The sequence below is a fragment of the Candidatus Polarisedimenticolia bacterium genome (assembly GCA_036001465.1).
Classification (GTDB): Bacteria; Acidobacteriota; Polarisedimenticolia; order Gp22-AA2; family Gp22-AA2; genus Gp22-AA3.
The window spans coordinates 1-57,671 of record DASYUH010000048.1 but is presented as its reverse complement, the minus strand read 5'-3'; the positions used below and the strand labels follow the sequence as shown (position 1 = coordinate 57,671).

The window sequence follows — 57,671 nt, the reverse complement described above, 5'->3', positions numbered from 1 at the left end:
TCGCCTGGAGCGACCTTCGCGACGATTACAACGGCGAGCTCTACTTCGCGCTGCTCGATGCCTCCGGGTCCAAGATCGGCGCCGACGTCCGGCTCACCGATCATCCGAGGATTTCCAGCAACCCGAGCCTGGCGTGGACCGGATCTCGGTTCGGCATCGCCTTTCGGGATGACCGGAACGGCGGGGAGGGCGACGTCTACTTTGTCGGGGTCGGCGCTTCGGGGACCAAGCTGGCGGAGGAAATCCGTGTCACCACGACGTCAACTCTGTTCGTGGCTCCTTCGCTCGTCTGGACAGGATCGGAGTATGGAGTCGCCTGGGACAGCAAAACGGACGCGCAGCCCGTCCACGTCGTCTTCGCGCGCCTCGACCCAACCGGGAATCGGATCGGCGGCGAGGTCCGAGTGGACGGCAGTCCGGACGGCTCGAGTTTGCCGTCGCTGGTCTGGAACGGCGATGAGTACGGCGTGACGTGGGTGGACGGGCGCGACGGGAACGGGGAGATCTATTTCATCGGCCTGACCGCCCAGGGCGTGCGCATCGGCTCCGACTTCAGGCTGACGAACGACCCCGGATCCTTGAATTCGCCTAGGCTGGCCTGGACTGGGAGCCAGTACACGGTGGCCTGGACAGACTTCCGAAACTTCAACGAGGAGATATACCTGGCTAGCATCGGCTGCAATTGCGTTGACACGGATGGAGACGGGTTCACCTCCTGCACCGACTGCGACGACGTCCGCGCCGACGTGCATCCGGGGGCTGCGGAGGTCTGTGACGGCGCGGACAACGACTGCGACGGGCTCGTGGACGAGGGTGCCGCCGGGACCGACCCCGACGGCGACGGCGTCCTGAGCGCCTGCGACAACTGCCCGCTCGTCGACAATCCGGCACAGGAGGACCAGGACTTCGACCGGGTCGGCGATGCCTGCGACGTCTGTCCGACGATTCCCAACGCCAGTCAGGACCCGGCGGTTTGCGACCAGCGTATCGACCCGATCGCCATTTCCTTCTCGGGCCCGCTGGGCCGGGGCTCGGGGATCGTCACCTGGACAACCACCCACGAGGTCGACATTGCGTCCTTCAATATCGTCGTGTTCGACTCGCAGGGGAACCGGAGCCAGCAGAACATGGCCCCGATCGAATGCGAGGAGTGCGTCACGGGGGCGCCGCACACGTATCTCCTGACCGTGCCCAAGCACAAGAGCGGGAAGAACATCTTCGTCGAGTTGATCCGGATCAACGGAACCGTCGAGCTCTGGGGACCGGCCACACGGGAATAGACGGTCGTTCCCGGCACGGAAGTTGACGGGGCACGCCTGCTGGCGATAGCCTCCCCGGGAGTTTTCCGGGGGGACCTGCCATGCTACGCTCCGCGCTCCCGCTCCTCGTCCTGATCGTCCTGCTGTTCCCCGTGACGGCGTCCGCCGAGCCCCTCACGAGGGAGAAGACCCCCGAGCCGCTGCGGCCGTGGATCGACTGGGTTCTCCAGGGGCACGAGCAGGAGCGCTGCCCGTTCTTCCAGGGGGACGCCGAGACGCGCCAGTGCGCCTGGCCGTCGCGGCTCGGTCTCGATCTCTCGGACCGGGGCGGGCGTTTCACGCAGCAGTGGCTCCTGCATCGGGACGAGTGGGTCCTCCTGCCGGGCGACGCGCGCACCTGGCCGCAGGAGGTGCGCGTCGACGGGCGGCCGGCCATCGTGGCGGCGCAGCCGGGCGGGCCCGCCGTCTGGCTCGCGGCCGGACGTCACGCCGTGAGCGGAACGTTCGACTGGGACGCGCTGCCCCCGCTCCTCCAGGTGCCGACCGGAACGGGACTGGTCGGCCTGATGCTCCGGGGACGCGCCGTGCCGTTTCCGGCGCGCGACGAGCAGGGGCGTCTGTGGCTCCAGAAACGTGCCGGCGAGGAGACGGCGGAGGACCGCCTGGAGGTCACCGTCAATCGCCGCGTCGCCGACGAGATTCCACAGGTCCTGACGACCCGCGTCGATCTGCAAGTCTCCGGAAAAGGCCGGGAAGTGGTCCTCGGGCGGGCGCTGCCGGAGCGCTTCATCGCGATGTCGCTTCGCGGACCGCTCCCGGCGCGCATCGATCCGGACGGCCGGCTGCGGGCGCAGGTGCGGCCGGGGCGCTTCAGCCTCGAGCTGGCGGCGCGGCACGAGGGGCCGGCCTCCACCCTGGCGACGCCAGTCCCCGACGGGTCCTGGCCCGCCCAGGAGGTGTGGGTCTTCGACGCCCGGCCGCACCTGAGGCTGGTCTCGGTCGAGGGGGTGACCGCGGTCGATCCGCAGCAGACGACCCTGCCGGACGAGTGGAGGCAGCTTCCGGCCTACCTGATGCAGAGCGGCAAGACCATGACGCTCGTCGAGAAGCGCCGCGGCGACTCCGAGCCCGCGCCGGACCAGCTCATCCTCGACCGCAGGCTCTGGCTCGACTTCGATGGCGGCGGGTACACGGTCCATGACGCGGTCGCCGGCACGATGCGGCGGACCTGGCGTCTCGAGATGCCGCCGCCCGCCGTCCTCGGACGGGTGGCGATCGACGGCGTCGACCAGTTCATCACGCGCACCGGCCCCGATCGGCCCGCGGGGGTCGAGCTGCGGCAGGGAGAGGTGCGCCTGGACGCCGACAGCCGCGTCGAGCGGGGCGCCGGCGTCGTGCCCGCGGTCGGGTGGGATCACGACTTCAACCAGGTCAGCGCCGAGCTGAATCTCCCGCCCGCCTGGCGCCTGTTCAGCGCATCGGGCGTGGACGACGTCTCCGCCACCTGGATCGCCTCGTGGACGCTCCTCGATCTCTTCCTGGTCCTCATCGGCGCCATGTCGGTCGCCAGGCTCTGGGGGCGGCGCTTCGGGATCATCGCCCTTCTGACGCTCGTCCTCATCTGGATCGAGCCGGGGGCGCCGCACTGGACCTGGCTCGCGGTCCTGGCCTTCGAGGCCCTGCGGCGTGCCCTTCCAGCGGGGCGGATCCTGGCCACGGTGACGGTCGTTCACCGCCTCGCGCAGGTCGTGCTCGTTCTCATGATCATCCCGTTCCTGGTCGATCAGGTGCGCACCGCCCTCTACCCTTCGTTGGAGGAGCCCTGGATGGGCGGCGGCGGGCTCGGGGGGGGCTTCCTGCTGCAGGCCCCGATGGGGGAGAAGGGGGCGGCGACTGAGGAGTTCGACCAGATTCGGGGCGATCTCTCCAACAAGATGAAGGCCATGTCCGCGCTCAAGTCCAATGCCCCGGCTTCGGAACCCGCCGCGGAAGGCAAGATGGCTCAGCGATCCCTGTCGTACCTCTACGCTCCCGACCCCAAGACGGTCGTCCAGACCGGCCCCGGGCTGCCCGACTGGAGCTGGAGGACGGTCTCCCTGAGCTGGCGTGGGCCGGTGAAACAGGCGCAGGAGCTGCGTCTCGTTCTGATCCCGCCCGCCGCGAACCGGCTCCTGAACCTGCTGCGGGTCGTCCTCGTCTCGATCCTGGCGCTCGGCCTGTTCGGGTTTCCCGATCGCTCCTGGCCGGCCCGGCTCATGCGACGGATCGGCCTGGCGCGCCCCGCGATGGCTACCGCGCTGGCCTCGGCGCTGGCGCTCGCGGGGGCCGGGTCGCCGCCGGCCGGCGCGGCCGAGATGCCGCCGGCCGACATGCTGAACGAGCTGCGCACGCGCCTGCTGCAGCCCCCCGCCTGCCGCCCGAACTGCGCCTCCAGCCCCCGCATGCTGCTCGACGTCGGCCCGGCCTCCCTGCGCGCCCGCATCGAGATCAGCGCCGCGGCGGAGACGGCGGTGCCGCTCCCGGGGGGTGCCGATCAGTGGCTCCCCGATCGGGTGGCCGTGGACGGCGAGGCGGCCACCGGGCTGGTGCGGACCGGTGAAGGACGGCTGTGGCTGCGCGTGAGTCCCGGAAACCACCAGGTCCTGATGGAGGGCCCGCTGCCCGACCGTGAGTCGGTCCCGCTTCCCCTGCCGCTCAAGCCCCACCGCGTCGAGGCGCGGGCCCGCGGCTGGCGCGTGGAAGGGCTGCACGAGGACGGCCAGGCGGAGGACAGCCTGCAGCTCGTGCAGGAGCGCGGCCGCGAGCGGGGGCCTTCGGGGGCCTTCGAGCCGATCGCGCTCCCGCCCTTCGTGCGCGTCGAGCGCGAGCTCACGCTCGGGATCAAGTGGCAGGTCGCGACCCGGGTGGTCCGGATCACCCCGGTCGGATCGGCGGTCCGCCTCGAGGTCCCCCTCTTGCCGGGCGAGTCGGTGACGACCGCCGACGTGCGCGTGGCCGGCGACCGGGCGCTGGTCAGCCTCGCCCCGCAGGCGACCGAGGCGGCCTGGACGTCCTCCCTCGATCAAAGGGAATCGATCCGGCTCGCGGCGCCGGGCGACGTCCCGTGGGTCGAGGTCTGGCGCCTGGCCGCCGGACCCGTCTGGCACGTCGAGGTCCAGGGGATCCCGGTGGTCCATCTGCCGGAGGAGACGCCCGTGCGGATGCGCGAATGGCGCCCGTGGCCGGGGGAAGCGGTCACCATCGACGTGATTCGTCCCGGCGGGCTCCCCGGGCAGACGCTGACCATCGACACGACCGATCTCACGATCTCGCCGGGGCTGCGCGCCACCGACGCGAGCCTGAATCTCACCGTCCGCAGCAGCCGGGGGGAGCAGCACGTGCTCACCCTCCCCGAGGTGGCCGAGCTGCAATCGGTGTCGATCAACGGCGTCGTGCAGCCGATCCGCCAGGACGGGCGGGAACTGACGCTGCCGATCATGCCGGGGCCGCAGCACATCGGCGTCGCCTGGAGGCAGAACGACGGCATCCGCCTCGGCTTCAGGGCGCCCGAGGTGGATCTCGGCACCGCCAGCGTGAACGCGCGCACCTCGATCGTGATGCCCGCCGATCGCTGGACGCTCCTGCTGGGTGGCCCGCGCCTGGGGCCGGCCGTGCTGTTCTGGAGCCGGGTCGTCGTCGGCCTCCTGGCCGCGATCGCCCTCGGTCGCCTTCGCCTGACGCCCCTGCGCGCCCGGGACTGGTTTCTGCTGAGCCTCGGGCTGACGCAGGCGCCCGTCTGGATCTCCCTCGTCATCGTCGGCTGGCTGTTCGCCCTCGGGTGGCGCGGACAGCGGGGCGCCGAGGGGTCGGGGGTCCGCTTCAATCTCCTTCAAGTGTTGCTGGCGGGCGCGACGGTCGTCGCGCTGGGCGGGCTCTTCTGGTCGATCACCAACGGCCTCCTGGGCCTCCCCGAGATGCAGATCGCCGGGAACGACTCGCAGGCCGGAAACCTGCACTGGTATCTCGATCGCTCGGGCGAGGTCCTCCCCCGTCCATGGGTCGTCTCCGTCCCGCTCTTTCTCTATCGCCTGGCGATGCTGGCGTGGGCGCTGTGGCTGGCGCAGGCCCTCCTGCGCTGGCTGAAGTGGGGTTGGGAATCCTTCACCCGGGGTGGGCTGTGGCGGCCGAGACTGAAGAAGAAGCCGTCGCCGCCGCCGCTCGCGCCCCCTTCCCCGTCCGCGCCCGGGGTCGCGGCCCCCTGACATGCGGACGCGTCGCGCCTTCTGTGCTCTCGTCGCGATCCTCCTGCTGGGTGTCCTGGGGCCCGCGGGGGACGGCCTCCTTGCCCTGCCCCCGGAGACCGACGACTGGATCCGGATCGAGACGGCCCACTTCACCATGTACAGCAACGCCTCCGAGAGGCGGACCGCCGACCTGGGGCGGAGGCTCGAGCGGTTCCGAGCCGTGCTGTCCCTCTTCTACAAGAAGTTCCGGATCGACCCGCCCGCCCCGACCTCGATTTACGTGTTCAAGCACGAGGCGTCCTTCAAGCCCTACCGGGCGCTCTACAACGACCGGTTCGTCGACTCGGCGGGAGTCTTCGTCGGCTGGCCCGACGGCTCCTTCATCGCGATGAACGGGGATCCGGGGACCGACCCGCTGGACATCATCTACCACGAGTACGTCCACCAGTTTCTCAACAACAACCTGCACGGCACACCTCCCTGGTTCAACGAAGGGCTCGCCGAGTGCTACAGCACCTTCCAGGCGGACGACAAGTCGGCCTCGATCGGCAGGACCCCCGCCGAGCACGTCCTGTTCCTGCGCGAGAACAACCTGCTCAGCCTGCGGCACCTGTTCGCGATCACCCACGACTCCCCCGACTACAACGAGGGGACGCGCCGGGGGGTTTTCTACGCGCAGTCCTGGGCGCTGGTGCATTACTTCCTGTGGGACAAGGCGGAACGGCGCTCGCAGCTCGGGGCCTTTCTCGACCGCCTCGCGAGCGGCCAGGACCCCGACCAGGCCTTCACGGCCAGCTTCGCGACGACCCACGAGAAGCTGGAGCAGGAGTTGCGGGCCCACGTGGGCGGAACGCGGTTCCTGTTCAACGCCGTCAAGTTCTCGGATCTTCACGTGGACACGTCCACGAAGGTCGCCCCGATGAAGCGGGAGGAGATCCTGGCCCGCCTGGGGGATCTCGTCGTCCACGTTCAGCCCGGGCGGCCCTGGGAGGCCGAGACGCACTACCGGGAGGCGCTGAAGTTCAATCCGGCCTGCGCATCCGCCATCACCGGGCTCGCGGTCCTGAGCGAGAAGGCCGAGCGCTACGACGAGGCCGTCGTCCAGTTCGAGAAGGCCCTGGCGATCGACCCGGACGATGGGATGACCTGCTTCCATTTTGGCGCCTGCCTGGCCCGGCGAAGCGCCCTGCGAGGGATGGACGGCGGGCGCGATGCGATCCCTCCCGACGTCGCCCGCGCCCGCGACCTGCTGGGGAAATCGATCCGGCTCCGCCCGGGGCTCGCCGAGGCCTACGTCGAATTCGGCAGGACGTATTTCGGGAACGGCGGCGACCTGGCGCCGGCGATCCGGCACCTCGAGACCGCCCGGCAGATGCTTCCCGCCCGAGCCGATGTTCTTGCCAGCCTGGCGATGCTCCACGCGCGCAACGGGGACCTGGCCAGGGCCCGCGATCTGGTCGAGAACGGCCTGGCGCGCATGAACGACCGGGAAGCGCTCGAGGCCGCGCGCCGCGCGCTTTCGGCCGAGGAGGCCTGGCGCGCCCGGACCTCGCCCCCGGCTGCGGACGAATCATCCTCCGGCGAAGGGACGGTCGACGACGCCGGCGTGATGCCTCAGGACCCGGCACCCCTGGACACGGTCATGCCGAAAGGGGCCCCCGTCGGCGTCTACAACCTCTGGGTCGAGAAGTACAACAAGGCGGTCGAGCGCGCCAATCTGCGGGACTACAAGGGAGCCATCGACATCCTGGAGGGCCTGTCCCGCGAGGTGACCGATCCCGGCCTGCTCGGGCAGGTCAAGACGCTTCTCCAGGCGCTGAAGCGGGACGCCGCCCGCCGGCCCCGGGGATGAGCGTGATCGGCCGGACGGCGTGTCCATGAACAAAGGGCGGCTGGAAGCGTTCAGCGACGGAGTGCTCGCGATCATCATCACCATCATGGTGCTGGAGCTGAGGGTGCCGCATGGGGCCGACGCGGCCGTCCTGCGTTCGCTGTTTTCGGGTTTTCTCAGCTACGTGCTGAGCTTCGTGTACCTCGGGATCTACTGGAACAACCACCATCACCTGCTGCAGGCCGTCCGGCTCGTCAACGGCCGCATCCTCTGGGCGAACATGCACCTGCTGTTCTGGCTGTCCCTCATTCCGATGGCCACGGGCTGGATGGGAGACAGCCGTTTCGCGGCGGTGCCCGTGGCGCTTTACGGTGTCGTGCTCCTGTTCGCCGCGCTGGCCTACTTCGTCCTGTGCCGCACCCTCATCGCGTACCACGGCCGGGAGTCCGTCCTGGCGAGCGCGGTCGGGAAGGATTTCAAGGGAACGATCTCCATGGTGTTCTACGCCGTCGCCGTCCCGCTGGCCTTCGTCAGCGCCTGGCTGGCGTGCGGGCTCTACGTGGTGGTCGCGATCATGTGGCTCGTTCCCGATCGCCGCATCGAGCGCGCCCTCGCCCAGCGGGACTAGGAACCCGGCCTAGAGGACGTCCTTCAGACGGTCTCGGGAGATGTTCGCACCGCACAGAACGATGACGACGCTCCTGCCGGCGAACCGCTCCTTCTCCTTGAGGAAGCCGGCGACCGCCACACCGGCGGCCCCCTCGATCAGGGTGTGGTGCCGGTCGATGACCAGGCGCATCGCGTCCCTGATTTCGGTTTCCGAGACGAGGACGTAGCGATCGACGAAGCGGCGGCAGAGATCGAGCGTGATCGCCCCCGGCTCGACCGCCCCGGCCGTGCCGTCGGAGAGGGTCGGCTTCGACTCCATCTCGAGGATCCGCCCGGCCGCGACCGAGTGGTGCATGACGGCGGAGTTCTCCGGCGAGCAGGCGATGACCTCGACGGGGGCGCCGCCCGACTTGAGATACCCCGCGATTCCGGAGATCAGCCCGCCGCCGCCGAGCGCCACGAACAAGGCATCGATGCGGTCCACCTGCCGGGCCAGCTCCGCGCCGATCGTCCCCTGCCCCGCCACGACCAGAGGATCGTTGTACGGCGAGACGTAGACCCTGGCGGTTTCCTGCGCGTGGCGGCGCGCGAACATCTCCGTGATCCCCGAGTCTGTGGCGTGCGTGCGCACCTCGGCGCCGTAGGCTCGGATGTTGGCCACCTTCGCCGGCGAGGCGTTCTCCGGGACGAAGATGACGCCGGGGCAGCCGAGGGCCTTCAGGCCGTACGCCACCGCCGCGCCGTGGTTGCCGGAGGAGGCGGTCACGATCCCCTCCGCCTTCTCGTCCGGCGTCAGGGACAGGAGCCGGTTCATCGCCCCCCGCAGCTTGAACGAGCCGGTGAGCTGGAGGTGCTCCATCTTCAGCAGGACGCGCGCCCCCGCGGCCTGGCCGAGCGCGGGGGACTCGTCGACCGGGGTCTCGCGCACGTACGGGCGGATCCGCGTTTCGGCCGCGGTGATTTCGGTCTTGAGGTCCATGGAGCGCGCCGCCTCCGGCCGGGAGGATTCAAAGTATCATGAAACACTGATGACGCCGTCCGCGCGCCGCAATCTCCTGACGTACATCGAGGATCTGCCGCGTTTCGGCGGCCGCGAAGCCTACCTCTGGAAGGACGGCGTCCGCTGGCGCCGCCGCACCTACGGCGAGCTGCACCGGCGCTCCCTCGCCTGCGCGGAGGCGCTCGGCGCCGCCGGGCTGAAGCCGGGAGACCCGGTCCTCATCCAGGGGCCCGACGGCGCCGACTGGGTGGAGGCGCTCTTCGGGACGCTTCATGCGGGAGGGATCGCCGTCCCCCTCGATCCCGATTCCCCCGGCGACCTGCGCGCCCGGATCGCGGCCAAGGCGGGCGCGCGCCTTCTCGTCGCCCCCGCGCAGCTCGCGCCACCGGACGGCGTCACGCGGATCGAAACAGGTTCGTGGGGGGCGCGGAGCGCCCCGGCTCCCGCGCGAGGAGCTCCGGCCCGTCCCGCGCCCGACCCCGGCCCCGACGACCGCGCCTTCGTGATGTTCACGTCCGGCACGACCGGCGATCCCCGGGGCGTGATCCTGACCCACGGGAACCTGGTCTCCGATTTCGCGCCGATCGAGCGTGGCTACCTCAAGTGGGCGCCACTCATCCGGCCGGTCGGAGCCCTGCGCTTCCTCTCCACCCTCCCCCTGTCGCACATGTTCGGCCAGGCGATGAACGTGTTCCTCGGCCTGAGCATGGGGCTCACCATCGTGCTGGTCCCCCCGCGACCCCTGGAGGTCATCGAGGCCTCGCGGCGCTTCTCCGCCTGGGGCCTGTTCACCGTGCCGCGGCTGCTCGACCTCCTGGGGGCCGAGGTGCGTCGCGCGCTCCACGCCGCCGGCAGGCTCGAAGCATGCGAGAGGCGCCAGCAGCGCGTGGCCGACTGGCCGTTCTATCTCCAGGCGCCGCTCCTCTGGCCGATCCAGCGGCTGCTCGGCTGGCGGCTCCGGATCATCGTCTCGGGGGGCGCCCGGCTCCCGGAGGAGGTGGACCTCTTCTGGCGGCGCAGCGGCTACCTGGTGGTGCAGGGGTACGGGCTGACCGAGACCGCCCCGATCATCTCGGTGTCGAGCCCGTTCGACCGGCGCGCCGGCAGCGTCGGCCGCCCGCTCGCGGTGCAGGAGGTGAAGCTCGGGCCCGAGGGGGAAATCCTGGTTCGCGGGCCGAACGTCACACCCGGCTACCTGGGAGAGGGGCGCGAGGCGGACGGTGAGGGCTGGCTCAAGACCGGCGACGTCGGCGCATTCGACGCGCGCGGGCGCCTGACGATCCGCGGTCGGCTGAAGGAGGTCATCGTCACCCCCGAAGGGGAGAACGTGCATCCAGGCGACGTCGAGGCGGCCTTCGCCGGCGCCCCGGGCGTGCGCGGCGTGTCCGTCCTGGGCCTGCCGCTCGCGCGCGGCGAGCGGGTCCACGCGGCGCTCCTGATGGAGCGCGGCGCCGACCCGCAGGCGGCGGTCACCGCGGCCAACGAGCGGCTCCTGCCGAAGCAGCGCGTCCGCGGCCACACCGTCTGGCCGGAGGACGATTTCCCGCGCACCGCCACCGGCAAGGTCCGCCGGGGTCTCATGCGCGATCGCATCGTCCTCCTCGAGCGCGACGGCGCCGCCGGGCCGGGCGGCACGGCGGCGGGGTTCTCGGCGGTGCGGCGCCTGCTCGCCTCCCTGGCGCGCGTCGCGCCCGAAACCCTGCGGGACGACACGCGCCTCGTCGAGGGGCTCGGCTTCGCCAGCCTCGACCTCGTGGAGCTGGCGGCCGCCTTCGAGGAGGAGTTCGGCGCACGTCTCCCCGAAGGACGCCTAGGAGAAGCCACCGTCCTCGATCTGGAGCGGCTGGCCGCCATGGCCGTCTCCGCCGGCGGCACGTCGCGGCCAGGCGTCGGCGCGCCCCCGCCGGCCCGCCTCCCGGGACCGGGCGGGGCGCCGGACGCCACTCCGGCCCCGACGGACCTCCTGGCCCTCGAGAGCCGGGGCTCCCTGAGGATGCCGCGCTGGACGCGCCTCCTGCCGGTGCGCCTCGCCCGTCGCGCGATCGAGGAATGCCTGATGATCCCGTTCATCCGCTTCTACGCGCGGCCGCGGATCGCCGGGCTCGAGCATCTGCGGGATGCGCGGCCGCCCTGCCTGTTCGTGGCAAACCACCGCAGCTACATGGATACCGGCCTCTTCAAGGCGACGCTCCCCCGGGCGCTCCGCGGCCGGATCGCCCCCGGCATGACGACGCGGTACCACCGCGTGTTCTACGGCGAAGCGGAGGGCGGGCCGGCCCGCCACATGAAGGAATGGACCCAGGTGCGCCTCGTGGAGTTCTTCTTCAACGCCTGGCCGCTGCCGGAGACGGCCGGCCTCCGCGCCAGTCTCGCGTACGCCGGCGAGCTCATGGACGAGGGCTTCTCGATCCTCATCTTTCCGGAGGGACGGCACGTTCCCGGGCCCGACATGGAGCCCTTCCGCAAGGGGATCGGCATCTTCGCCCGCGAGCTGCGCGCGCCCGTCGTGCCGGCGTTCATCGAGGGGACGGCCCAGGTCCTGCCCGACGGGCGCTACTGGCCGCGCTTCGGCAGGACCCGCCTGGTCATCGGTCCGCCGCTCGCGATCGATCCGGGCACCGATGCGGCCGTGGCCACGGCGCAGATCGAGGCCGCCGTCCGCCGGCTGCGTCCCGCTCCCTGATGGAAATCCCTCGAAAAAAAACTTGAAAAATTGGGCGCCGGACCTTGACTCTGCTAGTCTGCTTGGGTCAAGCGAAAAGTCGGCACGAGTGTCTCGTTTCCTCTTTCAGAAGGAGGGCCCATGAAAACGATGCAGACGGCATCTTTCCTGTTGCTCGTCATGGCCGGGGTCGCCCTGGCGTCCATGGCGTGCACGCAGGACCTCAAGTTCTCGAAGGCGGTTCCCAAGACGCCCGAGGAGCTCCTGGCCGAGCTCAAGACCCACCAGGAAAAGATCGACGCGGCGACCGATGCGACCATGAAGCGGATCGACGAGTTCAACCAGACGCGCAAGCCGGGCGAGCGGACGATCCATTTCAGCGAGATCTACGGGCAGGAATTCACCGACGCCCAGCGCGACGTCCTCAATCAGATGATCGCCCAGGAGAAGGACGTCTCCTACAAGTCCCTCCTCGAGCATATCGTCGCCGATCGGAACGAGCTCCAGGCGCTCCAGGAGAAGGTCATGCACCTCGAGCAGGCCCTGCCGGACAAGTTCGTCGTCGTCAAGAAGGGGGACCGGCACAAGGACCTGGCGATGAACTACCTGGTCAACGAGATGCAGCTGCCGCCCGAGAAGGCCAAGACGCTTCTCGCCGAGGCCGACCAGACCGACGAGCTGGTGCCCGGGAACAAGGTCTGGTTCGCCTACGACCCGAAGGATGACGCGTTCCGCACGTACATCACCCGGGGCGAGGCCAAGCAGCTGCCGCTGGCGCTGCGGCGCGCCAACCAGCGCAACCTGATCGGCGAGCGGGACACGGCGCGCTCCGAGAGGGACGTCGCGCAGGCCGAGGTGAGCAACCTCCAGCAGATCAAGGCGGGGCTGGAGACGGACATCTCGATGCTGCAGGCGAACAAGGCCTCCCTCGAGGACAGCGTCGCGCGCCTGTCGAGCGATCTCTCGTTCCGGCAGAACAGCCTGTTCTATCACGCCGCCAACGAGCGCTCGCTCAAGGATCAGGGCGTCCTCTCGCCCGTGCTGAAGCGCGTCAAGGACGTCAAGCCGCTCCAGTACGAGGCGTCGCTCGATCTGAGGTCGGGGACGACGATCAACCTCGAGCCCCGCCTGTTCGGGCTCGAGAGCATCGGCCGGGTGCGCCTGCTGCCGCCGATCTTCCAGGAAGGCCGGGACTTCACGGTCGAGACCTCGGAAGCGACCGGCACCGCCAAGGTCACCATCCTGGATCCCGAGCTGTTCAAGGGCAAGGAAGTCCTGGTCGCAGTCGGCGGCTAGACGCTTTTCGAGGAGCCCGTCCCGGGCACGGGGACGGGCGGCGTTCCGGACGCCGCGGGGCGTGCGAGGCCCCGCGCCTCCGGAGCCTGTCGGGCATCCTGGGCTATGATTGCCGGCTTCTGGAGGCCGCACCGTGACCCCGGGGCCGCGCGATTTCGTCAGAGCGCTCTGGCACAAGTACCGCGAAGATCACGTCGCGATCCTCGTTTCGAGCCTCGCCTACTACACCTTCTTCTCGTTCTTCCCCATCCTGCTCCTTCTGGCCTCGATCATCGGCTTCGTCTACGGCACGGGGGCGGAGTCCGTGCAGCTGCCTCGTCAGGTCCTGGACCTGTTCCCCTTCAGCTCGGAGTTCATGTCGGACGCCCTGGATCGAATCATCCACGCGCGTCACAGCCTGGGCTTCTTCGGGTCGGTCCTGCTGATCTGGAGCGCGACGGGGGCCTTCGACAATCTCCAGCAGATCCTGAACCGGATCCACCGCGCCCCCGCCATGCGGCCCCTGTGGCGGCGGCGACTGCTCGGGGTGCTTCTGGGGCTGATCCTGACGCTTTTCATCCCCCTGTCCATGGGGATCAGCGCCGTGAGATCCCTGCCCGCGCGCACCCTGGCCGGGATCGTCTTCAACTTCGTGCTCCTCCTGACCCTGTACCATTTCGGGCCATCGGTCAGGCGGCGCTACCGGCAGATCTGGCCCGGGGCCCTGGCCGGGGCCGTGCTGTGGGAGGTGTCGAAGGCGCTCTTCCGAATCTACGTCGGGTCCCTCTCGGCCCAGGACATGCCGTACGGGTCGGTCGGGTCCGTGATCGCGGTGCTGCTGTGGCTGTACGTCTCGGGGACCATCTTCGCGCTCGGCGCCGAGATCAACTTCGTCATCGACCACCGGCGAGAGCTCCTGCGGCGCGCCCCGGTGTAGCAGCCTGCCCGGGGATTCGGCCCGGGCCGCGCGTCCCGGCTCTCAGGCGGGGGCTGGCGTTTGGAGCCGGCCACGCAGCCAGACGCTGATGTCGGCGACCTCCTCCGGGCAGACCGCGTGCGCCATCGGGTAGGTCGTCCAGGTGACCGCGCAGCCGAGGGCGAGCAGGCGGTCGCGGGTCCCTTCGCCACGCTCCAGGGTGATCAGAGGATCGTCCGTGCCGTGCGCCTGGAACACCGAGAGCGGGCGCCCCCCCTCGCCCGCGCCGGGCTCCCGCGCGGCCCCACCCCGTGCGGCCCCTTCATCGGGCCCCGGCCAGATCGGAAGGTAGGTGGACAGCGCCACGACCCCGGCGAGCGGCTCAGGGTGGCGCAGGGCGACGTACAGCGCGATGGCGCCGCCCTGGGAAAACCCGGCCAGGACGATTCTCCGACTCTCGATCCCCCGCTCCCGCTCGCGCGCGACGAGCGCCCCGACCTGGTCGACCGACTCCTTGATCCCTTTCTCGTCCACGTCCCCCTCGAAGTCGAGACCCCTGATGTCGAACCATGCCGGCATGATGAGCCCCATGTTGACGCTCACGGGGCGGCGCGGAGCATGGGGAAGGATGAAGCGCACGCCGAGATCCTGCAGCCCCAGGGCCGGCACGATCGGCTCGAAGTCATGGCCGTCGGCTCCCAGGCCGTGCAGCCAGATGACCGCATTGGCGATCGGGGCGCCGGACGCGACCTCGACGCAGGGAAGGAATTCGCTCATGCCTACCGGATCGGCATGTAGACATGCGTGACCGGCTCGGCCTCCGGCGTGCTTCCCGGGTCGGCGGAGTACTGGTCCCATGTCGGGCCCGCCGTCTCCCGGCCGCAGGCGGCGGCGTAGGCGGCGAGCTTCTCGCAGGTCGCCGGGATGTCGAGGCGGCCCCCGCGGTGGATCGCCTGGAGCGCCGTGCCGGCGTAGGTCTGCTTGATCCGGACCGGCGAGGACGGCGGGACCTCGCGCTCCGGCGCCCGATCCACCGGGATCGCCGCGTCGAACTCATACTCCGTGTCGGACCACCTGGTGTTGATCGTGATCGGCGCGGCGCTCTGCTTCAGGCGCTGGGCGGTCAGGAAGCGCCCGATCTGCGCGTACGCCGAGCCGTTCGCCGCGGCGATCGCCTTGTCGTCCCAGGTGCTCGACGTCGAGACGTAGGCCACGGTCACCGGGGCCACCTCCACCGTCTCGATCTCGAGGGTCGAGAAGTCCGCCTTGGGGAGGCTCTCGGCGAGCTTCTTCAACCCCGCGAGCCCCTTCTCGAAGTCCGATCCGACCATCCTGTCGATCATGAGGCCGAAGTAGCGGCTGACCGGATTCATCCCGAGGTCGGTCTCGAACCCCCAGGTCACGCGGGTGCCGGTCCCCTCGGGGGTCAGGGTGAACTGGGCATCGGCTTTCCCTTCCGACCCGAAATCGAGGCGGGTCCTGACCAGCTCGTACGGACGGCTCTCGACGATCTCCTGGCTGCCCGAGCCGGCCTTCTTCGGATCCCCCGCCCAGGACATCTTCGCGCCGACTCCGGTGGCGGGGCCGTCGTACGTGTATTTCGCCTGGGGATCCAGCTCGAACCAGGGCGACCACTTGTTGAAACTCGCATACCCGTTCAAGAGAACGAACACGGTCGCCCGAGGGGCGTCGATCACCGCCGACCTCTCGGCGTGCACGCGGCGGGGCAGGAGCAGGCCGATCCCGCCCAGGACGGCGGCCAGCACGACCAGGACGATCAGCAGCTTCTTCAGGACCCTCATCGCGGCCCCTCCCCGATTCAGCGCGCCGCGGTGACCGGGACCACCACCGGTTCGAGATGTGCCTCTCTCGCCTTGCGGCCGAGCGCCGCGAGATCGCCCGAGACGAGGGCGTTCCACTCCCCTTCGAGCGCGTCCAGCTCGCGGACCTGATCGGTGAAGACCTCACGCATCCCCTTCGTCGGGGCCCCGGTCCCGTCCGCGGCGAACCCGAGAAGCGGACTGAGCCGGCTGTAGAGGCGGGCCCCCTTGGCGAGGATGTCGTACTCGACCTGGGCCTTCGGCTGATGGAGCTTCCCCTCCAGGGTGTCGCACCGGGTGATCAGGTCGGCGGCCGCCTTGGTCCAGTCGGAGGCGGGAGCGCTGCCATCCAGGGCCTCCGACTTGACCTTGAGCTGGTCCCGCACCGATCGGATTCGCGCCACGAGGCCGGCCAGCCGGGTCACCTGCTCCTGGACCTGGCGGGCGAACTTCACCTGCTCGGCGATTTCGCCGGCCGGGATCTTCAGGCGGGGATCGGGGAGGATCTCGATCGCCGCCGTCATCGTCTTGTCCCCCACGGTCAGACGGGCGGTGTAGACGTCCGGGACAGCCCGCGGCGCGGCCTCCGGATTCCCCTCGGTCTTCGCCTTCTTGATCCTCGTCGCCGGGCCGTACTCGAGGTCCCAGGCGATCCGCTGCACGCCCGTCTCGGTCGACAGGACCGGCTTCTCGTCGTCCCGGCCGCCGTCGGGATCGTCCTTCTCGTATTCCGGCTCGTCCTTCTTGCTGGAGAACGTGCGGACGACGGCGCCGCCGGCGTCGAGGATCTCCAGCTTCAGGTCCCCCTCCGCCTTCTTCTTCAGGTAGTAGCTGAGGACGGCGCCGTAGGGCGGGTTCTCCCCGACGTCCTCTCCGTCGAACGAGGACCGGGACTCCCACCTCGTCGAAGGCTGCGGCGGGAACAGGTGCGCCGGCCGCTCGGCGATCTCCTTCGACCAGTCGCGCAGGGGCGTCAGGTCGTCGAGAATCCACATCGATCGGCCGTGGGTCCCCACCACCAGATCGTTGTCCTTCACGACGAGGTCGTGCACGGCGACGGTCGGCAGGTTCAATCCGAGCGCCGTCCAGGTGCCTCCGTCGTCGCGCGAGAACGACACGCCCCGCTCGGTCCCGAGGTAGAGCTGCCCGCGGCGCTTCGGGTCCTCCCGCACGGCATGGAGATAGACGTCCTTGGGCAGCCCCGCCGCCAGGCTCTTCCAGGACTTGCCGTAGTCGGACGTCTTCCAGATGTACGGGCGCATGTCATCCAGCCGGTGGGCGTCCACCACGACGTACGCCGTGGCGGCGTCGTGCGGCGACGGCTCGATGACGCTGACCGTGCCCCACTCCGGAAGCCCCTTGATGGCCGGCGTGACGTTGGTCCAGTGCGCCCCGGCGTCGCGCGTCACGTGCACCAGCCCGTCGTCGCTCCCCGCCCAGATGAGCCCCTTCTCCTTCGGCGACTCGGCCACCGCGAAGATCGTGTCGTACCACTCGACGCCGGTGTTGTCCCCCGTGATCGGCCCGCCCGACCATTTCTGCTTCGACTTGTCGTTGCGCGTCAGGTCGGGGCTGATCGCCGTCCAGGACTGGCCGCCGTCGGTCGTCCTGAAGAGGACCTGGGACGCGTGGTACACGGTCTTCGGGTCGTGCGGCGAGATGTGGATCGGGGCGGTCCACTGGAAGCGGTAGCGGTTGTCTTCGGCGCCGTGGCCCGACCAGTTTTCCGGGTAGGCGGAGATGTTGCGCGTCATGCCGGTGCGGTGGTCGTATCGCGTGATGATCCCGAAGTACTCCCCCGCCCAGACGATGTTCGGGTCGGAGGGATCGTGCGCCGTGTACCCGGCCTCGCCCCCCCCGACGTCATGGCAGTCGCCGTTCCTGATGCCGCCGCCGTGCAGGCTGTTGCTCGGACAGGAGGCGGTGCCCAGGTCCTGCATCGCCCCCGAGACGCGGTACGGCACCGAGCTGTCGGCGGTCACGTGGTAGAACTGCCCGAGCGGCAGCGGCGGCGCGTACCAGGTCTCTCCGCCGTCCCAGGACAGGTCCACGCCCCCGTCGTTGCCGTTGATGATCCGCTTCGGGTTCTTCGGATCGATCCAGACATCGTGATGGTCGCCGTGGTGCGCCCCCCTCACCCTCTTGATCGTCCGGCCGCCGTCGATCGAGCGCAGCATGGGGACCTGCGGGAACCAGATGACGTCGGCGTTCGACGGATCGACCGTCATCGTCATGTAGTACCAGGGACGCTGCGTGACGGCATGGTGATCGGTCGCCAGCGACCACGAGTCGCCGCCGTCGTCCGAGCGGAACAGGCCGCCCTTCTCCGCTTCGATGAGCGCGTAGACCCTCCGCCCGTCGGAGGGGGCCACCGCCACCCCCACCTTCCCCCAGATCCCCTCCGGCAGGCCGTGCCCGGTCAACTGCTTCCACGTGTCCCCGCCGTCGCGCGACGTGTAGAGCCCGCTCCCGGGGCCGCCGCTGGTCATCTGCCATGGCCGGCGGCGCGCCTGCCAGAACCCGGCGAACAGGATGTTCGGGTTCGACACGTCGAAGCAGACGTCGGAGGCGCCCGTGTCCGCGTCCTTCTTGAGGACCTGCTGCCAGGTCTTGCCGCCGTCCTTCGTCCGGTAGACGCCGCGCTCGGGGTTCGGGCCGAACGCGTGCCCGAGGACCGCGGCGAAGGCGATGTCGGGATTGGACGGGTGGACGATCATCGTGCCGATCTGCCCCTCCTGCGTCCAGACGTGCGTCCAGGTCTTGCCGGCGTCCGTCGACTTGTAGATGCCGTTGCCGGCCGCGACGTTGCCGCGGATGTTGGCCTCCCCCGAGCCGACATAGACCACGCCCGGGTTGCTGGGCGCGACCGCAATCGACCCGATGGACGAGATCGGCTGATCGTCGAAGATCGGCTTCCAGGCGATGCCGCCGTCCTCCGATTTCCAGACTCCCCCCGAGGCGCTCGCCGCGTAGTAGACGAGCGGGTCGCCCGGGACGCCGGCGACCCGCGACACCCGGCCGCCCGCGGCGGGTCCGACGAGCCGGAACTTCATCCCTTTGAACTCCTCCGGGCCCTTGGACGGCTTGTCGGGCTCATCGGCCGCCAGGCCGAGAGCGGGGGCGGCGACGATCAGGACTGCCAGCAACACCATGATCAAACGAACGGACCGGCGGCAACGGGCCAGCATGGGCTCTCCTCACGGTTTGAAACGGCGCTGCATTCTACCGCTAAACGCCGGGGGATCGATATAATCGCCGCTCCCGGACGACATCTCATCCAGGAGCCCGCCCGGGCCTCCGGGCAGGCTCCCAGGGAGGCGGCCTCATGGCGGAGAACCGGTACGACGCGATCATCATCGGCGGCGGCCACAACGGGCTGGTCAGCGGGGCCTACTTCGCGCGATCGGGCGCCCGGACCGTCGTCCTCGAGGCCCGCCCCAAGACGGGCGGCGCCGCCGACACCAGCGCCCCCTTTCCCAATCATCCCGAGATCAAGGTCACGACCTACTCGTACGTCATGTCCCTGATGCCCCCCACCATCATCCGCGAGCTGCGGCTGAAGGACTTCGGGTACAAGGTCACGCCGTTCGGTCCCTATTACCAGGCCTATCCCGACGGGCGCGCCGTCAAGGTGTTCGTCAGCGACGCGGCCAGGAGCCACGCGTCGATCGCGCAGTTCTCGAAGAAGGACGCCGAGACGCTGCCGAAGTGGGAGGCGTGGCTGAAGGGGGTGGCGGACGTTCTCGGGCCGCTGCTCCTGCAGGTCCCTCCGCGGCTCGGCTCTCTGTCGCCGGGCGACCTCCTGGAGCAGGCGCAGACCGGCTGGAAGGTCCGCAAGCTCGGGGTCCGCGGCGTGGCCGACGTCACGCGCCTGTTCACCATGAGCGTCACCGACCTGGTGAACGACTGGTTCGAGTCGGACGCGGTCAAGGGGATGCTGACGGTGAACGGCATCATCGGCACCTGGGCCGGGCCGGACGAGCCGGGCACCGCCTACGTGATGCTGCACCACTCGATCGGCGACGTGGGGGACGGGCATCTCGGCTCCTGGGGCTTCCAGGAGGGAGGCATGGGGGCCGTGTCGGATTCGATCCGCAAATCGGCGGCGAGCTTCGGATGCGAAGTCCGGACGAACGCGCGCGCGGCGCGGATCCTCGTGAACGGGGGGCGCGTGGCCGGCGTGGCGCTCGAGAACGGCGACGAGCTGCATGCCCCGGTCGTCGTCAGCGCCATCCATCCGAAGATCGCCTTCCTGAAGCTCCTCGACCGCCGGGAGCTGCCCGCCGACTTCGTCCGCGACATCGAGTGCTGGAAGACGCGATCCGGCGTGGTCAAGATCAACGTGGCCCTCTCCGAGCTTCCCGACTTCAAGGCCGACCCCGGAACGAACCTCCAGGAGCACCACACCGGCGCGATCGAGCTCTGCTTCTCCTCGCGCTACGCCGAGCGCGCCTTCCAGGACGCGCACATGGAGCGCAAGGCATCGACCGCGCCGTTCGTGGACGGCACCATCCCGACGACGCTCGATCCGACCCTGGCGCCGAAGGGGATCCACGTCTTCTCGATGTTCACGCAGTGGGTGCCGGACGACTGGAACATGGCGCCCCACCGCCAGGAGCTGGAGGCCTACGCCGACCGCATCATCGACCAGTACACCGAGCTGGCCCCGAACTTCAGGCGGGCCGTCATCGACCGGCAGGTGATCGGCCCCTACGACATGGAGCAGGAGCTGGGCCTGATCGGAGGCAACATCTTCCACGGCGAGCTCTCGGCCGATCAGCTCTTCCACATGCGGCCGGCCCCCGGGTACGCCGACTACCGCACGCCGATCAAGGGGCTGTACCACGGCTCGTGCGCCACGCACGCGGGCGGCGGCGTGAACGGCATCCCCGGCTGGCAGGCGTTCCGCCAGGCGCGCCGGGACGGGGCCGTGGCGCGCCGGTAGAGCGGCCCGGGCGAGGGGCCGAGCATCCGGCCGGGCCGCGGCCCATGGCCCCGACCGGCTCCTACTCGACCCGCTGGATCGCCATCAGGGTGAGATCGTCCGACTTCGCGGCACCGGCGCGGAAGGCCTTCAGGTCCCGCAGGCAGACCGAGACGGTCTCTGCGGGCTTCCGCGCAGGGCCCTGCGCCAGAAGCGCCTTGAGACGCTCGATCCCGTACTCCTCGTCCGCCGCTCCCCGCGTCTCCGAGACCCCGTCGGTGTAGAGCAGGATGGCGTCGCCCGGCGCCAGGCGCAGCCGGGCCACCGCGAAGCGCGCGTCGCAGAACATGCCGATCGGCAGCCCGGTCGAGGCGATCGCCTCGACGGCCCCCTGTCGCGCCACCAGCGGAGGCACGTGCCCGGCGTTGCAGAGCTCCACCTCGCCCGATCGTGACGCGCGGCCGCAGACCAGCGTGGCGAAGTGGCTCGGCAGGGCGCTCTCGCAGAACAGCCTGCTGGCCCGGGCGACCAGCTCCTCGAGCGGCAGCCCCAGCGGCACGAGCGCCCGAAGCGTGGCGTGCAGGTGCGCCATCAGCATCGACGCCGCGACCCCTTTCCCCGAGACGTCGCCGATGGCGAAGTGCAGGCTCCCGTCCGGGGCGCCCAGCGCGTCGCAGTAGTCGCCGCCGACGGGACCCGGCCCCTCGTAGTGGCGGGCGATCTCGTACCCCGGAAGGCTCAGGCTCGGAGGCGGGAGCAGGCCGCGCATGACCCGGGCCGCCAGATCGAGATCCTGCTCGAGCGCGCGCTGTTCCGTGGGCGAGAGATGGTCGAGGCAGTACTCGAGGAGCGGGTCCGCCATCAGGCGGTCGGCCTCGATAGGGTCGTGGCAGGTCTCGCAGATCCCGTAGGTCCCTCTGTCCAGGCGCTCGAGGGCGGCGTCGACCTCGCGCAGCAGGGTCCGAAGCCGGTCCGCGTCGGGAGATTGCCCGGCGATGCCCTGCAGCCTGTCCCGCCGCTCCGCGAGCTGATCCCGTATCAGGGCCTCGACCGGGCTGGCCATCGTCCACCCCCCATGCTGCGCGAGCGACCAACATATAATGCCCCCCCGCCCCGCGGCAAGGGGCGCTGGATGAGGACCGGAGGAGACATGATGATGCGGGGGATGGTGCTTCTCGGTGCGGCGGTGTTCGTCCTGGGCGCTGTGCGGGTCGCGCGGGCCGCGCCGGCGGCGACTCCCGAGGCGCTGCGGAAACTGGCGGCCGAGTACTACGGCTGGCGCGATCAGAGCTATCCGGTGTCGAGCAGCTCGCAGGGGCTGCACACCTGGGACGACCGGCTGGCCGATTACTCCGCCCGGGCCGTGGCGTCCAGGAGAAAGCGCGTCGCCGACGTGCTCGCGCAGGTCCGGGCGATGCCGTCCGATTCATGGAGCAGGAACGATCGGATCGACTGGCTCCTGTTCAGGGCCCAGGTCGGGACGGTGGAGTTCATCGATCGCGTCCTGGATCCCGAGGCGGCCAACCCGCAGGTCTACGTCGGCGAGTGCAGCAACGCCATCTTCTCGCTGCTCAAGAAGGAGTACGCCCCGCCGCGCGCCCGGGCGCTGGCGGCCACGGCGCGGCTGCAGGCGATGCCCGCGCTCCTGGAGCAGGGGAAGGCGAACCTGACCCGCCCGGTGGCTCTCTACTCCCGTCTCGCCATCGAAGCGGCGCGCGCCATCGACCCGCTGTTCAAGGACAGCCTGATGACCCTCGCCCCGGACCTGAGCGCGGCCGAGAGAGACTCGCTGGTGAAGGCCAGGGACGCCGCCATTCAGGCCCTGCACGGCTTCGCCGACTGGCTCGAGACTCGCCTGCCTCAGATGCAGCCCTTCAAGCCGATGGGGATGGAGAACTACAACACGCTTCTGAAGACCGCCTACCTGCTGCCGATCGACGCGGGCCAGGTCGAGATGCTCGGCCAGGCGGAGCTGGCCCGCTACCGGGCCCTCGAGGCTCTGCTCAAGGATCCGGCGATGGCCAACCCGGATCCCTCCCGCAGCCGCGTCATCCCGAAGGACCAGGAGGAATTCCTGAAGGCGTACGAGAGCCGCCAGGACGAGATGATCCGCTTTCTCGGAGAGAACCGCCTCCTGACGCTCCCCCCCTATCTCGGGCGCTTCTCCATCCGGCAGCTGCCGGAGGCGTTCAAGCCGACGAGCCCGGGCGGCTTCATGAACCCCCCCGGGCTGTACGACTCCGACCCGAGCGGCTTCTACTTCATCCCGACGTACAGCCCGAAGAGCGCCAATTTCTACATCCGCGCCGCCATCGAGGACCCGCGCCCCATCCTGGGACACGAGGGAATCCCGGGCCATTTCCTGCAGATCTCGATCGCCAACCACCTGCAGGACGAGATCAGGCGCCAGCAGGGGGACGGGGTCTTCGTCGAGGGCTGGGCGCTGTACACGGAGGAGATGCTGATGCGGGCCGGGCTCTACCCGGACGGCTCCGCCGGCCAGGGACAAATCTTGAGGTTGTCGCGCTATCGCGCCGCCCGGATCGGCGTCGACGTCAACCTGCACACCGGCCGCTGGACGTTCGAGGAAGCGGTCAAGTACTTCATGGAGGCCGGCGGGCTGGACCGTGAGGCGGCCGAAGGAGAAGCGGCGGGCGCCGCCTCGGATCCGACGCAGAAGATCACCTACATGGTCGGCAAGTGGCAGATCATGCGCCTGCTCGGCCTGTATCGCGATCGCCGCGGCAAGGACTTCCGGCTGGGCGACTTCCACGACGACCTGCTCAAGAACGGGAGCCTGCCGCTGTCGATCGTCGAGTGGCTCCTCCTCGACGATCCCAAGACGCTCGATCGGGCGCTCGGGCCCGCGGGGGCCAGATGAGCGGCGATCCCGCCGCGTAGAACCTGGCCGGCTGGATCGCCTGCGGGCGCCGACGCGTTCTCTCTCAGCTCGAGAGTCCTATCCCCATCAGGTCGAGGATGCGCAGGAGGAGGCCCGGACGGCCCCCCGCGTCGACGCGGCGCAGCGCCTTCGTGACGGCCTTGACCGCCAGGGTGCGCAGCGGCTCGGGCGGGTACGGGAACGGGTGCTTGCGAACCAGGGCGAGATCGAGCAGGGTGCTTTTTCGCTCCAGCGCCATGTGGGCGAGGATCTGTCCGGCCAGGTGCGTGTTGCCGAGCCCGTGGCCGGTGTAGCCCAGGCCGTAGAGGACGCGCCCCCCCTCGGCGGCGCCGAAGAACGGCGTGAAGCGCGTCGTCGAGCAGATGGGCCCGCCCCAGGCGTAGGGGAACGGCAGGTCGCCGAGCTGCGGGAAGTGGCGGCGGAAGCTGTCGCGCAGCTCGGAGTAATGGCGCTCGGAGTGGTCGCAGCCCGCGTCGACGCGGTTCCCCGAGTAGTACGCCGCCTCGCTGGTCCCCCACAGGATCCGGTTGTCGGCAGTGAGGCGGTAGTACTTGAAGAAGGACCGTGTGTCGGTCACCCCCTGCCTCTGGCGCCAGCCGATCCGCGCCATCTGGTCCCCGCTCAGGGGCTCGCTCACCAGGATGTAGTCGTAGAGCGGGATGAAGCGGCTCAGGAGCCGTGGGAACAGGTGGTGCGTGTAGGCGTTGGTCGCCAGGATCAGGCGTCGCGCCAGAAGCTCCCCCTCGGCGCCGGGCGGGGGGGCGGACGAGGCCTGGGCGCGGGCCGCAGCCGCCTTCAATCGCGCGGCCGCGGCCTGCAGGCGCTCGGCCGCGACCCCGGTCGCTTCCATGCGGGCCGCGGGAGGTCCCCCGGCGCCGGGAACATGGACCGACCGCACCCGCATCCCGCCGTTCGACCGCTCGATGGCGGTCACGCGGGTCCGCTCGTGGAAGACGACGCCGGACCGGACCGCCTCGCGCTTGAGACCCTCCACCAGCTTCACCGGATCGAGAATGCAGGAATTCGGATTGAGCAGGGCCCCCTGGAAGCGGGCGCAGTTCAGCTCGGCGCGGGTCTCCGCGGCGTCGAGGAAGCGGAAGTGCGTCAGGCCGAGCTGCCGCGCCACCTCGGCCGACTCGCGCAGCTCCTCGACCTGCGACGGCAGCAGGGCGACGTGCAGCTGTCCCGTGCGCTCGAGGTCGCAGTCGATGCCGCGCTCTTCGAGGAACGTCAGCATCGAGCGGATGTTCTCGACCCCTAGGCCGGCCATCCGGACCGCCTCCCGCCGCCCGAAGTGGGCGATGGCCAGCTCGTGCGAGTGGTCGATCCCCTCGCCGAGCATCCCGGCGTTCCGGCCGCTGGCGCCGAACGCCGCGTCCCCCTGCTCCACGACCACGATGTCCTGCTCCGGGTCGAAGCGCTTGAGGAAGATCGCCGTCCACAGCCCGGTCAGGCCGGCTCCGATGATGGCGATGTCCGCCTCGCGCCGGCCGATCAGGGGAGGATCGGATTCCCGTTTCCGGCCGGCCAGCCAGAAGCAGGCCTGCTCGATGGGGCGGGAGTTTTCTCCGGCTGCCGGGCCCAAGGACGCCTCCTCCCCGCGCGCTTATGGACCGTGATCGAATCGGGCGGGACGCAGAGATTATCATCAACTTCGGCGGGCTGTGCAGGGTTCGGCGGAGGTCGACAACGTCTTCAACGGACCGTGCTTCATGGCGCAGATCTCCGGCGACGGCTCGAACCCTCCGTACGGCAGCAACCGGATCACCGGGAACGTGCACATCCTGGGCGCTCGTCAATCTGATCGCCAGCCCGCGGGGAAGCGGGCCGACCCCCTGGCATGCGCCTGGATGCCCTGGCATATGAAGCCTGCCGTGCGCGGCCCTTCCGGCAATCGGAGAAACATGAAAGTGTCCCGGGGAAAGACTGGATGCGATGATGCGGAAGATCCCTCAATGGCCGGCGTTTTCGCTCCGTGTGAGGGTCCAGCCAACGGCCCTGCCTGAGGATCGGGTCTCTTCCTCCACGTCAATCCGGTTTTCTCGCGATGGCAATCCTCCCCTCACGCGAGCACACTTGGTGGTCCTGTTGCCCGACGGCCGGAGGCGAGCATGAATGAGGCCCGTTCCACGTCGCTCGGTGATGGACCAGCGGCATTCGGATAGTGGTTGCTGATGCATTCGCCACTCGAGGCCGACGATATCGCTGCGCGGCTCTTCACAGGTGAACGCTCATGACCTCCGGCACCTACCGGTCCCCTTGGATGACCGACGACATCCTGATGTTCCGGCAGACGGCGCAGCGCTTCATCGAGACGGAATTCCTGCCTCGCCAGGACTGTTGGCGCGGGCAACGGGGCCCCGATCCCGGAGACTGGACGTCGGCCGGCGCGACCGGCATCCTGCTGCCCGACATCCCGGAGGAATACGGCGGAGGAGGAGGAACCTTCGCCCATCAGGCCGTCGTGTCGGAAGAGCTCGCTCGCGCGGTCGTCCAGTTCGGCGCCGGCGTCCAGAGCCTCGTGGCGCACTACATCCTCGCGTACGGAAGCGAGAAGCAGCGGCGCCGCTGGCTCCCCTCGATGGCGCGCGGCGAGCTGGTCGGCGCGATCGCGATGACCGAACCCGCCGCGGGCTCGGACCTCCAGGGCATCCAGACCACCGCGCGTCGCGACGGCGATCACTATGTCATCAACGGGTCGAAAACGTTCATCACCAACGGCCGGCTCGCCGGCCTCGTCTGCCTCGCCGCGAAGACCGACACGCGAGCGCCTGCCATGAAGGGCATCTCGCTCATCCTCGTCGAAACGAAGGATCTTTCCGGATACCGAGCGGGGCGACCGCTTGAAAAGGTCGGCATGCATGGGCAGGACACGTGCGAGCTCTTCTTCGACGACGTGCGCGTCCCGTGCGCGAACCTGCTCGGCTCCTCGGAAGGACGCGGGCTCTCCCAGATGCTGGAGCGGTTGTCGTATGAGCGGCTCACCGTCGCCGTGAGCGCAGTCGCCACCGCGGAACAGGCGGTCACACTCACGACTCGGCACGTGAAAGAGCGCATGGCATTCGGCAAGCCGCTGATCGAGCTTCAGAACACGCGCTTCAAGCTCGCCGAATGCAAAACGGAGGCGCACATCGGTCGCGTTTTCCTCGACCACTGCATCGAGCGGTTCATCTCCGGCGGGCTCGACGACATCACGACGGCCATGGCGAAATACTGGCTCACCGACCGCCAGTTCCGGATCGTCGACGAATGCGTGCAGCTGCACGGCGGCTACGGCTATATGACCGAATATCCCATAGCCCGCATGTGGGCCGACGCTCGCGTGCTGCGCATCTTCGCCGGGGCCAATGAAGTCATGAAGGAGATGATCGCGTGCTCGCTCTGAAAGGGCCCTGCCTGCATCACCTGATCGAAGCGCAGGTCAGGAGGACTCCCGGCCAGGCGGCCGTGATGTTCGAAGGGCAGGGGATGAGCTATCGGGAGCTCGACGATCGCGCCGACCGCGTCGCGCGCCACCTGAGGGGGCTGGGGGTCGGGCCCGAGGTGCTCGTCGCGCTCTACCTCAAGCGCTCGCTGGAGATGGTGGTGGGCATTCTGGGCATCTTGAAGGCCGGTGCAGCCTACGTGCCCCTGGATGCGGGGTATCCCAGGGAGCGGATCGCGTTCATGCTCGGGGACGCGAGCGTCGCGTGCACGCTGACGCAGCAAGACCTCGTCGCAAACCTCCCGATCGGCGCGCCGCCGGCGCTCTGCCTGGATTCCTTCGACTGGAGCGCCGCGGCGCCGCCGATACAGCCCGAGGCGCCGTGCCGGCCCGAAAATCTCGCCTACGTGATGTACACGAGCGGCTCCACAGGCCGCCCAAAGGGCGCATGCATCGAGCATCGCAACATCGTGAGTTACGTGCAGGGAGTTGCGGATCGGCTGCGATGTGAGCCCGGGATGAACCACGCGACGGTGTCGAGCATCGCAGCCGACCTCGGCAATACGGTGATCTTCCCGGCGCTTGCCACCGGTGGCTGCCTCCACGTCATCTCGCAGGACCGGGCCGAGAACCCGGCGATGCTGGCAGAGTACTTCCGGCGCGAGCGGATCGACGTTCTCAAGATCGTGCCGTCGCATCTCGCGGCACTCCAAACCGGCCGGGACCCGCGGGATGTCATGCCCCGCCGCCGGCTGATCCTCGGCGGCGAGGCCTCCCGCCTGGACTGGATCGAGCGGCTGCGCGCCCTTTCCCCTGAATGCGAGATCCACAACCACTACGGCCCCACGGAGACCACGGTCGGAGCGATGACCTATCGAGTGGGGGCGTTGCTCCCGCGGACCCTCTCGGGCACGCTCCCGTTGGGGACGCCCCTGCCGAACAGCAGCGCATGCATCCTCGATGAGGGCGGGAAGCCCGTCGCCGTCGGCGAGAAGGGTGAGCTGTACATCGGCGGACGCGGTGTGGCGCGCGGCTACCTGAACCGCCCCGATCTGACCTGCGAGAAATTCATCCCGGACCCATTCAGCCCGAACCCCGGCGCACGGCTCTATCGCACGGGCGACCTGGCGCGAACCCTGCGGGACGGCACCTTCGAGTTTTGCGGGCGGATCGACGATCAGGTCAAGGTGCACGGCTACCGGATCGAGCTCGGCGAGATCGAGGCGGCGATGCGGGAGCACCCCGGTGTGGCGGCGGCCGTCGTGCGGTTGCAGGAGGATGGGTCCGGCGGCAGCCAATTGGCCGCGTATGTCGTGCCGCGGCGGGCGAGGCAGGCGCTGTGGGGCTGTCAAGCGGTGCACGTCCTGCCGGATGGCTCGCCGGTGGCCCACCTCAACAGGAACGAGACGGATTACCTCTACGGCGAAATCTTCGATCGCCAGGCCTATCTCCGGCACGGCATCGCGCTGCGCGACGGGGACTGCGTCGTGGATGCGGGCGCCAACATCGGCCTGTTCACGATCTTTGCCAGCCGCCTGGCCAGAAACCTCCGGATCATCTCCCTCGAGCCCAACCCATCGGCATTCGCGTGTCTCGAAGTCAATGCCGAGGCGTGGGGGACCGCCGTCACGTGTCTCCCTGTGGGCGTGTCGAGCGAGAACAAGACCGCCGATCTGACGTTCTTCGAGGGAATGTCGCTCCTGTCGGGGTTTTACGCCGATGCGGCGAAGGAGCGCGCGGTCGTCAAGCAGTACGTGCTCAACCAGCAGTCCGTCCCGGCGATCCGCGAGTGGCTGGCCTCTGAACTCGATGACCTGATCGACGAGCGGCTCCGCGCCCGAAGCGTCCCGGCGGTGCTGCGCACCCTGTCCAGCGTCATCGCCGAACAGGGCCTCGAAGGCATCGACCTCCTGAAGATCAACGTTGAAAAGAGCGAGCTCGATGTCTTGAGAGGACTCGAGCCCCGTGACTGGCCCAGGATCCGCCAGATGGTGATCGAAGTGGATGATCGCGAGAACCTGGGGCCGATCAGGGCACTGCTGGAGCAGCGCGGGTTCGAGGCTCTCGTCGAGCAGGACCCGCTGCTCCGAGACACGGCCCTGTGCTACGTGTACGCGATTCGGCCGTCACCCGGGGGTGCGCGGCTCATACGGGAACCGCCTCCCGGCGCGCACGTCCGCGCCCTGCCGCCGCCCGACGGCCAGGTCCTGACGCCCGCGACGCTGCGCAAGCACATCAAGGAGCGATTGCCGCAACCTATGATCCCTGCGTCGTTCGTCCTGATGGACAAGCTCCCCCTGACGGCGAACGGCAAGGTCGATCGACAAGCCCTTCCGATTCCCTCCCGCGAAAACGCCCGGGCCTTCCACGGCATGGCCCGGCCCCTCACCGAGACCGAGCAGACGCTCGTCGCCATCTGGAGGGAATTGCTCCAGGTGGAGAACATCGCCCCCACAGACGACTTCTTCGACCTCGGCGGGCATTCCTTGCTGGCCATCAAGGCCGTGTCACGCATTCGCGACGTGTTCGGACTGGAGCTGCAGACCCGCACGCTGTTCGAGAACCCGACGATCAACGACCTGTCGAGGATCCTGACGGAACGCAAGAGCGAGGTCCTCCCGTTCGTGCGCCCGGCGGAGGCGCCCGGTCGGCCGCCGCGCGCGGTCGTGCCGCTCCAGCCGCGCGGGACGCGCACGCCGGTGTTCGCCGTGCCGGGACACAACGGCGACATCCTCTGCTACCGGGTGCTGGCTCTCAACCTCGGGCACGACCAGCCGTTCTTCGGGCTCGAGCCTCCGGGCCTCGATGGCCGGAGCGCGCCGCTGATCCGGATTGAGGCTCTCGCGACCTACTTTGCGGACCAGATCGGCGCATTCCGGCCGCACGGCCCGCTCATCATCGCCGGCTTCTGCGCCGGCGGCACGGTCGCCTTCGAGCTGGGACGACGGCTCCTGCAGGCGGGTCGAACCATCCAATTCATCGCGCTTTTGGCAAGCCCTTATCCCACGTGGTACCGCTACTCGAGCCAGGTACCCTTCTACCTCCGCCAGCGGTGCGAACGTGTCAGCAAGCACGCCCGCGCGCTGTGGTCCCGGCCGGCAGGGGACCGCCTCCGCTACGCGACCGAGCGGCTCGATCAGGTTCGGGCGCGACGTGCTGCGGCATCGGTCGCTGCGCTCGACCCGCTGCTGGCGCGTCGTGCCAGGGTCGAGCGCGCCACCCTCGCCGCAGTGCGCCGCTACACACCGCGTCACTTTACAGGTCGCATCGCCCTGGTCGCGCCGAGCCGGGAATGGCTGCCCTCCGCCGCGCGGCTCTGGCGCTCATCGGCGGAGCGCACCACCGAGTACTTCGGCCCGCGCGGCTGTCTGGGCGACACCATGCTCGGCGACTACGCGCCCCAGGTCGCCCGGTTGCTCAGGCGGTGTCGCGAAGAGCACGAGGAAGGATCGGACGCGTCGGACTCCCTTCCGAGCGACCGGTTTCTGTCCATGAGCCTGACCCGCTGAACGAAAAACGGAGCGGCTTCGCGTCTTCTCCTGAGGCAGGAAGGGAAAGAGAACTTGGCGGAGGCGGCGGGAGTCGAACCCACGCCTCCTCAAAATGCCAACTGGCTGGTGGCGCACGACTTTCGTCGGAACTCGCTGGAAACTCGTTGCCTTGTTGTCAATTCGTTGTGCTCTGGAGTGCTTCTTGGAGCCATTGTGGAGACGGCTTGGGAGCGCCCACCCCTGCCGAGCCAATCGCCAGAGATCGCCTCGGGCTCAACCAGCGAGCACTTTGGAGGCGAAGTCTGTGCATTTGACCCGTTCTTCCTCGACGACATCGGCCTACCCGGCTGGTCGATTGCCGGGGCTGGACTTGGTCCAGTGAGAGCTCGTTCGCAACACTACAACCCCAGCGGGCGGAGAAGACTTCGCGCTCGTTGGTCCCACGAAGCACTCCTGAATGCGGATTCCCGACCGGCCTGCCCCAGGCGCTTTCTGAGCGAGTGGTCCGTGATCAGCAGCGCGAGAACGGCGCACAGAGATTCGAGATCGCCCTCCCGGAAGAGCAGGCCCGTTTCATCCGCCCGGAGCTCCTCGCGAATGGCCGGGAGATCGGGGGCGACGCACGCGAGTCCGGCCGCCGCATACTCGACGAGTTTCATCGGGTGACCGTAGAAGTTCGATCCCGGCAGCAGCCCAACGTCCCATGCGCTCAGCACCATCGGAATCTCTTCCGGGGCGACCGAACCGAGTGCGATCACGCGATCGTCAACTCCTCTCTCTAGAGCCAGCGCCAGGGCCCGCGCGTAGGTGGGGCCGTCGCCGACGAACATCCCACGGACTGGATAGTGATGCCGCAGCCTGGCTACGGCCTCGACGAGCAGCTCGGCGCGGTGCCACGATTGGAAGGAGCCGGAAAAGCCCAGGATGATCTCGTCGTCACGGAATCCAAAGCGGCTGCGGGCCTCCTGGCGCACGCCGGGGTGCCGAGAACGTTTGAATGCATCGACATCCACACCGTTGGGCACCACCCACACCTTGTCCTCCGGGATCCCTTCGGCCACGAGCGCCCCGCGGGCGGCCGATGACACCGCGACGACGACCCGGGCGAATTGAGCCTGGCGCCTCAGGGTGGCGGCCGCGAGGCCGGGGAGACCCGATCCGAGAGTTCGTTCTTCGCTGCTGGGAGAGCAGTCGTCCAGGATGAGCGGCGTGCCGGTTCTTGGGGAGAGAAAGCAGTTGGATGAGGCGAACCCGACCTGGGTTTCAATCACCAGATCGGCGTGGTGTTCATGAGCCGCACGCACGACCCGTAGGCCGTGCAGGTGACCGTGCGCGATGCGGCCAAGGTCGCGCAGTATCAGGGCCGGCTTCCGGGGCAGAAGACGGTTCAGGACGCGCCGGTAGCCGGCGACCATGAGCTCCGATCCGATTCCCTCAACGGCCTGGACGACTCGTACTTCGTGGCCGGCACGTTGAAGGGCGGCTACCAGATTGCGCGCGCGCACGAGATCGCCGCGACCTCCGGAGAGACTTTCACCCCTGACCGGCAAGCTCCAGGTTATTTTCAGTGCCGGCAAGCTTGCACCACCTCATTCCAGACGGAAAGTGTCTTCTCGACGGACTCATGCAGCGAAAACCGCGTCACGGCTCGCCCCGCCGCCGCCCCCATCTCCCGGGAGCGCGAGGGGTTGAGCAGGATCTCGAGAATGGCGTCTGCCAGAGGGCCCGGTGCACCCTGTGGCACCAGAAGACCCGTACGACCATGTTCGATGATCTCTGGAATGCCTCCAACTCGGCTGGCCACGGCCGGCCGTCGGGCCGCTGCGGCCTCCAGGAGGAACGTTGGCAGGGCGTCCATGTGAGAGGGGAGAACCGCCACATCGCAGGCGGCGAGGAGTTCAGGCACATCCTGTCGAGACCCGAGGAAGCGCACGGCTTCGCCGAGTTCGGCCGCCTGTCGCCGAAGGGCAGTTTCCTGGTTGCCGCTGCCGGCGACCAGCAGAAACGTACAGGGAACCCTCGACCGGATCAAGGGCAAGGCCTGGAACATCACTTCATGCCCCTTCCCCTCGCGCAGGACGGAAGCCATCAGAAGAAGCCTCTCGTCCGAGCCGAACCCCAGAGCCTTACGGATCGCCGCGCATTGAGAAGACAGTCCTGTGCGTCGGTAGCGCATCACGTCGATCCCGTTGTAAAGAACTCGAACCGATGCTCGTGAGATTCCCGCCAGCCTGGCCCATGCGTCGGCGGCCTCCCGAGAGACAGCGATGAGCGCATCGGCGCGTCGGGCGGCTGCCAGCGCGGCCCGAGCCCTTAGCCGCTGCCGCCAGTTCGCGCGGGGCTCCTCGAGCACGTGACGGGTGAGGATCAGAGGGGTATTCACGAGGGGCCGAGCCGCCGCGGCCAGGATCGAGGCATCCTGGCCGTGAGCATGAACGAGGTCGAACCGTCGAGATCTTAAGAGCTTCAAGTACCGAACGAAAGCCGACGGGTCGGCGAGCCGCCGGGCTCCGAGATCCACGCGCGGAATGCCTGCCTCCCGCAGCAGTTCCGCTGGACTACCGTCCCCTCGATTCGTGACGGTGCATACGGTCGCGCCGACGCCGCGTGCCAGCAGGGCTCCGACCAGCGTGACGGTCACGTGCTCCGCCCCTCCGTCGGCCAACGAGCTCATGAGGATCAGAGGCCGCATCTTAGAAGGTGAGGAAGATTCCTGCCTTTGCAAGAATCGTGTGGTAATTCCGGTCCGGCAGGTTTGACGTCGCGCGTTTATAGGAATCCTCGATGCGAATGCCCCAGTTCTTTCCCACTTCCACACGGAGGGTGAGCGTCGCGTCCTCGATCGTGTCCTCTCGAGCGAAATTGTCGCTGCCCACCGGGGCATCCTGATAACTGCGTGTTCGAACCATATACCGACCGAACAGCCTGATACGCTTCGATGGCTCTGCTTCGATCGCAATCGACCGACCCTCGCCATCGCGGCTGTACTGCGGATCATCCGCAACCTTCCACTCCCGATCGTAGGAAGCGCGAAGCCCCAGTTGCCGTGCAATGGGAAACCGAAGCGTGGCCGACGCGACTCGAACCTCCGCGTTCTGGCCCAACTGAGCCGAATCGAAGGTCCATTCTTCCCGGCCGTAACGCGTCTCCATCCACACTTTCGTGGACTCGCCAAGACGCGCCTTGAGCTGGACTCTCTCGAGCTCGAAGAAGTCTTCACCCGCCTCTTCAACATAGACTTTTGTCGGGGAACGCTCATACTCGGCAGCGATGCGCGTCGCAGGACTCTTCAACATCAACCCGAGCAGGCCCCACCGCTCGCCAGAAATGTCGGCCTCCCCCGTGTAGAGGCTCCCGCGAGCACCGAAGTACATGCCCGTGTGGCGGGTCCCCAGATCGCCGTTCAGATAAAGAGTCGAGATCGACGCGGCGACCGTCGGCTGTCCGTTGGTGTTGGGCATGGCGAACACGTTGCTGTGATAACCGATCATCGTTCCAAGCTCGAACGACCACCTTTTCGGGCGCCCTCCACTCTCGGCCGCCAGCGACGGTAGCGTCCCCATCAACACCAGGATCGCGAACCAGCTCAGACGGACTCGCATGCCCCCTCCGCGCACCTCCCCGGGCCCCAGGACAAACTCCTCTGGATTGAAGTCGTGCAAACGATGTGCCCTGCGCGCGAAGCGACATTCACGATTCCCTTGACCCGGGAACCCTTGCGGACAGTATCCCGAAGAGCACAAGGCCAGGGGGAGCCGTCTGTTCAGAAGACATGGATGTCATCCGGATTACGGACTTGAATTCCGTTCCCGTATTCCGAACGACTCGGATCGGTTCCAACTGAACCCCACGGTGGTAGGGGTGAGCGGTCGGGCAGGCGAAAGTCCCTTCCGACATTGAGCTGCGCCAAGCCAGGTCTCAGGATCGAATTCCGAGCCGACCGTGGCCCGGCATTTGCAAAATCAGTCCGCAGTTCCTGCAAAGGGTGTGCTCGATTCCGCATCACGCGGCGAGGTGTCGGTGATGAGGAACTGACGGAGCAGGGAGGAGACTCCGATGTCCCACACCGGTGCCTTGGTATCGGCTCAACTTCACAAAAGCAGATGGATACTCTACCGATCTCACGCCGAGAGCAAAGCGGACCCCATGAAGTCTGTCGCAAAGAGACAGGTCGATGTCGTGGTATCGGTCCTTCTCTTCGCGCTGCTCTCGCCTCTCCTGCTTGTGGCCGCGCTGGGCATCTGGCTCACCAGCCCGGGACCGGTCATCTTCGTCCAGAGAAGGCTCGGCTACGCGCGTCGGATCTTCTCCATGTACAAATTGCGCACGATGCGGGTAGGGGCGGAGAAGCTCGAAACGATGCTGGCGGCTGGGCGGCCGGCGCGGACCTTTTTCAAGGTTGAAGACGACCCGAGGGTCACGGGACTCGGACGATGGCTCCGAAAGTACAGTGTCGATGAGCTGCCGCAGCTCTATAACGTGCTGCGAGGAGACATGAGCCTCGTGGGGCCGCGCCCTCTCCTGATCAGCGAGGTCAAGCACTTTCCGTTTGCTCGGTACGGGCGTCGCTTCACCGTGCGCCCAGGCATGACCGGCTTGTGGCAAGTCAGTGGACGCAATGACTGCAGCGATCGAGATCGGCTGAACTATGACCTCGCTTATGTCCACGAATGGAGCTTCTGGTTCGACCTGCAGATCCTTCTGAGAACCGTGCCGGTGGTGCTCCGAGCCAGAGGAGCGTACTAGACGGCCGTCGGGGATTCCGCAACGTCAGGATTCTCGGGTCCGATGGATGGGGGGTGGGACCGATGAACGATACCGACAGAATTATTCGTGCACTGGTCAAGAGATGGTGGATTCCGATCCTCGTCATCGCCCTGGCTCTTGGCTCTACGGTAATTCTCACGATGCGACAAAGACGAATCTATGAATCCAGTAATCTGATGGTTCTGAAACCACGCAGCGGACTGTCTTCCTCCGCCGACATCAACCGAAGCCTGGAGACCCTGGAGCGTCGCAGCGTCCCGGCAACCTTCGCGCGGCTCGCCTCAACCCAGGAGATCCGACAATCGGCTGCCCGCGCGCTGGGGATCAGTGCAGAGGAACTCCGCGACTTTGCCATCGAGGGTCAGGTGGTCCCCAACCGGAACATGATCCAGGTGCAGGTCCGGGGGCCGGACCCGCTTCAGGCGGCGACTGTCGCCAACAATGTTGCCCGTCTCACCCGCGCCGAAGCGGAGAGGCTTTACCGTATTTTCGAGCTCGAGGTTGTGGAGGAAGCCACGCCGGCCGAGAGTGCGGTCTATCCGAATCCGCTGAGGAACTACGTTGCTTCAGGAGTCCTCAGCTGTTTCCTGGGTATCCTTTCAGCGCTCCTCGTCGAAAAGATCGGCACGCTTCGGAGAGAGTGACTGTGCGCGGCCACGCGTCGTCGGGGGGGCCCCTGGAATTCCCGCGCGGAGGCCTCGGAATCATCGGGACGCTCGGCATCGTCCTTCTGACGGTTCTCATCGGTTATCTCGCCACACTCGACGCGCTGCTGCTCGAGGTCCATTTTTCGCCGACGGGGACGAATTTGTTGGCGCTCGCGATTCTTGTCGCGCTCGGCGTCACGGTGCTCAAATACCCCAGGCTCGCGCTGATTTCGCTCGTCGTTTTCATCTTCCTGAATCTATCCCAGCTCCTCGTTCGCTTTCACTCTTTGCCTTCGGTTCTCCAGTTTGCGATCCTCCCGGTGGCGGCGACGGCGTGGATTCACCGCGACCCGAGGATCGGGATGGCTCGTCTTGGGAACTCATTGACGGTTTCACTCTTTGGCTACACTCTCATCGTCTTCTTTTCGACGATCAGGGCCAGCGACCAGCTCCTGGCCGACCAGCGCTGCCTGATGCTCTCCAAAGCTCTGGCGCTGCATTGCCTGGTGGTCTTGCTGGCAAGAGACCGGAGGGAGCTGAAATGGGCACTGTGGGCTGTTTTCGGCGCTGCGGCTCTACTGGCCGGCCTTGGAGTGTGGCAGGTCTTGACCGGGCAGTACGGTTGGGAATGGGGCGGGTTGGCTCGAGTCAAGTATGCCCAGATCTACGATACGACCTTCGAGCCTCGAGTTGCCGGGCCCCTTGGTGATCCAAACTTCTTTGCGCAAATTCTCCTCCTTGCACTGCCGCTGGGTCTGTTCGCTTCCCCGCGCAAGGCGGGACGGCTCAAGCGGGTCGTCATCTGCGCTTCCGCAATGCTCATCGGCGCCGGAATTATCTTTTCGTATTCGCGCGGAGGGGCGCTTTCCCTCGGCGTCGTCTTGGTGTTGTGGGTGGCGCTGCACAGGCATGACTGGAGCAAGCTGATCCTTGGGATCGCGGTGTTGCTCGTCCTTCTGCTCCTCGTGCCGGGAGGCTTCAAACGTCGCATGACCACCATTCCCCAGATCCTGCCCGGAAGCGGAGGTGTGCTGCATCCCGACAGCTCATTCGAAAATAGGAAGCTTCTCGCAAGGGCGGGCTGGCGTCTCTTTGAGACGCATTTCATTCTGGGCGTGGGTGCAGGCAATTTTACGACTCATTTCGACAAGTTCGCGGATGAGGTGGGTTCCGCGGCCCGTGACTATGACGATCCGGCCCAACTTCATTACCCGCACAACCTGTATCTCGAGATCGGAACCGAGACCGGAGTTCCAGGGTTGATGGCGTTCTCAATCGTCCTCGCCGCCACTTTCTTTCAGCTCTCCGGAGCCCGCAAAAGGCTGTTGAAGGCAGGGGATCAGGAGACCGCGGACCTTGCCCGGGCCATGCAGGTCTCGTGCGTCGGCTTTCTGGTCTCGAGCATTTTTCTCCACCTGCAGTATCCCAGGTATTTCTGGCTGATCCTGGCCCTGGTGGCGGCGCTATCGAATGTCGCGCAAGAGAAGGATGCTCGCGAATGAACGCTTCTGCTCTGACGAACCGCGCTCTCGACGCCAAGGCCGCCCCACAAATACGCTCGCCGATCGCCATCTTTCTTTCCAGGTTCCCTTTGATCACGGAGACGTTCATCCTCAGGGAGATGATCGAGCTGGAGCGGCAAGGTCAGCCGGTCCGTTTGATCCCGCTCTTGAGGGAACGGGCCGTAGTGGTTCATGACGAGGCCCGACCCTGGATCGAACGGGCCGAGTACACACCCTTCCTGTCCCGGCAGATCATCGCCTCGAACTTGCGGCTGCTCCGACGTCGACCGCTGCGCTATTTTTCACTTATCGCCCACATCTTGCTGGGTTGCTCGAAAAGCGCCAACCTCTTCTTCGGAGCCCTGGGCATTTTCCCGAAATCTGTCCATCTGGCGGAGAGGCTCGCTGAGGAGGGCGTGAGCCATCTGCACGCGCACTACGCCACACATCCGGCCCTGGCCGTGAAGATCGTCTCCGACATCACCGGGCTGCCCTACAGCTTCACAACCCATGCCCACGACATCTTCGTTCATCGGGCCATGTTGAAGGAAAAGATCCGGGGCGCTTCGTTCGTGAGAGTCATCTCCCGTTTCAATCAAGACTTCCTGCGCCGTCTGGACCCCTCGATCCCTCGCGAGAAACTTCCGCTGGTCCGAGTCGGCATCCCCGCGGATCAATTTGAGCCAGCGTATACACCCCCGTCGCATCCTCAGCCACGCATTCTCTGCGTCGCGGCCCTCAAGCCCTACAAGGGGTTGAGCGTTCTGATCGAGACCTGCAGGAGACTGAAGGCCGAGGGATGGGACTTCGTCTGCGACATCGTGGGCGATGGGCCGTTGAAATCCGCCATCCAGGAACAAATCGCATGCTGCCGCCTGAAGGACCGCGTGTACTTGCGCGGTTCTCTTCCGCAAACTGAGGTCGCGAAGCTCATGGCGACCTGTACGGTTTTCGTCTTGCCGAGTGTCGTCGCGGCGGACGGTCAGATGGAGGGCATACCGGTGGCCCTGATGGAGGCCATGGCGTGCCGGCGTCCCGTGATCACCTCCCGGCTGTCAGGGATACCGGAGCTTGTGGAAGACGGGATGACGGGCGTCCTGGTGGAGCCGGCCGATGTTCAAGGCCTCGTCGGTGCCCTCAAAAGGGTCTGCGGGGATCCGCGGCTCGCGCGGCGGCTGGGCGAAGCAGGTCGGAGAAGGGTGGTCATGCGGCACAGCCTGGAGCGATCGGTCGGGAGCCTGCTCGACTTGATGGACCGATATCGATCGCCCATCCGGTCCGAGGCGAAAGAACGGCTCCGGCATCTGGACTCTCCAGGCATCCGTGGCACTCGTCTCGGGCTCCGCTGGGAACAATGCCGGAGGGATTCCTGGATCGCCGGAATTCTCGTGTCGGACGCGGGCCAGGTGCGTGAGGTGGTGATCAAGCATCATAGAACCCGCGAAAATCAGTCGCGCGCCGCCTCTGTCCGTGCCAGGCGTGAGTATGAAATCCTCTCACGACTGCAGCATCAGATCTCCGGCAAGCTGGGAGTTCCGCGTGTGCTGCACCTGGACCAAAGAGAAGCGACACTGGTGATGGAGACATGTGACGGCATTCCCCTGACCAGGCTTCTCACAGATCTCCGGAAAAACTGGGACGCAGGGCTCGCCGAACCCTCTCTCAGGCTCTGCGGAGAATGGCTGAACAGCCTCCAGCGGCATAACCCGGCTGGCGGTGATCCCTTCGACCGGATCCAGGTCCTGATGGACAGATCCCTCGAGCACCTGTCAGTCTGCAGAAGGACCTTGGGTCTCTCCATCACGGCGGAGGACATCCGACGTGAGTTCGAGACTCACTCCGGTCGTCTCTCCAGCCCCTCCCTCGTGCCTTGCGGCGTCCACGGGGACTTCTGGCCCGGCAACATTTTCGTCGGGAAGAACCAGGTGAACGTCATCGACTTCGAGGGCTATTCCGAAGGCCTTCCGTTCGAGGACGTGGCGTGCCTCCTGGTACACCTCGAGCTGTTTTTCAGCTACCCGTTCTCGAGGAGACGAGTTCCGACTCTGGCCGGCGCGTTCCTGACAGGATATCTCGATGGGGCGCGCGCCGATCCGGCGGCCCTTCACCTGGGGCGGATGGTGAAAGGCCTGGAGCTGCTCGCCAACATGCGTTTCCGAGAGTCGTCGAACCGGATGTTGCGCGTCTGGCAGGTTGCCTATCTGGATAAGGCTCTCCAGGGGAAAGGCAGATGGTGAACCGCGCCTCTGGCGAAGCCGCGATCCGGACGTTCCGGGGAGTCCTGTGGTCCTTCACCGCGATGGCGGGAAGCAGGCTCGTTTCGCTGCTCTCGATGGTGGTCCTCGCGCGGTTCCTCTCTCCCCACGAGTTCGGGATGATGGCTTTCGCTCTTGTCTTCTTCATATACCTGGACGCCATCGGGGATCTTGGAACGGGTACGGCATTGATCTACTGGCCGGACCGGAGACACGATGCAGCTCAGATCACCTTCTTGTTGAATCTTCTGGCCGGCGCGGTTTGGTTCGGTCTGTCGATCTCGCTGGCACCTCTCGTCGCTGCGTTCTTCCATCAGCCAGGTGGCACCAGCGTTCTGCGGGTCCTGTCGGTCAGTTTCCTGATTCGGTCCGTGGGCAACACCCACGACGCCTTGTCCCGCAAGGATCTTGGTTTCAAGGCTCGGATCCTCCCTGAGATGTCCCTCACGGTGACAAAGGCCCTCGTGGCCATCCTCCTGGCCCTACAAGGCTTCGGAGTTTGGAGCCTCGTGGCGGGACACCTGGCGGGGTTGACGATATGGACGGTGGGGATGTGGAGGATCACGTCGTGGAGGCCGCGATGGGGCGTTCCGATTGATCTGATCCGACCCATGCTGCGGTACGGCCGGCCCATCGTCTGGATCAACGTGGTGTCCAGCATCCTTCATCATATCGACCTGATGATGGTCGGAAGGATGTTGGGGACATCGACGCTTGGGTTTTACCACGTGGCCAACAAGATCGTCGAGACGACCATTCACCTGCAGAATTGGGCCGTGACTCAGGTGACGTTCCCCGCTCTATCGAAGGTGCGGGATGAGAATGGAGTCGCCCGGAGCTACATCCGGTTCCTGCAGTTCGTCTCCCTCACCACGATTCCGGCCGCGACGGGACTCATCGTCCTTGCCGACGCCCTCGTGCGCGTGCTTTTCGGCACGGCATGGACCCCCGCGGTCTCAATCGTGCAAGGCCTTGCGGTCTACGCTGCTTCGAGATCCCTCGGGACCCAAGGCGGCGACGTTCTCAAGGCCGTCGGGAAGCCGTCGTTAGTGGCTTGGCTGGGGGCTCTCCGCGGCATCGTTCTCCTGCCTGTGCTCTACATGGCGGCCAGGGTGAGCGGGCCGATGGTCGCGTGGTCGATGGCGGCGGTGACGATGCCGTCCGCCGCACTGAGCCTCGGATACGCCTGCGCTCGCGTGGGCCTCAAACTACGGCAGGTCTTGCGCGCTCTGGCGCCGTCGGTCTCGGCCTCGGCTGTCATGGGAGCGGCCCTGCTGGTTTTCGAAAGAATGGCAGGACCCGTGGACAGTGTCGGAGGGTTGGCTGGCACAATCCTGCTCGGCCTAACGATCTATCTTGCGGTGCTGCGAACAGTCGCCCCGGGCTTGTGCCGTCACGCGTGGAGTCTCCTGCTTTCTTCATCACCGAGGCGCATCCACCTCGCGGCTCACTCTCTGTCGAGGAACGCACCATGAGAAAAGAGGTCCTTGCTTGATTCTGGTCGAGTTGATCTTCCTCTCGAGTCTGGGCCTGCTGTTCTACATCTATTTCGGTTATCCCCTGATGCTCATGCTGATCGGCATCCTTGCACCGTGGCCCGTACGAAAAGGCTCTCGATTCCCTTCAGTGAGCGTGGTCATCGCTGCCTACAATGAAGAAGAAATCATCGAGCGAAAGCTGCGCAACACTCTCGAGCTGACCTATCCAAGGAATCGGCTCGAAATCGTGATCGCGTCCGATGGATCGACCGATCGGACCGTGAGCATTGCACGGAGGTACGCCTCCCAGGGGATCCGCGTTCTCGACCTCCCGCGTCGAGGCAAGGCCGAGGCCCTCAACGATGGTGTCTTGGCCGCGACGGGGGAAGTCATCGTCTTCACGGACGCGAACTCGATGCTGGAGACGGAGAGCCTGCGCGCCCTGGTCGAGGATCTTGGCGATCCCGAGGTCGGAGGAGTCTGCGGAAACCAGAGGTATCGGCCTGCAGACAGCGACGATGTGACAGGGCGGGAGGAAAGCCTCTACTGGCAGTACGACAAGGCCGTCAAAGGTCTCGAGAGTCGAACGGGGAGCATTATCGCGGCCGATGGCTCACTCTATGCCATCAGGAGGAGCCTCTATGTTCCAATCGACGATCCCGTTGTCGCGGATGACATGGCGATCTCGACGAGGGTCGTGCTCAACGGTCATCGACTCGTTTACGAAGCCCGGGCGGTTACGTATGAAGATGCTCCAGCCCGCGGACGGCAGGAGTTTCTCAGAAAGGTGCGCATCACCAACCACAGCGTGCGTGCGCTTCTGGGCCTGGGAAGAGATCTCTGGCTGTCCGGTTTTTACTCAATCAAACTGCTGTCGCACAAGCTCCTGCGCCACCTGGCTCCGTTCTGGCTGATCGTCCTGTTCTCCTCGAACGTCCTGTTGCTGGGGACCCATCCGGTTTGTGTCAGCACATGGGGATGCCAGGTTCTGTTTTATGTTCTGGCCTTCCTTGGCTGGAGGCTGAGAGAGACCCAGCCGGGCAGGTCGCGATTGTTGTCCGTCCCCTACTTCTTCTGCTTCGTGAATGCCGCGGCACTCCTCGGAGTGTTGTCTGTGCTCATCGGCCGGAGCGTCATGGCCTGGGAGCCCAGAGGCGGGATACCGGCGGCCGGTGATCCACCGACCCCAGTCCGGCAGCGCATGCATCGCGCGGGGTGAGTGTGTTTCACACGGGCGGCGCCGCCTGACAGGTGGCAGCGCCGATCTCAGCCCGGCGGCGGAACGTGGGCGCGCGGCTCAGGGCGGGAGCGGTGCTGGGGCGCCACGACGCGCATCGTCGCTCCGCAGGGGCAACGCAGCGGGTCCACCTCGAACACCTTCGCGATCAGGCGCGCCCACCGACGGCGCCGCTCGCGCTGCGACGGGGTCGACCAGGCCGCCGTCTCCGCGTCCGGTGAGGGCGGTGGCTGCCCGGCCGTTGCGGACTCCCGGTCCAGAAACGCCCACAAGGTGCGCTCGACCTCGGCGCGCCAGAACCCGTAGCGCTCGAAAAAGCGCTCGTCGTAGACCTGCTTGAAGGTCTCCTGGTGCCTCTCGGCCAACCGGTACAGCGGAGATTCGCGCGCGCGACGCGGGCGGTACGCGGCCGGACCGTCGCAGGCGGCCTTGACCGTGCCCGCCGTGGCGCATGCCGCGGCTCGCGCCCCGCAACGCCGCTACCCGATGCCTTGCATCATCTTCGAACCTCCCGAGACTGCGTCATCGCCGGCCCAGGCCGTGCACCGGCGGACACCCGACCAGGGAGGATGCATCGAGATGTGACACGACCGGGGATCTCCCGAAATGCCGGAATACGAGCCTTCAGGCAATGGAACCGTAGCCTGACCCGTCATGAAGAGGCCCGCTCGTGAGGGCCTGCCCGGCTGGATCTCGTGGAGTCGGTGGAGGCGGCGGGAGTCGAACCCGCGCCTCCCGGAAATGCTAACTGGTTGATGGCGCGTGACTTTCGTCGTAAGCGTCAGGAAACTCGTTGCCTTGTAGTCAATTCGTTGTGCTCTGGAGTGCTCTGCTGTGCTCTGGAGTGCTCCCCTGTCTTGGAGATATTGTGGAGACGGAGTCGCCAACGCCATCGTCACACCATCGTCGGTCGGAAGATTGACCGACATCAGCGCGGTGTCCGTCCTGTCGGTCGTTCTCATAGGTCACCAGCCCGCGGCGGGCGGCGGCCGCTATGCTTCCGATGCAGCGGCCTGCGCTTGCCATCGTTCGGCGTTCACGCCGGCCACCAGGAGCCACAGAGTCAGCGCTGCCTCTCCGATCCCGGATAACATGTAGGGGGACAGAGATTGAGCGAACGGCGGCGACAGAAAGGTTAGCCAACCCAGACCGGCCAGCGCCATTCCAGCGCCCAGGATTCGAGGCAGGAAGCTGGATTTCCAAATGAGGTGGCCGATCAGGAGGCAATAGAATCCGAAGAATACAATACTGATGCCGAAGCACTGACTGTACAATTTGAGAAGCACGAGCGCCAGCGCATACACCTGTTCCACAGCGAACACGCTCAAGTACTGTGCGCCTCCCAGGACAACGAAGGGAGCGACTTGAAAGAGGGAAGCAACAGTCAGAAGAGCGCACCCCACGAGGCTGAACAACGCAGCGAGAAAAGAGACCGTCCTGTTCACCGGCCTGAACAACTCGTAGAACAAGGCCGTGACGGCGACATAGGCCGCGATCGCGACCAGGTTTCCGGCGAACCCCAGCCGGTATAGGCCCTCGTGCGCGAGCATGTTGGTCGCTGTCGCCGCGGCGTTGCCAGGTACGACACACCTGGCGTTGGCGTAGAAACCGGGCGCAAGAGCACAGTTCATCAAGTAACAGGCACCTGCAATCCTGGCCATGAGTCGCGGTGATGTCTCCCTGGTCCCGGCCACCATTACGGCTGCGTTCATACAGGTTCTCCTCGTGTTGATCCCACTTTCCCATTATTGATACGCTCAGCCTATACAGGTCGGAAGGCGATCCACATGACGCGACGTATCAATAACCTGACCCCAGGTTGCAGGGAGAAGGTGAAAGTGCCTGATCCAACGGTAGCCGCCGGGTACCCCAGAGACCTCTTGGATTTCGCCGTCTCGCGAGGCGCTGATCGTCGGATGCTGATCGAACGATCGAACACCCGTCCTGAGGATCTCACAGACAAAGACAACCGTATTCCCCTCGCAAAGTACATCGCCCTGCTGGAAGCGGGTATCGAATCGTGCAACGAACCAGCTCTCTCGCTGCTTTTTGGCGAAGCGGTCCGGATACAGGACATCTCGATCGTCGGGCTGATGGGTGGGGTCATGGACAGCATCGAGTCGGGGCGCCTTCAGACGAACCGCTACGCGCGCCTGGCGCTCGATGCTGACAACGGCGGCCACGCGGAACCCACTGAACTCGTCCGTGACAATGGTGGCGTCTGGGTGAGACTCACAGGCAACGTCTACGTCGAGCATCCTCTACTTACGGAATCAGGTTTCGCGCGTTGCGTCTGCGCCACCCGGTCGAGGTTGGCCTCTATCGCTGATATGCCGAAGGTGCCTTTTCCTACGGCAATCCGCTTTACCCACCCGGAGCCGACCTACCGCGCAGAGTACAATCGCATCTTCGGTGTTCCGCTGTTCTTCGAGAGCGACATGAACGCCCTCCTGATCGATGAAGCATTCCTGACCATGAAGCTGCCGCGCCCGAACCCATATCTTGCGGAGATACTGCGCGCCCATGCTGAGGGCCTGCTCAAGAAACTGGAAAGCTCGAAGTCGATACGCGGCCGCGTCGAAGAGCTGTTGATCCCCATCCTGCATACCGGTGAAGCGAGCGTGGACAGGATCGCGGGACAGCTCGCGCTCAGCCGTCAGACGCTCTTTCGCAAGGCTGAAAGCGGAGGGCGTGACCTTCGAAGCGGTGTTGGACACGCTGCGCCACAAGCTGGCACTCCACTACTTGATGGCACAGAAGATTTCAGTCAACGAGACAGCCTATCTGCTGGGCTTCTCCGAACCGGCCGCGTTCTCGCGCGCATCCAAGCGTTGGACCGGAACGAGCCCGCGTATGTATGTCATGCGGTCGTGAACCTCGTATGAGCCGGCTTTTCCTCTACTACCCCAGTCGGCGGCAGCTGGGCGTCGCGCGGTCGGCACCTCGGTCCGGTACCCCCGGCACGTAAGAGGGCGCGCCTCTCACGGCAGGGCGCGCAGGCACACCCGGTCCAGTGTCAGCGTCTCCGACTTGTTGTCACTCCCTTGAATGCTGTCCTGCACCCTCAGACAAACTACTGGGTTGTTGATCGTGCCTGCGCTAGCAATCTGCGCCTGGTTGTCGTCGCCCGTCTTCGACACGGTGAGAAGCGTCGGGCCGATTCCATCGCTGTTAGTACAGGCGGACCCCGCGGCCTTCGTGGTCAGGCTGAAGTTGAAATTATCGGACGGCGTGCCGGCGACCGTCTTGAAGCCCTCGACCCACAGGTCATACGCTTTTCCAGTCGGGACGTTGTCGAACTTCCACACCTTGATCATCTTCCGCTGGCTTCCCGAGGTTTGCTCCTTCAAAACTTCGTAGGTCGCAGTCGAGGAGCAGCTCAGGCTCGAGTACGTGCCGGACACGATGCTGCCGGTCGTCATCGCAATCTGCTGATTGATGTTGGTGAAGGCGCAATCGGGAACGCCGTCGCCATCGACATCAGCGAACCCCTCGCTCACAGGCCCGCAATTGATCGTGCCCTCGTAGACCCCTCCTCCCACAGTCGAGGCGTAAATCGTGTGGTACGGGGAAATGGCCGAAAAGTAGAGCCGGCCCGACTTCAGATTCGACAGGCCGTTATTGTCGAGCAGGCTCCATGTTAGCCCCTGATCTACGCTCTTATAGATGCCGGCCTGGAGTCCCGGAGCGTCGACCGCATAAAAGAAACTTCCGGCATACGCATAGGCGATGCTCGGGTTTGTCGGATGCACCGCGATTCCGGTGACCCGTGGTTGGATAAGACTTCGGGTAAAGCTCCACACGTTTGGAGCGCTGCAGCCGAGACACCCGCGGTACAGGCCACCGCCTTGCCGCCCGGCACACTCCGGCGTATCAGGCACTCCCCAGCCGCAACGATATGCGAACCAGGTCCCGACGAGCACGATCGGCCGGTTACTGCCGTCCTTGCCGGCCGGGGTGATCCATGTGATCGGCTCACGATCCATTTCGGCGCTGCTGATCTTGGTCCAATTGACGCCCCTGTCAGCGGAGACCCAGACGCCGGTCTCTCCGGAAGGCGGCGTGTCTCCGAGGTTGTATCCAGCGCCCGCATAAAGCCGGTCGTCTCCATCGATGGCGAGCCGCATGATCTTCCAGCCGGCTGGAATCGCGGCCTGACCGGAAGAATCCTTCCAGTTCGACCCCGAGTACGTGTTGTTCCATGTGCTTCCATCCAGCCTAAACACCCCCTTACTGCCGACAGCCGCGAACAGCGTGCCATCCGAATGCCGCACCAGGCTCACGTTGCCGCCCCGGAGATCGGTTCCTCCAGGATCGGGTGCCTGCACGCCAACCTTCGCCCACGTCCATCGATTGGTGGTCGGATCGAGGTGTCCGTCGATGACCCCACCGTCAGGCAATGTGTTGATGTCATCGCCGTTGAACACACCGAAATAGGCGTGGTTCGGATCGACCGGATCGAGGATCATCGAGGTAACCGCGTCTCCACCCACCGGCCAGACAAATTTGCCTTCAAGCACGAAGTGGACGCCACCGTCGAAGCTGACATTTAGATAGTTATCACTGTCTCCGTAATAGACTCTTTGCGGATTCGCGGCATCGGTCACGACCGGGTAGGTGAATACCCAATTCGTGTCACCGCGGGATTTCCAGCCCTCATACGGAGGCGTCGACGACACCGTCAGATCGTTGCTGATTTCAGTCCAGCGATTTCCTCCGTCCTCGGTCAACAGGATTCCGCCGGTAGACAACGTCTGGCTTCCCGCGTTTCCCTTTCCATTCGTTCCGCCGTTCCCGATGGCCAGGGATTCGACGCCATAGCTGATGCCGTTGATGGCGTAGGAGGTGACTCCATCTTTCAACTGACGGGGCGATTCATTGTAGGGAAGTCCCGCCTCGGCGTATCGAGGGCAATCCACGAAGCAGTTGTCCGCGTCTTCCGCCAGCTCGCAAATGTTGTTCCCGCAACAGGATGAGCTGCCGCTGATAGCACAGTCGGCGGCGCAGGTGGAAGCCACGCTGAAGTCAGGACAGACACCGCCGGCAGCATGGTGCTCCCACCTTCCGCCACAGACCCCGTCGCCGCAAACGGGCGCCGTTCCCCGCCCGTCGAGAACGTTATCATGGTAAAGACTGCGCGTGACGCGCCGCCATGTCGCTCCCGCATCCGTCGTCTTCCAGATGCCGCTCGTCCCAGTCTCGTTGTCGTCGGCGAAGCCGCCTGGCGCCGTGCCGACATAGAGCGTGTTGACATCGGCCGGATCGACCACGATGAGATCGTAGTTCGCGAAGGTCGGCGTCGCTCCTGCTCCCACGACATCGGGAAGGGAATCGATGGGTTGGATCGAAACTTCATCCATCCAGGTCTTCCCATCGTCGAAAAAAGTGTACATTTCAAGGGCGACCTGGGCGACATCGTCAGGAACGTAAAGGATGGATTGATACTTCCGCCATTCCGAATGGACTACGACACTGGCGATTGGATCGATGTAATCACCGACAAGCGCAGGGAACCGGATTCCAGCCCCAGCAGCGTTCTGCATGTGGGCCCTGACATAGAGCGTCACTCCTTGACCGCTCGGTGCTCGCATCCATACGGAGATCTTGTGCAGCTTGTTCCGGTTCTGGACCGCGATAGGGATCGTCTTCGAGACTCCGCGCGAGCTCGTGTCACCCAGGTCGATGGGCTCCATTTTGATCGCGCACCCGGTCCTGGGAAGATTTTCCGGAGCGTCGCAGACCCTGGTGACCGTGCGAGAGTCCCCGAGATAGCTCCAGCCTTCGGCGGGACCACTGCCTCCGAGGAACTCGAACTGTCCTTCGTCATGGCCGAGTCCATTGACCAGCAGGTTCGGTCCATCGGTACCGTTCGCTGCTGTCCAGGAATCTCCCCAGGTAGAGCTTTTGTAGACTCCCCCATGCCACATTGTAGGATCCTTCCATCCTGACCCGCCGGCGTTCGGGGTGGCCAGAGTCATGTAGACGACGCCGCTCGCGTGGACGGTCATGCGTTGACAAGAGTCGTGTGGCAATCCTGCGGGAATTCCGCCTGGTCCTCCGATTTTGGTCCAGGACGCGGCGGAGTCGGTGGTTTTGTAGATGCCGGCCGGGGTACAGGCGAGAAGCTGTGTTCTGTCGCTGGGGCGTATGACGAGCGAACCAACCGAGACATTGCAATTGTTTGGGTCGATACAAGACGCCGTGGCGCCTGCGAAGCCATCGGTGGTTTTCCAAAGGCGACTCGTGCCAGTCGTGTATCCATTACCAGCGGCGTAGACGATGTTGGGATCGGTCGGATCGACCACGATTACGGTGGGGTCACCGTCACCAGGCATGAGGGCGCGTCGCGTCCAGGTCGCGCCCGCGTCCGCGCTGCGATAAAAATGCGGAGGCGAGGCCGTGTAGACGATCTGAGCGTTCGGATTGAGTCCATTGACCGGGGCGAACGCGATGGACCAGATACGGTAGTTGGTCACGGTGTCCGGACTCGCGATCGCATTATTGACTGCCTTCCACGTCAGGCCGCCATCGGTCGTGCGAAAGAGTCCCCCCACATCCGACCCGAGAATGATGATGTTCGGGTTGACAGGACTGATCGCCGCGCCGAAAATAGCAGCGCCCGTTCCCCCGCGTCCGATGCTCTTCCATGCAACTTGATCGCCTGAAGAGACCCGGGTCAAGGACGCTGTCAGCAAAAGGCCCATGAGAGGAATAGCGAGGTATGCGCGTTTCGGAGACCAATCCGGTCGGATCATGGACGTGGTTCCTCCAGTCAGCGATTCTGGTTTTACTTTTGCTTAGTACTCGATTCCACAAATACGATGACGTATATATCTAGCGTTTCCTACTGTCAATGGTCGACGATCGTCCCGGTCCACACCCCCGTTCATGCCAGCTGGCTCAACCAAGTCGAGATCTACTTCTCGGTCGTGCAGCGCAAGGTGCTCACGCCGAATGACCTTCCTTCGCTGGCGAAGCTGCGGGGTCGCCTGCTTCGATTCCACCACCACTACGAGCGGGTGGCACGGCCCTTCCAGTGGAAGTTTACCCGCACGGACCTCGCTGCGCTCCTGACCAAACTCGAGCATCATCGTCGTCAACTCACCGAGGCTGCATGATCAGACCAGAATACGTCACCGAACTTTCGGGCCGGAGTACTTCGAAATGCTCGTCGCTAGCCAACCGACGAACCGAAATCACGGAGCCGGACAATGCGTCGTCCCGTCGTCCGGCGGGACGCTCATCCTATTCTCCTGATACTTCGAGGACGCGACGATGTCAACTTCAAATTTCCTCGTCCATTTTTTTGGAGTGATCGTAGTTGCCTGTTAATTAACTTGTTGCCTTGTGGGTAATGTCCAAGTGGACAGGGGCTTCTCGGAACGGATTCAAACGGGAGGCCGCGCGTTGGACGCGCTTGCCCTTGACTTGCCCGTTCCTGCTCTTCTCGCTCTTCAAAGTCGCAGAGAAGCTTCCTCGGTCAAAGCCGGTCTCAATCAAGTGCTGATGGGAGCAGTTAGGCGTGTGGTGGAGGCGGCGGGAGTCGAACCCGCGTCCGGAAGAGATCAGCGCGGGACGTCTACGCGCGTGACCACCTCGGCTACCCTCGCGGCCCTAGAATTCCCAGCGCGCGCCGATCCCGGCTTCTCCGTGGTCGCCGACGATCGGGCCGACGCTGGCCGGCCGGAGACGGGGCCGGCCCCCCTCCAGATAGAGACCGTGCGCGTCGGCGACGACGTTGCTGGTCCAGAAGCCGATCCCGAGACCGAGCAGGGTGCTGTAGGCGAAGTGCTGCTGCTCGTTGACGCGGCCGAAGGCCACGACGACCGGCGCCCCGTACGCGAACCCCTTGCCAATCCATTTGAAGGTGCGCGCCACGCGGCCGTCCTCAGGCTTGAACTGGAGGTATTGCCGCGACAGGATCCCGGCGATCGAGGCGGCGGTGGCGGTGTGACCGGAGACGCCGTGCCCGATCCCCCGGAACGGGTGAAAACGGCCCCCTTCGTTCGGGCGGTCCTCGCTCAGGACCCACTGCCCGGTGACGGTGAGAATGCCGGTCAGGAGCGCCGATTCCCCCAGCATGACCCCGGTCTGCTTGGTGCCATAGCTGCGAAACGCCGAGCCACCCAGGTACATCAGCACCGCGACGGCCGGCACGATGCCGCGGCCGCCGAGCTGCTGCGCCCCCTTGAAGAAGTGGGAGCGATCGGGCGAATCGTCCTCCGCGACGTCGTTCTGAATGCGGCGTTTCTGGGTGGCCAGGACGAACGACGCCATCAGGACGCTGGAGCCCCACAGCCGGTCCTTCACCTCGGGATGGAACAGTCGGCCCCAGAAATACCTCTGGGTCAGTTTGAGCTCCCGGCCGTCGATCACGAAGGGCCGGGAATAGCGCTCGAAATAGGACGGCAGATCGGAGGCCGGGTCCGTGCCTGCGTCGGCGACCGGCGCCGAATCCTCCGCCCCGACCTCGGCCGCGCGGGGGGCATCGGCCAGCGCCGGGGACACTGCGGAGGCGGTGACTGCAATCAGGGTGAACCCCGCGACGATCTCCGCGAGGCGCTTCGGTCTTTGCATTCCTGGACCTCTGCTCCAGGCCGGATGGCGGGCTGCAGAGGTTGAAGGGGCCGCACCATGCGGCTTGGATCAGGCCTCGGCCGGTCGCACCGGTGTCATTAAATGTAGCGCCGCACCGGCCCCCAGGCCACGTCCGGCGGGGGGTTCGACGAAATGAGGGCTGCATGGACGCCGCAGCGGGCGCGTCATGTGGGGAATCTGGACACCGGTTGATTCACGTCGCGCCGCAAGGTGATAATCGCGCCTTCGCTCCAGCCCCGTGGAGGACTCATGGACACGATGGAAAAGTACCGCCCCTACGTGAACACCCACTTCCTCAAGAAGGTCCAGCCGATCGTCATCGACCGGGCCCTCGGGGCGAAGGTCTGGGATGAAAGCGGGCGGCAGTTCGTCGATCTGTTCTCCGGGATCTCGGTGGTCAACGCGGGGCACGGCCGCCCGGAGATCGTCGAGGCCGCCAAGACCTCGATGCCGCGGCTGGTGCACTGCAATTCCTACCTCTACCACAACCGGCCGACGGCCGACCTCGCCGAGGCCCCAACTCGCCCGCCGCTGCGGCCATGAGTCCTGAGTTGATCTTCCTCACCGTCCTGTACCAGACCGGCTTTCATTCGTCGGGGGTCTCCGCCCGGGATCTCGACGGCGATGGCCATGTCGATCTCGTTCTGACCAACGACAATTACATCGGTCCCTATTACGGGTAGGTGGTGTCGCTCCTCGGCCGCGGCGAGGGCACCTTTTCCCTCCCACAGGGCTCGCCCGCCGGACCGGGTCCTGCCTCCACTACCCGCCGGCAGAGCCGAAGTTGACGGGATAGGCCTTACGGGACCTGCAATCTCCCCGCTTGGATTTCCTATAGGCTTCTTCTATCGGATCCGGGAATTGGGGGTCCTCGCGCGGGCGCGGTGGGAGCCCAGCGGAGGGCGGAATTTCTTGCTGGTTTTCTCATGAGATGGCGGCATCTTTCCGGAAGAGTATCCGACTCCTCGGACTCCCCGGCCGCCGCCGGGGTTGGGGACGGGGGATTGCATCATTGCGAATCTTTGGCTCCCTGACCGCGGCGTCCGTGCTGGCGCTCCTCGCCTCCGCCAGTCTTCCCGCCCGCTCTGCCGGCGGACGCCCAGAAACGCTTCCTGGGGACGATGAACGCGTCGAGTTTCAGACCGACTCGGCGGATAGGGATTCCATTCGTGAGGAGCCTGAGGAAGCAATGGAAGGCCTGCTGGAGGTGCGGCGAGACGCCCACGCCAGCCAAGCGATCCTGTCGCTGCGCGGCGTCGGACCGGCCCGCCTTTGGCAGGTCGGACCCTACCGCAGCGTGCAGGTCAACGTGGACGGATCAGGAAACAACATCCTCGGCGACGCAGCCAACGAGCCTTCCTTGGCCATCAGCCCCATCGACCCCAATCGAATCGTGGTGGGATGGCGCCAGTTCGACAGCGTCTTCTCGGATTTTCGCGAAGCGGGGGTCGCCCACAGCGTGGACGGAGGGCGGTCTTGGTCCTCGGAGGAGGTGATCCAGGATGGGGTTTTTCACAGCGATCCGGTTCTCCAGTCCGACGCCGCCGGCAGCTTCTACTACTTCAGCCTGGGGTTACCGCCTCCCTCCGCACCCAGGCAATACCATGTCTCTCTCTTCAAGTCCGTCGATGGCGGGGTGAGCTGGCGTTCCGCCGTGGATGCCCGCGGTGGCGACAAGGAATGGTTCGCCATCGACCGGACGACGGGAGTGGGACGGGGCAATGTCTATGGCAGCTGGGACCGCGTCTTCAGCTGCTGCTCGATGACCGATTTCGTCCGTTCGATCGACGGCGGAGCGAGTTTCGAGAATCCGCTCCAGCTTCCTCCGCCCGCGTTGCGGTGGGGAGCCCTGGACGTCGGGCCCGACGGCACCCTCTATGTCGCCGGAGCGCTCAATCTCAATAGCCCGAATCCGCCCACCGGCCACGTGGTTTCGCGAAGCAGCAACGCTCAGCTCCGGTCGACCGCGCCGGTGTTCGAGCAAACCCTGCACGTCGACCTGGGGGGCCGGACAGCCACGCGGAGTATCAATAATATCGGCCTCCTCGGCCAGGTGTGGATCGCCACGGATCATTCCACAGGCCCGGCCCGCGGGAACGTCTACCTCCTCGGCTCCGTCGAGAGGCCCGGTCTCGACCCCGCCGACGTGATGTTCATTCGAAGCACGGATCGGGGCGAGACCTGGAGCGCCCCGATCCGCGTCAATGACGATACGTCCGGCAGCGGGGCCTTCCAATGGTTCGGCTCCCTGGCGGTGGCCCCGAGCGGGCGCATCGACGTGATCTGGAACGACACTCGGCATGATCCGGCCAAGCGAGCCTCGGAGGTGATGTACTCCTACTCGCTCGACGGGGGAGTCACCTGGTCGAAGAACGTTCCGGTGACGCCGGAGTTCGACCCGGGCATCGGCTATCCGCAGAACTTCAAGCTGGGCGATTACTATCACCTCCTCTCCGACGACGGAGGCGGGAGTCTGGCCTATGCGGCGACTTTCAACGGGGAGCAAGATGTCTATTTCCTACGAATTCCCTTCGATTGCGACGGGAACGGCGTGGAGGACGACTGCGACATCGCCTGTGGAGCCGCGGGAAGCCGGTGCGGCGTCCCCGGATGCGGGAACGGGCGGGACGCGGACGGGAATGGGGTTCTCGACATCTGCGGAAACGCTCCTCCCCATGCCCACGCCGGGCCGGATCAGGTCGTGGAGTGCAGCTCGTTCGCCGGCACCCTGGTCCGCCTCGACGGGTCCGGTTCCTCCGACCCCGAAGGCGGGGCTTTGAGCTACCGGTGGAGCGACGAATTCGGTGAGATCGAGGAGGCGAGCCCGACCGTCACACTGTCCCTGGGAATTCATCGAATCACGCTCCAGGTGACGGATGCCGCGGGAGCCGCGGACAGCGATGAAGTGGTGGTCACGATCCGGGACACCACCGCGCCCGTCGTGCGATGCGAGGTTGGAACGAACCCCCCTGGCGGCGGGACGCCGTCCCGGCCTACCCAGGGAGCCCTCCCGACCGAGTCGGGTTTCTATCGGTTGGTGGCCGTGGATGCATGCACACTCGAGTCGCTGATCGTCGTGTCGGACACCGCCGGATCCGGTCCCTTCGGACCCTTCTCCAGCGGCACCGCCGTGAAGATGACCCAGGCTCCGGGCGGCGAAGCGAGGGTGGCCTCCATCGGAAGTCCGCGGGGGGAGTCTGGAGCGATCTCCATGCACCTCCTTCTGCCGGGCGAGCCCATCATCGGCAGTCGGGACGGATCGGGCAACACCGCCGCCGCTGCCTGTCCTTTACCTCCTCGAAGGAAGTAACCTGGCCACGGAGGCCCGGACAAAGTGGTTCACCGACCTGCTATTCATGTCGCAACGCGACCATCGGGTCCACCTTTGCGGCGCGACGTTTAACGGTGGATCTGAACGCTCAGCGATCTAAGGAGCAGGCCAGCACCGCACGGGATTGAATGTCGTGGCGCGACATGTCTCCACGTCCCGTTTCGCCACCCGTGGCTCGGCCAGGACTGGACGTGGTTCTATCGTGAGTGCAGGCAGCCGTCGGGGGAGGCGCTCGCCGATCTTGTTGAGATCAGGAAATCCGAGACTCTGGATTAATACAGAAGTACGGGATCGCGGAGGATTCATGGACACGATGGAGAAGTACCGCCGCTACGTGAACACCCACTTCCTCAAGAAGGTCCAGCCGATCGTCATCGAGCGGGCCCTGGGGGCGAAGGTCTGGGACGAGAGCGGGCGGGAGTTCGTCGATCTGTTCTCCGGAATCTCGGTGGTCAACGCGGGGCACGGCCGCCCGGAGATCGTCGAGGCCGCCCAGGCCCAGATGCAGCGACTGGTGCACTGCAATTCCTACCTCTACCACAACCGGCCGACGGCCGACCTCGCCGAGGCCCTGGCCTCGATCATGCCGTCCCCGGAGCTGCGGGTCTCCTTCTTCGGCAACAGCGGCGCCGAGGCGATCGAGGGGGCGATGCGGCTGGCCCGCCAGCACACCGGCCGGAGCGAGTTCGTGGCGCTGCAGATGTCGTTCCACGGCCGGACCGTCGGGACCCTGAGCGTCACCGGCAACTGGAACCGGAAGAAGAAGGGGGGCCCCTACCTGCCGGGAGTGGCGTTCGCCTCGGCTCCCTACGCGTACCGGAGCCCGTATGGCACGGACCCGGCGATCGTGGCCCGCGAATGCGCGCGCGACGTCGAGCGGGCGATCGACATGGGGACCTCGGGGGACGTGGCGGCCTTCATCGCCGAGCCGGTCATGGGTGAGGGTGGGATCATCGTGCCGCCGCCGGACTATTTCAAGCTGGTCAAGGAGATCCTCGACCGGCGCGGCATCCTGTTCATCTGCGACGAGGTCCAGAGCGGCTTCGGCCGCACCGGCCGCATGCTGGCGATCGAGCACTACGGCGTCGTGCCGGACATCGTGGTCACCGCCAAGGGGATCGCCGACGGGTTCCCGCTGTCGGCCTTCACGACTCGCGACGAGATCGCCCGGGCCTTCACTCCGGGAGATCACCTGTCTACGTTCGGCGGCAACCCGGTGTCGTGCGCCGCCGCCCTGGCCAACCTCGCGGTGTTCCGGAAGGAGAAGCTGGCCGAGCGATCGGCCGCCGCGGGCCAGACTCTTCTCGGAAGGCTCAGAGAGCTTCAGCAGCGCCACGCGCTGATCGGAGACGTGCGGGGTCTCGGCCTGATGGCCGGGGTCGAGCTGGTCAGCGACCGTGCCCGGAAGACGCCCGCTCCGGACGAGGCTGCCGCGATCCAGGCCCGCCTGCTCGAGGAGGGCTTCCTGGCGGGGGTGGGGGGTTACTACGGCAACGTCCTGCGCCTGCAGCCGCCGCTGGTGATCGAGGACGCGGACCTGGACCGCGCCGTCGCCGCCCTCGACCGCGCTCTTGCCGGGGCGGCGCGCTAGCCCGGATTTCTCACCGTCGAGGAGACGGCTCGTCTCCTTCAGGCACAAATGCGATTCGACGCGCTGTTCATGCCGCGACCTGGCTCCACCGAGTCGGTCGACGCCACCCCATTGCCCGGCTCGATGCGCGCTCGTCGGGATGTCGGCTCCGCGTGACTGCGGCGCGCCCGGCATTCACCAGGCTCCCGCGGCGACAAAAACCTCTCACTTTTTCGTTGACAATCTGAACTTATACGCCATACTTACACTATGGGTTTCGCCGTCGGCCTGCGCGCCTTGCATCATTCCTTGTATCCGCTCGCCGATCTGCCACGCCACCCACGCGTCGACCTCGCGCACGTCGATCTGCCACGCGTCGATCTCACGCCCGTCGATTTCGTGTGCGCTGATCTGCCGCGCGCCGATCTCCCGCGCACCCAGCCGGCGGGAGTCGCTGCCCCGCGCCGCTTCATCTGCAGGGAGGATGCGCCCGCCTATCACGCCCAGGCCGGTAACGACCTGGCCGCCGACACCCCGGCGGCGCCAGCCTATGACGCTCCACCTGCGGCAACTCAGAGCGCCTACCCGGTCGAGCGGTCGCTCCGCCAGGCGGACGCCCTGGCGCTGTCGCTGCGGGCCGGGCTCGACCGCATCGCGATTCCCCTGGCGCGTGCGGCGGCCGCATTCGTGCAAAGGCAGGCCTGGTCCGATTTCGGGTTCGCCCGGCTTGAAGATCATGCCCGCGAGCGATTCGGACGCTCGGGCCGGTGGGTGAAGGACTGCGCCTCGCTGGGCCGTGCGATCCAGGCTCTCCCGCATTTGGCCGATGCTCTTACCGGAGACGATGGCGGCCGTCCCATCGGCCGCGTGGCGGCGCTTCTCGTCGCCCGGGTCGCGTCCGCCGATTCCCTGGCCGCCTGGGTAGCCCTGGCGCGGCACGTCCCGATCCGCGCGCTGCGGGATGCGGTCCGGGCGGCGCGCGCCGCCGGCTCTGACCGGCCGCTGGACAGTGAGGCCCGCGCCTGTGACGACACGCAGCGGACCGCCGACACCGAAGGCCCGGCCGCGGACGGGCTGGATGACTTCTCCGACCGCGCCCTCGTCCGGATACTCGTCCCGGCACCGCTCCTGGCGGCGTTCGACGACGTCGTCGACCTCTACCGCTGCGTCGAGGGGCGTGAGGCGAGCGTGACCTCGTTCGTCGAGGCGCTGGTGGGAGAGGCCTGCTCCGCCGGCCTCCCGCCCGACGCCGACATCCAGCCCATGAAGGTCTCGCCCGATCCGGCGGTCGTGGAGACCGCGCTGGCCCGCTCGACCGACAACTGGAGCCACCTCCCCTCGACGTCCCCCGCCTCGTGGTCCCTGGCTCTGGCGGGAGTCGGCCTGGCCCGCCTGCGCGACGTCGAGCGCGTATCGGGGACCGGCGGCGCGGCCGAGCTCGACGAGCAGATCCGCACCTTGCTGGCTCTCGAGGAGGACCTGGACAGCCGCCTGGCGAAGGTGCTGGCCGACCTGGCCGAGCGCGGCGCCTGGTCGCGGCTCCGCTTCGCCGGCGTCGGGCACTACGCCGAGGAGCGCCTCGGCGTCTCCCGCACCTCCGCGGAGGACCGGGTCCGAGTCGTCCGGTCGCTGCGGCAGTTCCCGATCCTGCGCGCCGCCTGCGAGGCGGGTCGCATCGGCTTCGAGGCCACGCTTCTCATTCTGAAGATTCTCGGCCGCGGCCCGGTTGCGGCCGACCTCGAGCGCGCCTGGGTGGCGCGGGCCGAAGAGGCCACCGTGAAGCGTCTCCGGGATGAGGCCCGGGCGCTCGGGCGCACCCGCTCGCTTCGCGCCGCCGGGCTCGCGGGGGCGGTCCATGCGGCGCCGCTGGACGACGCCGCGTGGCACGACTCTCTTCGCCGCGAGCCGGGGACCGCGCGCCAGCGGGTCCAGCGCTTCGGGACGGACGCC

The 57,671-nt window shown here is 66.5% G+C and carries 37 protein-coding genes (1 of these 37 running past the window's edge); 24 read left to right on the top strand and 13 right to left on the bottom strand.

Annotation, left to right across the window (positions count from 1 at the left end):
- The 4 genes from VGV60_10060 to VGV60_10045 form a co-directional block, all read left to right on the top strand.
- Window positions 1-1,280, top strand: the 3' end of a protein-coding gene (locus VGV60_10060) for a putative metal-binding motif-containing protein (protein ID HEV8701600.1). Its footprint begins 1,399 nt before the window's first position; only the last 1,280 of its 2,679 coding nucleotides appear in the window; the start codon falls outside the window, past its left edge; it ends in the stop codon at window positions 1,278-1,280.
- A gap of 80 nt (window positions 1,281-1,360) precedes the next feature.
- Window positions 1,361-5,500 carry a hypothetical protein gene (locus VGV60_10055; protein ID HEV8701599.1) on the top strand — a complete coding sequence of 1,380 codons (4,140 nt, stop codon included), beginning with the start codon at window positions 1,361-1,363 and terminating at the stop codon, window positions 5,498-5,500.
- A 1-nt stretch (window position 5,501) separates the two neighbouring features.
- The gene (locus VGV60_10050; protein HEV8701598.1) at window positions 5,502-7,334 is read left to right on the top strand and encodes a DUF1570 domain-containing protein; all 1,833 of its coding nucleotides are present in this window, start codon (window positions 5,502-5,504) and stop codon (window positions 7,332-7,334) included.
- Between the two features lie 25 nt (window positions 7,335-7,359).
- On the top strand, window positions 7,360-7,941 hold the full coding sequence (locus tag VGV60_10045) for a TMEM175 family protein (GenBank protein HEV8701597.1): 582 nt from the start codon (window positions 7,360-7,362) through the stop codon (window positions 7,939-7,941).
- Window positions 7,942-7,950: 9 nt separating this feature from the next.
- Here VGV60_10045 and VGV60_10040 read toward each other — a convergent pair whose 3' ends face one another.
- Window positions 7,951-8,901 (bottom strand): threonine/serine dehydratase, encoded by a 951-nt coding sequence (locus tag VGV60_10040; protein ID HEV8701596.1) that lies wholly within the window; start codon window positions 8,899-8,901, stop codon window positions 7,951-7,953.
- Between the two features lie 49 nt (window positions 8,902-8,950).
- Here VGV60_10040 and VGV60_10035 point away from each other — a divergent pair, with 49 nt between their 5' ends.
- The 3 genes from VGV60_10035 (at window position 8,951) to VGV60_10025 (ending at window position 13,796) form a co-directional block, all read left to right on the top strand.
- A complete protein-coding gene (locus tag VGV60_10035) occupies window positions 8,951-11,605 on the top strand; it encodes an AMP-binding protein (GenBank protein HEV8701595.1) in 2,655 nt (884 codons plus the stop codon).
- Between the two features lie 120 nt (window positions 11,606-11,725).
- Window positions 11,726-12,880, top strand: a complete 1,155-nt coding sequence (locus tag VGV60_10030) for a hypothetical protein (protein ID HEV8701594.1) — start codon at window positions 11,726-11,728, stop codon at window positions 12,878-12,880.
- Between the two features lie 133 nt (window positions 12,881-13,013).
- The gene (locus VGV60_10025; GenBank protein HEV8701593.1) at window positions 13,014-13,796 is read left to right on the top strand and encodes a YihY/virulence factor BrkB family protein; all 783 of its coding nucleotides are present in this window, start codon (window positions 13,014-13,016) and stop codon (window positions 13,794-13,796) included.
- A 42-nt stretch (window positions 13,797-13,838) separates the two neighbouring features.
- On the opposite strand, the gene VGV60_10020 is transcribed toward VGV60_10025, so the two are convergent.
- From VGV60_10020 to VGV60_10010, 3 genes are read right to left on the bottom strand one after another with little or no spacing between them, the layout of a single operon-like run.
- Entirely contained in the window at window positions 13,839-14,552 is a 714-nt protein-coding gene (locus VGV60_10020; protein ID HEV8701592.1) for an alpha/beta fold hydrolase, read from the bottom strand.
- Between the two features lie 2 nt (window positions 14,553-14,554).
- Window positions 14,555-15,577 carry an SRPBCC family protein gene (locus tag VGV60_10015; protein HEV8701591.1) on the bottom strand — a complete coding sequence of 341 codons (1,023 nt, stop codon included), beginning with the start codon at window positions 15,575-15,577 and terminating at the stop codon, window positions 14,555-14,557.
- Window positions 15,578-15,594: 17 nt separating this feature from the next.
- Window positions 15,595-18,783 (bottom strand): glycosyl hydrolase, encoded by a 3,189-nt coding sequence (locus tag VGV60_10010; GenBank protein HEV8701590.1) that lies wholly within the window; start codon window positions 18,781-18,783, stop codon window positions 15,595-15,597.
- Between the two features lie 137 nt (window positions 18,784-18,920).
- Between VGV60_10010 and VGV60_10005 the strand changes: the two genes are divergently transcribed.
- Entirely contained in the window at window positions 18,921-20,540 is a 1,620-nt protein-coding gene (locus VGV60_10005; protein ID HEV8701589.1) for an NAD(P)/FAD-dependent oxidoreductase, read from the top strand.
- Window positions 20,541-20,601: 61 nt separating this feature from the next.
- On the opposite strand, the gene VGV60_10000 is transcribed toward VGV60_10005, so the two are convergent.
- Window positions 20,602-21,582, bottom strand: coding sequence for a SpoIIE family protein phosphatase (locus tag VGV60_10000; GenBank protein ID HEV8701588.1), 981 nt, complete (start codon window positions 21,580-21,582; stop codon window positions 20,602-20,604).
- An 87-nt stretch (window positions 21,583-21,669) separates the two neighbouring features.
- Between VGV60_10000 and VGV60_09995 the strand changes: the two genes are divergently transcribed.
- A complete protein-coding gene (locus VGV60_09995; GenBank protein ID HEV8701587.1) occupies window positions 21,670-23,400 on the top strand; it encodes a DUF885 domain-containing protein in 1,731 nt (576 codons plus the stop codon).
- A gap of 64 nt (window positions 23,401-23,464) precedes the next feature.
- Here VGV60_09995 and VGV60_09990 read toward each other — a convergent pair whose 3' ends face one another.
- Window positions 23,465-25,006 carry an FAD-dependent oxidoreductase gene (locus tag VGV60_09990; GenBank protein HEV8701586.1) on the bottom strand — a complete coding sequence of 514 codons (1,542 nt, stop codon included), beginning with the start codon at window positions 25,004-25,006 and terminating at the stop codon, window positions 23,465-23,467.
- A gap of 648 nt (window positions 25,007-25,654) precedes the next feature.
- Between VGV60_09990 and VGV60_09985 the strand changes: the two genes are divergently transcribed.
- A complete protein-coding gene (locus tag VGV60_09985) occupies window positions 25,655-26,806 on the top strand; it encodes an acyl-CoA dehydrogenase family protein (GenBank protein ID HEV8701585.1) in 1,152 nt (383 codons plus the stop codon).
- Entirely contained in the window at window positions 26,794-30,354 is a 3,561-nt protein-coding gene (locus VGV60_09980; GenBank protein ID HEV8701584.1) for an amino acid adenylation domain-containing protein, read from the top strand. The genes VGV60_09985 and VGV60_09980 overlap by 13 nt, the downstream gene beginning before the upstream one ends.
- 380 nt (window positions 30,355-30,734) lie before the next feature.
- On the opposite strand, the gene VGV60_09975 is transcribed toward VGV60_09980, so the two are convergent.
- The 3 genes from VGV60_09975 to VGV60_09965 are packed head-to-tail and all read right to left on the bottom strand — an operon-like array spanning window position 30,735 to window position 33,938.
- A complete protein-coding gene (locus tag VGV60_09975) occupies window positions 30,735-31,913 on the bottom strand; it encodes a glycosyltransferase family 4 protein (protein HEV8701583.1) in 1,179 nt (392 codons plus the stop codon).
- On the bottom strand, window positions 31,901-33,010 hold the full coding sequence (locus VGV60_09970; GenBank protein ID HEV8701582.1) for a glycosyltransferase family 4 protein: 1,110 nt from the start codon (window positions 33,008-33,010) through the stop codon (window positions 31,901-31,903). Before VGV60_09970 ends, VGV60_09975 begins: the two co-directional genes overlap by 13 nt.
- 19 nt (window positions 33,011-33,029) lie before the next feature.
- Window positions 33,030-33,938, bottom strand: a complete 909-nt coding sequence (locus VGV60_09965) for a hypothetical protein (protein ID HEV8701581.1) — start codon at window positions 33,936-33,938, stop codon at window positions 33,030-33,032.
- A gap of 544 nt (window positions 33,939-34,482) precedes the next feature.
- On the opposite strand from VGV60_09965, the gene VGV60_09960 reads away from it, so the two are divergent.
- The 6 genes from VGV60_09960 to VGV60_09935 all read left to right on the top strand — a co-directional run bounded on the left by VGV60_09960 (window position 34,483) and on the right by VGV60_09935 (window position 42,204).
- The gene (locus VGV60_09960; protein HEV8701580.1) at window positions 34,483-35,082 is read left to right on the top strand and encodes a sugar transferase; all 600 of its coding nucleotides are present in this window, start codon (window positions 34,483-34,485) and stop codon (window positions 35,080-35,082) included.
- Window positions 35,083-35,144: 62 nt separating this feature from the next.
- A complete protein-coding gene (locus VGV60_09955; GenBank protein ID HEV8701579.1) occupies window positions 35,145-35,747 on the top strand; it encodes a hypothetical protein in 603 nt (200 codons plus the stop codon).
- Window positions 35,748-35,749: 2 nt separating this feature from the next.
- Window positions 35,750-37,252, top strand: a complete 1,503-nt coding sequence (locus VGV60_09950; protein HEV8701578.1) for an O-antigen ligase family protein — start codon at window positions 35,750-35,752, stop codon at window positions 37,250-37,252.
- Entirely contained in the window at window positions 37,249-39,489 is a 2,241-nt protein-coding gene (locus VGV60_09945; GenBank protein HEV8701577.1) for a glycosyltransferase, read from the top strand. The genes VGV60_09950 and VGV60_09945 overlap by 4 nt, the downstream gene beginning before the upstream one ends.
- On the top strand, window positions 39,483-40,982 hold the full coding sequence (locus tag VGV60_09940; protein ID HEV8701576.1) for a lipopolysaccharide biosynthesis protein: 1,500 nt from the start codon (window positions 39,483-39,485) through the stop codon (window positions 40,980-40,982). Before VGV60_09945 ends, VGV60_09940 begins: the two co-directional genes overlap by 7 nt.
- 16 nt (window positions 40,983-40,998) lie before the next feature.
- Window positions 40,999-42,204, top strand: a complete 1,206-nt coding sequence (locus tag VGV60_09935; GenBank protein ID HEV8701575.1) for a glycosyltransferase family 2 protein — start codon at window positions 40,999-41,001, stop codon at window positions 42,202-42,204.
- Window positions 42,205-42,251: 47 nt separating this feature from the next.
- Here the strand turns inward: VGV60_09935 and VGV60_09930 are convergent, their stop codons facing one another.
- The gene (locus VGV60_09930) at window positions 42,252-42,587 is read right to left on the bottom strand and encodes a hypothetical protein (protein HEV8701574.1); all 336 of its coding nucleotides are present in this window, start codon (window positions 42,585-42,587) and stop codon (window positions 42,252-42,254) included.
- A gap of 627 nt (window positions 42,588-43,214) precedes the next feature.
- Window positions 43,215-43,934, bottom strand: a complete 720-nt coding sequence (locus VGV60_09925) for a DUF4386 domain-containing protein (GenBank protein ID HEV8701573.1) — start codon at window positions 43,932-43,934, stop codon at window positions 43,215-43,217.
- 75 nt (window positions 43,935-44,009) lie between these two features.
- Here VGV60_09925 and VGV60_09920 point away from each other — a divergent pair, with 75 nt between their 5' ends.
- Window positions 44,010-45,107 carry an AraC family transcriptional regulator ligand-binding domain-containing protein gene (locus tag VGV60_09920; GenBank protein HEV8701572.1) on the top strand — a complete coding sequence of 366 codons (1,098 nt, stop codon included), beginning with the start codon at window positions 44,010-44,012 and terminating at the stop codon, window positions 45,105-45,107.
- Between the two features lie 96 nt (window positions 45,108-45,203).
- Here VGV60_09920 and VGV60_09915 read toward each other — a convergent pair whose 3' ends face one another.
- Window positions 45,204-48,977 carry a hypothetical protein gene (locus VGV60_09915; GenBank protein ID HEV8701571.1) on the bottom strand — a complete coding sequence of 1,258 codons (3,774 nt, stop codon included), beginning with the start codon at window positions 48,975-48,977 and terminating at the stop codon, window positions 45,204-45,206.
- 174 nt (window positions 48,978-49,151) lie between these two features.
- On the opposite strand from VGV60_09915, the gene VGV60_09910 reads away from it, so the two are divergent.
- Window positions 49,152-49,340 (top strand): hypothetical protein, encoded by a 189-nt coding sequence (locus tag VGV60_09910; GenBank protein HEV8701570.1) that lies wholly within the window; start codon window positions 49,152-49,154, stop codon window positions 49,338-49,340.
- 496 nt (window positions 49,341-49,836) lie between these two features.
- Here VGV60_09910 and VGV60_09905 read toward each other — a convergent pair whose 3' ends face one another.
- Window positions 49,837-50,799 carry a phosphatase PAP2 family protein gene (locus tag VGV60_09905; protein HEV8701569.1) on the bottom strand — a complete coding sequence of 321 codons (963 nt, stop codon included), beginning with the start codon at window positions 50,797-50,799 and terminating at the stop codon, window positions 49,837-49,839.
- 270 nt (window positions 50,800-51,069) lie between these two features.
- Here VGV60_09905 and VGV60_09900 point away from each other — a divergent pair, with 270 nt between their 5' ends.
- From VGV60_09900 to VGV60_09880, 5 genes are all read left to right on the top strand, one after another.
- Window positions 51,070-51,363: an aminotransferase class III-fold pyridoxal phosphate-dependent enzyme gene (locus VGV60_09900; GenBank protein ID HEV8701568.1), complete on the top strand. Its 294-nt coding sequence runs from the start codon at window positions 51,070-51,072 to the stop codon at window positions 51,361-51,363.
- Window positions 51,360-51,503 (top strand): hypothetical protein, encoded by a 144-nt coding sequence (locus VGV60_09895; GenBank protein HEV8701567.1) that lies wholly within the window; start codon window positions 51,360-51,362, stop codon window positions 51,501-51,503. The genes VGV60_09900 and VGV60_09895 overlap by 4 nt, the downstream gene beginning before the upstream one ends.
- Before the next feature lie 506 nt (window positions 51,504-52,009).
- Window positions 52,010-54,130, top strand: a complete 2,121-nt coding sequence (locus tag VGV60_09890) for a PKD domain-containing protein (protein HEV8701566.1) — start codon at window positions 52,010-52,012, stop codon at window positions 54,128-54,130.
- A 325-nt stretch (window positions 54,131-54,455) separates the two neighbouring features.
- Entirely contained in the window at window positions 54,456-55,742 is a 1,287-nt protein-coding gene (locus VGV60_09885) for an aspartate aminotransferase family protein (protein ID HEV8701565.1), read from the top strand.
- 249 nt (window positions 55,743-55,991) lie between these two features.
- On the top strand, window positions 55,992-57,671 hold a 1,680-nt coding region (locus VGV60_09880; GenBank protein HEV8701564.1), incomplete at its 3' end, for a hypothetical protein.

Excerpts from the sequence above, each read along its gene's own strand:
- VGV60_10055 (HEV8701599.1), top strand. The coding sequence starts at position 1,361 with ATGCTACGCTCCGCGCTCCCGCTCCTCGTCCTGATCGTCCTGCTGTTC.
- VGV60_10050 (HEV8701598.1), top strand. The coding sequence starts at position 5,502 with ATGCGGACGCGTCGCGCCTTCTGTGCTCTCGTCGCGATCCTCCTGCTG.
- VGV60_10045 (HEV8701597.1), top strand. The coding sequence starts at position 7,360 with ATGAACAAAGGGCGGCTGGAAGCGTTCAGCGACGGAGTGCTCGCGATC.
- VGV60_10040 (HEV8701596.1), bottom strand. The coding sequence starts at position 8,901 with ATGGACCTCAAGACCGAAATCACCGCGGCCGAAACGCGGATCCGCCCG.
- VGV60_10035 (HEV8701595.1), top strand. The coding sequence starts at position 8,951 with ATGACGCCGTCCGCGCGCCGCAATCTCCTGACGTACATCGAGGATCTG.
- VGV60_10030 (HEV8701594.1), top strand. The coding sequence starts at position 11,726 with ATGAAAACGATGCAGACGGCATCTTTCCTGTTGCTCGTCATGGCCGGG.
- VGV60_10020 (HEV8701592.1), bottom strand. The coding sequence starts at position 14,552 with ATGAGCGAATTCCTTCCCTGCGTCGAGGTCGCGTCCGGCGCCCCGATC.
- VGV60_10015 (HEV8701591.1), bottom strand. The coding sequence starts at position 15,577 with ATGAGGGTCCTGAAGAAGCTGCTGATCGTCCTGGTCGTGCTGGCCGCC.
- VGV60_10010 (HEV8701590.1), bottom strand. The coding sequence starts at position 18,783 with ATGCTGGCCCGTTGCCGCCGGTCCGTTCGTTTGATCATGGTGTTGCTG.
- VGV60_10005 (HEV8701589.1), top strand. The coding sequence starts at position 18,921 with ATGGCGGAGAACCGGTACGACGCGATCATCATCGGCGGCGGCCACAAC.
- VGV60_10000 (HEV8701588.1), bottom strand. The coding sequence starts at position 21,582 with ATGGCCAGCCCGGTCGAGGCCCTGATACGGGATCAGCTCGCGGAGCGG.
- VGV60_09995 (HEV8701587.1), top strand. The coding sequence starts at position 21,670 with ATGATGATGCGGGGGATGGTGCTTCTCGGTGCGGCGGTGTTCGTCCTG.
- VGV60_09985 (HEV8701585.1), top strand. The coding sequence starts at position 25,655 with ATGACCTCCGGCACCTACCGGTCCCCTTGGATGACCGACGACATCCTG.
- VGV60_09970 (HEV8701582.1), bottom strand. The coding sequence starts at position 33,010 with ATGAGCTCGTTGGCCGACGGAGGGGCGGAGCACGTGACCGTCACGCTG.
- VGV60_09965 (HEV8701581.1), bottom strand. The coding sequence starts at position 33,938 with ATGCGAGTCCGTCTGAGCTGGTTCGCGATCCTGGTGTTGATGGGGACG.
- VGV60_09960 (HEV8701580.1), top strand. The coding sequence starts at position 34,483 with ATGAAGTCTGTCGCAAAGAGACAGGTCGATGTCGTGGTATCGGTCCTT.
- VGV60_09955 (HEV8701579.1), top strand. The coding sequence starts at position 35,145 with ATGAACGATACCGACAGAATTATTCGTGCACTGGTCAAGAGATGGTGG.
- VGV60_09945 (HEV8701577.1), top strand. The coding sequence starts at position 37,249 with ATGAACGCTTCTGCTCTGACGAACCGCGCTCTCGACGCCAAGGCCGCC.
- VGV60_09940 (HEV8701576.1), top strand. The coding sequence starts at position 39,483 with ATGGTGAACCGCGCCTCTGGCGAAGCCGCGATCCGGACGTTCCGGGGA.
- VGV60_09925 (HEV8701573.1), bottom strand. The coding sequence starts at position 43,934 with ATGAACGCAGCCGTAATGGTGGCCGGGACCAGGGAGACATCACCGCGA.
- VGV60_09920 (HEV8701572.1), top strand. The coding sequence starts at position 44,010 with ATGACGCGACGTATCAATAACCTGACCCCAGGTTGCAGGGAGAAGGTG.
- VGV60_09915 (HEV8701571.1), bottom strand. The coding sequence starts at position 48,977 with ATGATCCGACCGGATTGGTCTCCGAAACGCGCATACCTCGCTATTCCT.
- VGV60_09905 (HEV8701569.1), bottom strand. The coding sequence starts at position 50,799 with ATGCAAAGACCGAAGCGCCTCGCGGAGATCGTCGCGGGGTTCACCCTG.
- VGV60_09900 (HEV8701568.1), top strand. The coding sequence starts at position 51,070 with ATGGACACGATGGAAAAGTACCGCCCCTACGTGAACACCCACTTCCTC.
- VGV60_09895 (HEV8701567.1), top strand. The coding sequence starts at position 51,360 with ATGAGTCCTGAGTTGATCTTCCTCACCGTCCTGTACCAGACCGGCTTT.
- VGV60_09890 (HEV8701566.1), top strand. The coding sequence starts at position 52,010 with ATGGAAGGCCTGCTGGAGGTGCGGCGAGACGCCCACGCCAGCCAAGCG.
- VGV60_09885 (HEV8701565.1), top strand. The coding sequence starts at position 54,456 with ATGGACACGATGGAGAAGTACCGCCGCTACGTGAACACCCACTTCCTC.